This is a genomic window from Roseovarius albus (genome assembly GCF_900172335.1).
In the GTDB taxonomy this organism is placed as follows: domain Bacteria; phylum Pseudomonadota; class Alphaproteobacteria; order Rhodobacterales; family Rhodobacteraceae; genus Roseovarius; species Roseovarius albus.
Genome location: NZ_FWFX01000018.1, coordinates 1 through 57,671, shown reverse-complemented (window position 1 = coordinate 57,671; position 57,671 = coordinate 1). Strand labels below are relative to the sequence as shown.

Genomic DNA, 57,671 nt, shown 5'->3' with positions numbered 1-57,671 from the left:
CTAAATCCGCGGTAAAAGGCGAAACTCTATAAGGGTCGCATCCAACGCGGGCGACAAACAGTGTACCTTAGTAGCCAAACACGCAGGCAAAATCAGTTGTTCAGATTTCTTGAGAAACGATCTAGGCTTGAAACTGATAGTTGAAATTGCCAATCGCGCGTTCGGCTCAAAAATGGAAGAGGACATCGTTTGGAGTCCACTGGAGTTACACATTACAGCCTGACCGCTGTGCTTTTTGCGGATATCTACAGCTATTCCAAGCTCATGAGCCGCAATGAGGCAGAGACTTCAAACCGGGTATCACAAGCCATAAGCCTGATCCGGCAACTAACTGCGGACTATGGTGGCTCCATAAAAAGCATAGCCGGAGATGGAGTTGTAGCGCTTTTTGACAATGTCTCGAACTGCGTCAATTTCGCGGTTGCGATGCAACAGGAGTTCGTGAACGATGCCGTTTGGAATTCCGACTCTGATCCAATTTCGTTTCGAATAGGCATCAATGTTGGCGAGGTGCGGGAAGGCCATTTCGGTCTTCACGGGCATGCGATAAACGTCGCCGCCAGACTTCAGACCCTCGCAAAACCAGGCGGGATATGCGTGACAAAGGCGGTTTCACAAGTGGCGCGCAACACCGCCAATATACCGCTCACATCAATGGGCACACCTAAACTTAAAAACATCGAAGAGCCGATTGAAGTTTTCGAGATAGAGCCCGGCAAACTGCCAGCGCGGTCAAGCGTTGATGCGCCCTCGATTGTAGAACGTGCCCAACCCCGACAGGATATCCCAGACAATTCCATCGCCGTTATGCCGCTCGACAACTTGTCCGGTGAGCTTCAGAATGTGCACCTTTGCAACGGCGTGACGGGCGATATCATTTCAAACCTAACACGCTTCAACAATCTGCACGTGATCGCGCAGCAATCTTCGAGCTTGTTTGAAAACCAACAAACGCCGGCGGACGAGATAGGCAGGAAGCTGGGAGTTCGCTATCTCACAACCGGTGGATTTCAGCGCGCAGGTGACCAACTCCGTGTTGGGGTCCAGCTTATCGAGGCTGCGTCCGGACGGGCCGTGTGGGCAGAGACATTCAACGGCAGTATTCAGGATGTATTTTCGTTCCAAGATGAAATCACCGCAGTCATTGCCTCCTGTCTTTCGGTAAAGATCGACAAGGCCGAAAGCCAAAGGCAGCAGCGGACTGCGCCTGCTGATCTGCAGGCCTATGGCCTCATTCTACGCGGCCGTGAAGTCTATAAACAGCCGCGTCGGGAATTGAACCTACACGCGCGCCGATTGTTCGAGCAAGCTTCTACGATTGATCCTGATTACGCAGTGCCATACGCTAGCATCTCGCGGACCTCCAACGACGCTTGGCGCTTTGACTGGGCCGACCACCCTGAAGAGGCGCTTGATGATGCCATCAGCAAGGCAGAGATGGCTTTGCACTTGGACCCAGACGATGCGCGCGGTCACGCGGCCCTGGGGAACGCCTGCCTCTATAAGCGCCGACATGATGAATCTCTCGCTGCCTACGAACGCGCTATTAAACTCAATCCTAACGACGCTGATATTCTGGCTGAAATGGGCCATTCGGCGAGTGTCTACGGAGACCCCGAACGGGCGGTGGACTTGATCGAGCAGGCCATGCGGCTCAATCCATTTTACCCAGACTGGTACCTGTGGCACCTCGGCGAAGCACATTTCGACATTAGCGATTACGAAGAGGCGATCCGCACGCTTACTCAGATGCACGACAAGACCGAAGCCTATCGGATGCTGACGGCCAGTAACGCTTTGTTGGGGCGCATGGACGAAGCTCAACGACATGCGAAACAGATCCTGGAAACACACCCGGAATTTACTCTCAAACACTGGGAAAACGTCCCACCTGACCGCAACCCTGAGCCTCGTGAACGGTTGATTGAGGGGTTGAAGAAGGCGGGGCTCAGGTGATCGCCTCGGTGGGGGCCTCGACCAGCACAGGTGGCGGGGAGCCCAAATTTGCGCTGCGGCCCGGGACAGAGGCAGACTTTCTATTCGCGCGGCATCTTTACCTGAAATCCATGAAACCTTTGTTGATGGCGCTGGATGCGTGGAACGAAGACGAGATTGAAACAGCGTTCCGGGGTTATTTCATTCCCGAAGAGATCAGGATAGTCACCCGCAATGGCACCGATGTGGGGTGGATACAGATCTCTCATACGGATCAGGAGTATTGTCTTGATCAACTGCACCTTTTGGAAGAGGCGCGTGGCCAAGGGATTGGCACGGTGTTAATCAACGACACGATCGCTGAGGCAGCCAGAGAGAACAAAAACGTCAGCCTTTCACTGGTCAAAGGCAATTCTGCCATCGAGCTCTACCGGCGGCTGGGGTTTCATAAGGTCGCTGAAGACAGCACCAAGTTTCACATGCGATTTGTAACCGGATCGGCCGAGTAAGCCCTCAAAACATTTGAGATGCGATCAGTCGCTGCCTCCAAAGGCTTTGCCGCCGCTATAGGCCTTCCCTCCGCTGTACGCCTTGCCACCGCTATAGGCCTTGCCACCGCTGTACGCTTTGCCGCCGCTATAGCCGCCGCCGTCTTGGCCTAACTCTGCCTCCAGCAGGATTTGATCAAGGGGGCCGATATTGGGATCCAGGCGGACCGAGAAATCGGATTTTTCATAGGCCCAGACAAGAAGGTCATCGGCAAACTTCACGTTGCGCCGGGCAAGCCCTGCCTGATCCACGCTGCCGCGTCCGCGATCCTTGACCGCCTGTGCATCTTCCGCAGGTGCACCGTCTCCGTGCACCAGAAAAATCTGTGGACGCGCCAGATCATAATACTGCCCTTCGAAGCTGAAGCCGAAGATGCGTGCAAACTGGGCATTTTTGGCTGCCAGTTGGGAATCGACGAAGTTCATTGCGTCGTCTTGGTCAGGGCGTTTCGTTTGTTCTATGGGGTCTCCGTTGTCGTCGAGCTTTGGTTTGTTGGGGCCGTCATCCCAGCTGTAAACTAGGTCATCCATAATCCGACCGAAGAGCAGAATCGTTGAAAAGTTAACTAGTCTGTCACCCATTTTCTATAACTCCCTAAGCGCTTGCAGGTCTATTCGTGCCCACCTTCATGACCATATTTGCACATAACCCTACGTCATGTCAGTATTTTCCTGTGCCGCAGTGCACTCGCTATGGGCGTTTGGCGATATCCCTACGGAGCGAATACGGCAGGTGACGGGAACACCGATGCTGTGCGTCCTCCGGAACCGCTGTGCGGTCAGAGAAGGCATGACTTGTTTCATCCGGCGGAGCCAGACGTGGGCCAGCTTTGATCACTCCAATCCCGCGTCGCCGCATATTGAGGTGAATAATCCGGTGAAACCGCCCGCCGGTCATGTCAGAATCGACTTCCAGAAAGGTCTCATAGACATCCGCGAAATCCAGTGTCTCGATGGTCAGCCGTTCCCAGATAGCGGCCATGGCGAAACCCATGTAATCGCGCGATGCGACCAGTGCGTCTGCAAATCCCCCGGGGTTTTCGGAATAGGCGTGATCAAAGAGCGGTTGGATGATTTTCTGGTACTCGGGGTCGCCTTCCAGTTGGTCGGAAAGATCCTCCAGCTCTTCGGAAATCAGATGGCCCTCGAGAAGATGTTCGTGGAAGATATCCACCCAGATATCGAAAAGCGCGCCAGTCAGCACTTGCGAGAGCCGGTGCTCATGCACCCAGCCTTCAGCAAACTCGTAGAGTGTTTTTTCGTTTGAAGCTGACCGTAATTGTCCATGGTTCGACACCTCGCCGAACCGGTTTAGCCGGTTGTAAGAATACAGGTTGCCGCTGCTGGCCTCCAGCAAGCCCACGACAGCGCTGTCAAAATGCAGAAGGGAAATCAACGCGACCATGTCGGCTGCGGATTCGTGAAAGCCGAAATACTCTCCATCGACTTCCACTTTTCCGGGCAGTCCGATCTCATTGTAAATGATGAGGTGCCCAAGCTCGTGAGACAGGATGTCAAAGCTCATGCCAAACTCCACCAACTCCCCGGTTTTTAGTGTGTAAGAGCCGATCTCAATTGATCCGAATCCGGCAAACGCATTATCCAGCCCGCGCAGAAATAGGATTTCCAACCGGTCGTAATAGTCCTGGAAATGCCATTCCAGACGCCGCTCGAAATACCGCTCCCAGATATCCATGGTGAAACGGATGGAGCCAAAGGCGTGGGCTTGTTCAAACTGGTAGGTGCCGAGTTCCAGGTGATCGAAGTGGCCATCCGGGCTTGGATGCGCCTCTGGCAGCATTGGCCCCGGCCAAGGCGGGCGATAGTGGAAGGTCGCCCCGCCAGGTCCGGGATAATAGCCGTAGGCTCGTTCTTTCCCAACAGGGTCGATAACATACATGCGATGATCTGCTGGGCCAGGCAACAGGGATCCGGCCGGAGAAGAGACCCAAACCGTTTCGGGCTCCTCCTGCTGATCAAGCGAAGGTAGTTGCGGGAAAAGTCGGAACCGCGTGCCACCTGTATGTTCAGTTTCAACGTATCCCAAACGATCCAACCCCTATTGGGCGCGGTGAAACTCTGGTCTGGTTCTTTGCCGCGCTATCCTTGATTTTGCCACAGGACAAACGCCCGCGCCATCATTTGTTCGAATTCCAACCGATCCGCAAAGTCGTTTCTGTAGAGGTAATCGTCCAGATCATCGGGCACGGATGAGCGGTTCAGATCTTCGAAGAACCAAAACAGTATCGTGGCCGGGGAAAGTCCCAAATCGTTCAGAGCAGGGTTTCGAAACCCGGACTCCTCAAGCCTCTCGGCCATCTTTCTGGCCTGGGCCAAAAGCGCGCCATAGGATCCTTCGGTTTTCAACTCTGCAATCAATGCTGCGCGAAACGCCTCCGGGTTTGCCGAGATCGCTGTGGACAATTGCAGTTCCTCTCTGAAGCGCTGTTGCAGTCCGGACAGGCCTAGATTGTTGGCGGTCAACCATGCATTAAGAGAGGCCCCAGTGAAGAGCCGCTCGTCTTTTCGAAACCGTGTCATGGCATGATCGACAGCTGATTGCGGTACATCTTGCACCTGTGCAGATACAAGGCCGGCGGCAGCTCGACTGCGCAGGTCCTGATATCGGTTGGGGTCGCGCCGCACTTGATCGAAGATCAGCTGCATCTCTAGGCTCGGTACTTTGGCGCGATGCGTCCGCGTCAAAGCTTCCCACATCACAGTGTGCTGAAATTCGAACGACCTGTCTTTTGCTTTGGCATCGTCCTCGCTCATGCGCGCCATGACCGAGAGCATCTCCAACGCATCCAAATGCTTCTGGTCCACTCGCCCTGATGTCAGCCAGGATTGCAAATTTCCCAAGGTATCTGAGTCCAAACCCTGATCCGTAGCTTGGTCAAACACCGTCTCCCAGGACCGATCAGGAAAATTTGTGGCCTTTGCCAGGGCAGTCAAGTCAGATGCTACGGCACTATCCACAACACCCGCAGCAACGGCATGATCCAATGAAGCACGAATGTTAACCATCGGCTCCGAGACCGCAACATATCCCAGTTCCTGCGGCCCATGGCGTAGAGCGACTTCGTCATCGTCTTCCAATTTGCCATCCCGATAGGCTTCGAATATCCGTCCCACTCCGGTCATACCGAACGAATGCAATTCGGCTGCCCGCAAAGCCCCCATGCTCGAGGCGCCGAAAACTGGAATACCCTGATCAAGTGCCCAAAGGATCTCTTTGTGCCAGACTGAAGGAACACCTTCGAAGAACCCGTCGATCAGACCTATAGCCGACGCCTGTTGCTGGCATACCGCGTATATATCACCGGTGCGCGCTGGTGTGCGCACGTCAGCGCCCGGCAACGCCTTCTGCACGTCTGAGGTGCTAATCGTGGGACCAGAAAAAACGGCGATCATCGAGTAAAATCCATGCGCCGACGTGCACGGACACCCGGACAATAATCGTCGTGATCATGCGGGCCTTCCAGACCGGGGATGACGACGCGATGTACCGGAAAGTTGAACTCCGATTTTGTCAGATCGACGGTAACGGCCTCTTCGACCCCAACAGATACGAGTCGCCTAAGGAGCCAGTTCAGGTCATCTTCCAGCGCTTCGGATACTTGCGATGGTACGTTTTCGAACTGAACCAACTGATCGGGTAGCGCAGCCATCAAAGCTTGCGCATAATGGTTTTTTTCGAAGACTCCCGCGGCCTCGTACTCGTCATGTCGCAGATCATCGCGGGCGCCGGTAATGTAGTTCGTGCGCACCTGAACAGCTTCAGTCAGGGCGCGCAACAATGCGACATCACGGCTGGGATGCGTGCCGGCACCGCCACCGGAATGACCGCCCTCAATCCGTGCATCCGTGATCAGGCAGTGAAAGGTAGCGACCCCAATGTCGCCTGTCATATCCCACACCCCCACTGACATACCCGCGGTTTGCAACGCCTCGATGACGAACCGGCAATCCTTGTCCGTCACGCTGTCCAGATCCACCAGCGTCTCGGCTTTCCGGTCAAAGGGTAGGTGTTCCCAAATGGTCTGCGCATCGCGCTCGATCACTTCGCAAATGCCGTGATTGATCGCTTCTATTGGGTGATTGCCCGAGGCTAGACCATTAGTACTTGCGACAAAGCAACCTGCGTTTGGCGACCGGGGCAAGGTGTAGTCGGTATGCACCAATTCATATGGCAACCAAACGTCGTCATCGGAAATCAAATCCAGACCTTTTATCCAAGTAATTGACCGGTGAGGATCAAACCTTGTCCCTCGCAGATACGCCAGGCTGTGCGTGTCAATCAGCCGTTTACTTGTTACCAGATCGGCGTAGCTGCCCTTGAGCAGAGGCAGGTCTATCTCTTCTGCATGAAACCCCTCAATCGCCTCCATGATCGCCGAGGCCTTGGCGGCCATCAAGCTTAATCCCTTTCCTTGTGAGACCGACAGGGACCGTGAATTGGGTCTAATCGCGTTGACCACTGGTATGCCTATCCGGTCGAGCCCGGTAACATTTGCCACCCGCGTGATACCCATGGTCGCCAGATGGGGAAGTGCATTCTGGACCGTCTGGGCTGGGGAAATGACACGGTGCGTGCCGTCGGTGTAAGTCTTAAGCGTGGTGTTCATAAAAGCCGCCATACAAACATGTAAACATGGTTTTGCGCAAAGCGAAATGCGCCACTGAGTAAATTCAATCTGCGTTAACAGCCAAGGCCGTCTGCTTTCGGGCGAGAGAATGCATGCGAGCCAAAGGGTACTGCCTGTCATTGGCCGCTATTCAACGCATTCAAAACTTTCTCGACACCCTGTCGCAAGGTGAAATTTCAGACTCAACCATACCGCCGCTCTGTCCAACCAGAGACAAATTCCTAGAAATTCCTTTTTCGTGTATAGTGAAAAATTAGCAAATTGAGGTGGACGGGATGGACGCAATTGGAAAATTTTTTCTGACTCGCCCGTCCTGGCTTTTCGCTCTGGTCGCGACTGCTCTGATAGCATTGCCAATTGCTATCTGGCTCGACCTCAGAAACCTGTCTGACCAGAATATGCGGCGGCAAGCGACGAGTTTGAATAACATCATTTCGAGCGTGAGATCTTACTACGCGCAAAATGTCGTTGGTCGAATTTTGGCGTCTGACGGAAATACGCAGTTGCTGCACAACTACGGAGAAGTCAGCGGAGCAATCCCGATCCCGGCCACGCTATCGATTGAATTAGGCGATGCAATTGGAAGCTCAGAAGGTGCCGTCAAGTATCGCTTTGTTTCCGATTTCCCCTTCAAAAGCAGGCCGCAGCATAGGCTCGATGAATTTGAGACGATGGCGCTGGCAAGCTTCCGATCCAATCCTGAAAACGACGTGCTGGTTCAAAATTCTGGCAAGCTTTGGAACCAGAAAATAACGCTCGCAACCCCCGTGGTTATGTCAGGTTCCTGCGTCTCTTGTCACAATGGGCATGTAGAAAGTGCAAAGTCTGACTGGGAAGTGGGGGACGTCAGAGGCATTCAAACCGTTTCTGTAAATCAACCGATTGCTTTGAACATTTGGACATTCAAGTGGCTGCTAGGATACTTGGGCGTTGCAGGCACCATTGGTGCGTTATTTTCGATCATGCAATACAGGCTCGCCGGCAAATTTTCCCTAGTGAATGAGGAGCTGGCTGCCAACAATGAATTTCTGGCAGACATATCTGTAAAGATATCGAAGTATCTCTCACCTCAAGTCTACAAATCGATTTTCTCCGGCGAAAAGGATGCTTCGATCTCGACAGAACGAAAAAAACTAACAGTTTTTTTCTCGGACATAAAAGACTTCACTGCGACCACTGAACAACTACAGCCGGAAGAATTGACTGAGTTGTTGAACAATTACTTCACAGAGATGGCGCAGATCGCCGAGGCGCATGGCGCGACAGTTGACAAGTTTATCGGTGATGCCATCGTAGCATTTTTCGGCGATCCTGAGACTAAGGGAACGGCGGAAGACGCACGCGCTTGCGTTCGAATGGCGCTGGATATGCAGCACCGATTGCAAGAGTTGGAGCAAACCTGGCACGAAAAAGGTTTGGAACACCCGTTTCGTGCCCGCATGGGTATAAATACCGGATACTGCAACGTGGGGAATTTCGGTTCGGCGGATCGGATGGATTACACAATAATTGGCGCTGAGGCCAACTTGGCCGCTCGCCTAGAAAGCATCGCTGATCCTGGTGGTATTGTGCTTAGTTTTGAAACCTATGCCCATGTGAAGGACATTGTTAACGCGACACCTCTGGAATCTGTTGCATTCAAAGGCATCGCGCGCGAGGTAGTGCCTTACGTGATCGTGCCTGAAAACTCTGCGCCACGAGTTAATGCGATTCAAGAAACTCCAGACGGCAATCAGTTGACGGTTGATCTGAAGATTTTGGATGAGAAAACCCGCAGGAAACTGCGGGACGTCTTGCAGACATTGGTCCACGATGCAAACGCCACCAAGAAACAATAAAGTCGCCCACGTCGATATGGACGGGCAGAGCATATGTCCGGTTTACGGCAAATAGCGATTTCCCTATCGTTACCTAAAGTTCAGCCTAGAGATCATTTGGCTGACGAGTACAAAAGGAACGTCTGCCTTGGGATCTTAGCGTACGTCCCGAAATGAAGTTAACGCCGTCTGTATAGGGCTATGCCCACGGGCGATATTTATGAAACAAATGAGCGGGAGTGGATATGTCGGTTGGGTATACAGGTCGCTGCATTTGCGGAAAAGTAAGATACGATACTGGCAGTGAACCGCTTTGGGTGACGATATGTTATTGCCGTTTCTGCCAGCGTGCGACCGGTTCAGACCGAATGATCGAGCCCATATTCGAACACGAGGACTTTGCATTTATCGAAGGAAATCCTGCCGTCTACACTCTTCCTTCGGACGGCAGCGGTAAGAACATACACGTTCATTTCTGTTCGGAATGCGGGACCAAACTGGCGCTGAGCTTTGAGCGCTGGCCAGATCGTTTGGGGATTTATGCCGGGACACTTGATGATCCGACATCGATTTCGGTGACACCCGAAAACAGCAAACACATCTTTGTCTCTGAAGCTCGCCCTGGAACAATTCTTCCATCCGGATTCAAGACATTCGACCGTCATGCGACCGAAAATGATGGTAGCCCGATTGAGCCAATCATTCACTCTTCACCACATTTGGTCAGAGCCTGACGTGTTCGGTTAGCTTTAATCCAAAGGCAATCCAGTCCTCTTGGCGCCAATTGCTGCTTTGAGCCTATAGCGACTTGATTTACACTCGCAGCAAAGGACTATTTTGGTTCATTGGAAAAGGCTAATTGGCTTTGGGGCTTATGAAACCCGAGGCTATCAGCACCTGCCTAATCTTTGTACATTAGTCGTGTGTTGCGGGGAAATTATGCGCCCTTGGATGCTTTTGCTGTCTATGACCGGCCCAACTGAGAAAGACCTAAGATGACGACCGGGAAAAACGCGAAATTTACTACTGGCAGTATCATGCGCCACGTTTCGGTGTCATCATTTACGGCGAGCGTCGGCCTGATGGCGATCTATGCGGTTGATCTGATCGACCTGATATTCATTTCGATGCTCGGGTATGAGGAAATGGCTGCGGCGGCGGGCTATGCCAGCGCGCTCATGTTCTTCACCAGCGCGATCAATATTGGACTGTCGGTCGCAGCTGGCGTTCTGGTATCACGGTCAATCGGCGAGGATGATGAGCTGGAGGCCCGTGAATATGCCACAGGCACAGCGATGCTTGTTATGGTGACCGGGGTTGCCATACCTCTAATTTTATTGATCAACGTTGAGTTTTTCGTTGGCCTTCTCGGCGCGACGGGACAGGTGGCGGAACTGGCGGCAACCTATCTTTGGATTGTCGTGCCTTTCACCTGGGTGTCGGGCCTGTCCATGGTCACAGTCGCGTCGCTGCGATGCTACGGCGAGCATCGGCTGGCAATGTACCCAGCCCTTTTCGGGGCGCTGACAAATGCGGTGTTGGACCCCATCTTCATTTTCGCCCTGGGCATGGACTTGCCAGGCGCGGCTTGGGCAACGGTGGCCGCACGGTTCGTGACACTGGGCCTTGCCCTTTATCCGGCGATGCACAAGTACAACACGTTTGTCCCTCCAAGCCTGCGCTTGCTCTGGCGTGACCTCCAAACGATGTTACATTTCGCCAGTCGGGCCGTGCTGGCCAATGTGGCAACGCCAATTGGCACGGCGATCGTGACCCGCGAAATGTCGAAATTCGGGCCAGAGGCGGTGGCAGGGATGGCCGTGATCGGGAGGATGACACCCGTCGCCTTCTCCGTGATCTGGGCTTTATCCGGTGCCATTGGGCCGATCATCGGGCAGAATTTCGGGGCCGGCCATGTTGATCGTGTTAGACGCGCGTATCTCGATGCCATTAAGTTTGTTGCGATCTATGTGCTCTGTATAACCACAATATTGTTGGCCTTACGTGGCCCGATTGCTGATCTCTTTAATGCCGAGAACCTGACGCGGGAGCTGATTTACCTCTATTGCTTTCCATTGGCGCTGTCATCGTTCTTCAGTGGCTCAGTCTTTGTGGCAAGCGCGTCATTCAACACGTTGGGTCGCCCGTCTTATTCGACGTGGTTGAGTTGGGGGCAGAATACCTTGGGCACTTGGCCGTTTGTCGTCGCCGGTGGGATTTTGATGGGCGCGCAAGGGGTTTTGATCGGTCAGGCGCTCGGAAGCGTTATCTTTGCATCAATCGCGATATGGTTGGGCTGGCGGCTGATAAAGAACCCCCCGCAAGAAAACATGCGGCAACGTAGCCATAGCGCACTCTTTGGGCATGGCAGCCTCATTGCTCATACCCTCCACAAGCACATGGAAGATAAGTGAACATGATGGTGGGATCGGGACCCTGAAAACGACTAAAACTGTACATTTCCGCGTGGAAGCGGCAACAAGACTTTAGCGCTTGACCTGATTTTGGCTCGACCGGCGCATTAGGAGATTAGGCCAATGGAATTTATAACCACACACCACACTATCGAGGCCGTTGGATGGATCGCTGTTTTGTTAAAATTGGCGACGTTCTCCATGACTTCGATGGTCTGGCTGCGTGTCCTCGTGATCTTGTCGTCAACCTGCTTCATCATTTATAGCGCTTTGTTTCAAATCTGGCCGCTCCTGGCGATTGAAGTGATTTTGCTCGCCGTCAACGCTTATCGCCTCTATGAACTCATCGCGCTACGCAGATTGGTGACGCATATGACGGACGAGTCGGAACCTGATTTCTCTGCCGCCATGGCTTATGGCAAGAAACGTGTCATTCAGTCGGGCGACGTCCTTTTCGAAAAGGGCGATCCGGTTGACAGCCTTTATTATCTGGCCGAGGGCCGTGTTGAAATCGAGGGTCAAAATGTAACCGTGCCTGCAGGAAATATTTTTGGCGAGATGGCGTTCTTCAACAGCAGTGCCGCGCGAATGGCGACGGTTCGATGCGTGGAGGATACGGTGGTTTACGAACTCAACGAAAAGCGCTTTACGCGATTGCAATATGAAGATCCCAAATTCGCCATGGGCGTAATGCGTTTGGTCACCAAGCGGCTTGTGGCGAACGCAGCGCAAACGCAGGAGACTTAGTCCGAGTAAAACCAGCTGGGGATATTCCCTTTCTCAATGCGGCTGATTTAATCGTCGCCCTCAAGGCTCGTCGCCCCCCAAGGACCAGAGAATGGTCCAAGTGTGTTTTCACGGCAAGAGACTTGAGACACACGGCTATAGAGTTGCTTAATCAATTCTTTGCCGTCTGGGGTTTTCCCCAGATGCTCAAGTGCCGGGCCAATCAATGGTTCTACCTGTTGATGAAAAAATTTCGGAAACTGCTCTAGCAAATCCATAGGCGAGCTATAGCCAAGTTTCGACGCAAAGCCAGTTTCCACGAATTCTTGGTAAAGTCCGCTGATCTTTCGAAAATAGTAGGGATCAGCAATCTGACCAATCAAGTCCGCAGCCCGCACCAGCGCAGGTTCGCTCTCTAAGCAGGCAAAAGCTGGATCATCTGGCACGGGAAAGCGAGTGTATTCGATGGCCTGTGCGATACGCTCCGGGTCTATGAGATCACTCCCCGCAAAGCGGTGGCGGGCATAAATCTTGCCTCGATCAACATGGTAGGGCGCAAGGTAGGCATCGGTGGCTCCGCGTGGCGGGAAAACCCGCTCTCCGGTATCGTTGATGACCACCTCATTGGACGTGTCTCCATCGCAAGCGCCGCGCGTAAAACCGATGTCATGGATTAAAAGAGCCACGATGTAATGCAACCAATCCTCTGGATGCACGGTGCTTGTTTTATGCTGTCCCATAATGATCTGCTGGCCAACCAGCGTGACCATCATCGTATGTTCTGAATTGTGATATGGTGCGTCGGAAGTACTAATATGTTCGAGTGTCTTGCGCGCAGTACAATTTAAGAAATCTGCGTACTGTGTCTTCTGATCCGGAAAAGCTTGCATGTAAGTTTCAGCAAGGTGATCGCCAAAAACAGCAGCCAACACTGTGGCGGGATCGAACATTATTGCATTCCCAACATCGCTGAAAGGCTCCGAGGCAGCTTAGCATAAGTTGAGGTCTTATCAACCAACCTAGACGTTTAACGGCTTCACTATTCTTCTATGTGAAAACATGTGGTTTCTTCGCTCGCACCGCACACAAGCTCCAAATCAATCGTACTTCGCTGCCTAGACCTTCCGTCTTTGTTTAATGAGGTGGCTCGATAAGCGTGAACAACTCTATTGGATCAGCTAGGCCACGTATTGCGTATGAGCCGCAGGGGGAAAACAGATCAGGAGAAACATTTGCTACAGCCGCAGTGGCTAAAATTCTGGAACCAACTGTTTTGGTCAACCCTTCAATCCGGCTTGCTAGATTGACCGCTCCGCCAAGCACAGTGAAATCTAGCCTGCCGGGGCTTCCGATGTTGCCATAACTGACTTGTCCAACATTAATCCCGACACCGAAGTCCAACGACGGCTGGTTGGCTTGGTTTCGATTGACGTTGAGAGCAGTAAGACCGGCGATTGCATCTTGTGCAGCGCGCGCTGCGTTTCCACACTGTTTTGCACGATTGGCGCGGTCTGAAATCGGAAAAATTGAAAGAATTCCGTCTCCCATGAACTTAAGAACGTCGCCCCCATGTTCCTCGACGGACTGAACAACCAAGTCAAAGTACCCGTTTAGCGCCTCAAAAACACGTTCTTCGGGTGAATTGTCTGACATTGCGGTAAAGCCACGTAAGTCAGAGAACATGACTACGGCCTCAATGGTTGTGCGTTCTCCGCGTTTGATGGTGCCGTTCCAAACGGCTTCGGACGGGCCATGCCCGAGATACGTACGCAAGAGGCTTTTGGATGACTTGCGCATGGTCACGGGTTCAAGCGCACAGGACAGAGCAGGTAATGTCGCTTCGATCATCTCGAGATGCTGCGGCAAGAACCCATCCTGATCCTGCGTCACAAACGTACAGCCGTGCAGCGATCCATCACCATAGTAGAGCAGGGTGGCGTAGTAGTCTGTGCCTCCAAGCTCGGCGAATTCTACATACGAGATGTGTTCAGTTTCGGGGTCAAGTTGGCGCAGACTTTTGTGCAGGGGCTTTTTGTGCTGCAAGATGTACTCGAATGAACTGCCAACGTAGCTATCTGTCAGCGTCGTTTCATGAGTGACGTCATAGCTTTCAGCTCCATCAGGTGTCCAAACTACGCCCCAAGCAATAAGCAAGGGATTGGCGAAACGCTGACCAATATTGGCACGCCAAAGCGGCACACCGGCTTCAATCAGTGCAGAGCAAAAATGCGACACGACTTTGACAGGGTCGTCCGCGCAACGACCTTCTTGAATCATCCAGTCGGTGAGCTTGACCATGTGTTCCATAGCATCAAAATAGTTGCAGAATTAAGTTACGCCTAGAGATTACTTCTGATGGGCATTGTCAGAGGAACGCAGGTTGAAGCGAGCAGGGTGGTGATTTCGTGTTCGTTTCTAACGAAAAGAGCACCATACAAATACTTTAAGACCAGTCCCGAGTTTATACGCCTAGCCGTGATGTCGTATGTCCGTTCTCCACTTTTACGCTGATGCCATTGGACCTCAATTCTTGCTGTGGTCCGGTACATTCTCAACTTGTTCGACGGCATGGGTGGCCCACAGCGCGTCTTCTCCAGCATCGGGAAGGTCACTGGGTTTTTCGTGGCGATGAATATGCCATTTGGCGATGAAAAGGGCCGTGATCGGAGCCGTCAGGAACAAAAACAGAGTAATCAAAAGTTCGTGGAGCGACAAGTGCTGCTCAATAAACACAGAGTGGAAAATCGAAGCCAGCAGAACACCGCCAACACCCAAAGTTGTCGCCTTTGTCGGTGCATGCAGCCGGGACATCGGATCTTTCAGTTTTATCATCCCAAAGGACCCTACAAATCCAAATATTCCCGACATGATCAGGAATAAGGCAATCAGAATTTCGAAAATGAATCCCATTCCGCCCTCACTCGATGATGTTGCCGCGCAGCATAAACCGCGCGTAGGCCACTGTTGAAACAAAGCCAAGCATGGCGATAATCATGGCGGCTTCGAAAAAGATTTCAGTCCCCTGATCCAGACCGTACAGAATAATCAGGGCGATCATGTTGATAACCATGGTATCTAGAGCCAGAACACGAGTGCCGACCCCATCCGCAGTAATTATCCGCCATAGACACATCATGATCGCGGCACCGAAACAGGCGAAAGCAAAGTAGATTGCAAAATCGATCATTCGAAAATCTCCTTTAGACGGCGTTCATAACGTTGTTTGATCTGGTCGCGGACTTCATCGGGGTCGGGGGCATCAAGGCAATGGACCAACAGGTTATGCCCTTGTGCCGACAGATCGCAACTAACTGTCCCCGGAGTCATAGTGATGGTTCCAGCCAGGACAGTGATTGCCTCGGGCGTGCGCAGTTCCAATGGGATGCTGACCCAGTTGGGTTGACGGTCGGCATCGCGTTTGAACAGGATAATGCGTGCGACCGTGATATTGGCCATCACGATATCCCACAAAACCACCAGCATATATTCCGCAATCATCGGCCAGTTGCGAAGCTTGGGGCGGTCCGGCCAGTAGGGTTGCGTTATGAAAGGGATAATCACACCAAGTATCAGGCCGAAGACCAAAGAGTTCAGCGAAGGTTTGTTCGCAAGCAGCATCCAAACCACTGTCAGCAAAAGAGTTAGATGAGGGTGAGGGAAAATTCGGCGAAGCAGTTTCATTAACCTTCCTCCCCCAAAACGGCGGCGATGTAGTGTTCTGGTGCGAACAATTGTTCAGCAGTTTTTCGTGTATATTCAAGGGCAGGGCCCGCAAACAAGGTCAACAGAACCAGCCCCAGTACTGCGCCGAATATCGCCGTGAATGCCAGGCCCGGTAGCGGCTCTGGTGTGGGGACATCTTCGCTATCTCCCTCGGGCGCATATTCTGCGCTCTGGCTTTTCCAGAAGATCAACGATCCGGCCCGTGCCAGTCCAACGATGGTAATGAAAGAGCCGATCAGGACTACGGCCCAGATGGCGCGCGCGTCGGCTGCGTCGCGCGCGGCATCCAAAACCAGCAGCTTGCCGATAAAGCCGGACAGCGGCGGCATACCCGCTAGCGCTACGGCACCGACAAAGAAAAGTGCCGAGATTAACCCGCTTTGGGGCATCGGTGACTTGGGCGCAATCGAGCCACCTCGCCGTTCCATTACCATATCTGCCACAAGGAACATTAAGGCTGTCGCTAATGTGGAATGAAAGATGTAATACAGCGCCGCCGCCGCGGCCTGCGGTGTGAACAGTGAGATCGCGATCAGCAATGTCCCCATCGAGGCAATAGCACAAAATGCCACCATGCGTGCGATGTGTTGGGCGCCTAAGATACCAACCACACCAACGGCAAGCGTTAACAACGCTGCAGGTTGTAGCCACTCGCCAATCAGTCCTTCTGTAGCGGCGACCTCGGGGCCGAATGCCAGTGTATAAACGCGCAGAATGGAATATGCGCCAATTTTGGTCATGATTGCGAACAATGCCGCGACTGGTAGGGGAGCGTTGGCATAACTGGCCGGTAGCCAGAAGTGTAATGGCAAAACAGCTGCTTTGATGCAGAAAACCAGCAATAATAGTACAGCGCCAACACGCAATAGGGCAGTATCTTCAGCAGGCAATTCGGCTACCCGCACGGCAATATCTGCCATGTTTAGCGTTCCCGTCACTGCATATATCGTTCCTAAGGCGAACAAAAACAGGGTTGAGCCCAGCAAATTATAGGTGACGTATTGCACCCCGGCTTTCAAACGAACAGACCCGCCGCCATGTGTCATCAACCCGTAGGACGCAATCAACAGGACTTCGAAGAATACAAACAGGTTAAAGGCATCCCCGGTCAAGAAGGCACCGCACACGCCCATCAGTTGAAAGTGGAACAAGGCGTGGAAATGTTTCCCCCGATTATCCCAACCCGAGGCAATTGCGTAAAGGACAATTGGCAAAGCCAACAGCGCAGTTAGCAACACCATCATCGCTGACATGCGATCGAGAACAAGGACAATGCCGAATGGCGCAGGCCAGTCACCAAGTTCGTAGACCTGTATATCCCCACCCGAGGCTTGAGCGGTGATCGTCAGGGCAATCCCCAGCAGACCAATCACGCCAGCGACCGAAAAAATGCGTTGCAAGTCCAAGTGATATCGCAGGACCATAACGATAAACGGGGCCAGGACCGCGGGCAGGACGATCGGCGCAACGATCCAGTGGTTCATGCGTCTTCTCCTGCATTGTCCACGCAATCTTGCGCAGTCATGTCGATATGGTCATCCTTTGAGGAAAGATAGGCACTGAGCGCGATCATCACGATCACCGCTGTCATGCCAAAAGAAATCACGATGGCTGTCAAAACCAGAGCCTGCGGCAGCGGATCGGTATAGGGTACGTCCGCGTATTTATTCAAAACTGGAGGCGCGTTCAGTGCAAGGCGTCCAGTCGCAAACAAAAACACGTTCACCGCATAAGTGATCAAAGACAAACCCAGGATAACCGGGAAGGTTCGACGCCGAAGGATCAAGAATATTCCCGCGGCTGTCATAACACCTACGGCAGAGGCTACCAGCGCTTCCATCAGGCCTGCTCCTTCTCTTGATCTTCTTCTGGCGGATTATCACGCAGCGGGTTGATATCCATCGGGAATTCCTGTGCCATGCCTGGCTGCCACGCAAAGCGGGACAGGCTTTCCAGTGCCAGCATGACGGCCCCCAATACGGCAAGGAACACACCTGTGTCGAACAGCATGGCAGTCGCCCATTCAAACTCTTCCAAAGGCGGCCAATTGATGTAACCAAAGTCGCTTGTCAGGAAAGGCCTTTCGTTGAACCACGCGCCTATCCCCGTCGCTGCGGCAATCAAGACACCCCAGCCGATGCAGCCGTGATAGTAAAATCTTTGTCGTTCAATCGCCCATGTGTAACCACTGGCCATGTATTGCATCAGGAACGCAATGGCGACAATCAAACCTGCAATGAAGCCACCACCCGGTTGATTGTGTCCCCGGAAGAAGATGTAAGCGCCAACCATTAGCGCAATCGGCATCATAACGCGGGTCACCACCACCATCATAAGGGGATGCGAGTCACCGGATTGAGGCCAATGTGGCTTTCGGTTCAGAAGATAAGCGCGAACATTTGTTCCAAGTACAGATTCGGTCAGCGCGAAAATGATCAGAGCGGCAATACCCAAAACGATGATCTCGCCAAAGGTATCAAAGCCCCGGAAATCCACGAGGATCACGTTGACTACGTTGGTTCCGCCGCCACCTTTGTAAGAATTGGCCAAATGGAAATCTGAGATTGTCGGAAAGGCAAAATCTCGCAACATGAGGGCGTAGATCAAAGCACCAGCCCCCAGACCCGCAAATACGGAAATCACAGCATCTCGCCATCGCCGTGGTGCCGAACTGTCCCAAGGTGTTTCTGTTGGCAGAAAGTTAAGGGACAACAGCAGCAAAATCATCGTCACCACCTCGACCGAGATCTGTGTCAGGGCAAGATCCGGAGCCGACAGATAGTTGAAAGCAATTGACACGATCAGGCCAACGACCCCAATTAGAACAAGCGACAATAGTCGGTTGCGGTGAAACCACATGATCGCGAGCGTCGCACCAACCAAACAGATCCATCCGATAATCGGAATAATCTGAGCGGGCAGGGGGTCACGAGTTGCGACACCAATAGTACCTGTAGAATAGGCGTAATACCCCAAGCCGACCGTAAAGGCGACGAAGATGATTGCGTACCGGCTGATGACACCATTGTGCAATTCGTCCGTGATCCAGCGGCTCAATGTTGTCATAGAGCGGATGACAGCATCGAAAATCACTTTTGCCTCAGGGCGGGGTAATGCATTCCATAGCTGTTCACCTCGTTTGTGCAGGCTCAGCAGGAACAGACCGCCCAGGGTCGCAACGATCGACATGTACAGGGCCGGTGTAAACCCGTGCCAAATTTTAAGCGAGTAGTAGGGCAGTTTCTCTCCGCCGATGACAGCACTGGAGACCACGGCCACCAATGGCCCGACGATTGCTGCGGAATAAAGGCCGATTAGTACCACCAGCACGACGAGGAAGGCCGGTGCCAACCAAAGCCCAACCGGAGGATCATGTGGATGTGCGGGATAGTCCTCTCGCGTTGGGCCCAAAAAGACATGGCTCACAAAGCGGAAGGAATAGGCTGCCGAGAACAGCGCCGCTAGGACCGCAAGACCAGGTACTAAATAATGTGAGTCCAGCCACGTGGTGTGGGCCGTCTCTTCCAACATCATCTCTTTGGACAGGAAGCCATTTAGCGGCGGCAGACCTGCCATCGATAGGGCTGCAATCGTCCCAATTGTAAAGGTAATCGGCATAAGGTGCCGCAAACCGCCCAGCTTTTTCACATCCCGTGTACCAGTTTCATGGTCGATAATTCCTGCGGTCATGAACAAAGCGGCTTTGAATGTTGCGTGGTTGATGATGTGGAGTATGGCTGCAACAGCAGCGAACTTGGTGCCAAACCCCAGCAGCATCGTGACAAGACCAAGGTGCGAAACGGTCGAAAACGCTAGTAGCGCTTTGAGGTCATCCTTGAACAGGGCGATCACGGCACCGATCAGCATGGTCACCAGTCCGGTCGTTGCGACAATGTAAAACCAGGCGTCTGTGCCAGCCAGTACCGGCCACATCCGTGCCATTAGGAATAGCCCGGCCTTCACCATCGTTGCAGAGTGCAGGTAGGCCGAAACCGGCGTCGGCGCGGCCATCGCGTGCGGCAGCCAAAAGTGAAAGGGAAACTGCGCTGATTTGGTGAAGCAGCCCAGTAGGATCAGGATTAGAGCAGGCAGATAATAGGGTGAGCCTTGGATCAGGTCCTTGTTTTGCAAAATGATGCTCAGGTCATAAGATCCTACGATATTGCCGAGGATCAGCATCCCTGCGATCATCGCCAATCCACCCGACCCGGTGACAGCTAACGCCATCCTTGCACCCTGTCGCCCCTCGGGCAGGTGTTTCCAATAGCCAATCAACAGGAATGAACTGAGAGATGTAAGCTCCCAGAAAACGAGCAGAAGAAGGATATTGTCAGAAAGGACGATTCCCACCATCGCGCCCTGGAAAAGCAGAAGATAAGTATAGAATTGACCCATCGGGTCTTCGCGCGAAAGGTAGAAGCGCGCGTATAGAATAATCAGCAAGCCAATTCCGAGGATTAGCAGGGCAAATAGAAATCCCAGTCCATCCAGCATGAAGTTGGCGTTCAGCCCTAGCTCTGGGATCCAATCAAATCGGGCTGTAACGACGTCGCCCCGCATGACGCTGGGGATGTGAATCAAAAGGCCCACAAGCGCAAGAAAAGTGGTGAGGCCCGCAGCAGACGCCGCTGCGTTTCTACCAGCCCGGATCAACAAGGCGGGGAAGACTGCGCCGAGAAAGGGAAGGGCCGCGATGAGGAATAGGGACAAGTGCGATACTCCGGACTAAGCGGTCAAAGTGGTACCAATTTTGTAAAGATAATTTTCTGATTGTCCAGATATTGCAAGTCGGCATTGCTAGAGAAACCCAATTTGAAGCGGGTAGGAAGGTAAACTAGCATCTCGCCAAGAGGAAAAGCTCCCTAGTCGAGTGCTTCAAAAGGCGCCCTGAGATCATCCGCTTGAACGTTATGTGGTACATACGCATCTCCCTTGCTGCGCAATGTCGAAGATTTGCTGCATGAACGAGGGATCGAGATCAACCATGAAACGGTACGATTTTTGTGGGACGGGATCGGCCCAACCTTCGTCGCCGCGATCGATAAGCGACGGATGCCGGGAATGGAATCCAGAAAATGGCGCTGGCATTTGGATGAGTGTTTCGTGAAGTTCAATGGCGAGCGGCACTATCTTTGGTGAGCCATTGATCAGGATGGTGCGATGTTGGCAATCTTCGTGGCCATGAAACGCGACAAGAAAGCAGCTTGAATATTCCTAAAGACAGTAATGCTCAAGCACGGACAACCAAAGGAGCTTGTGACCGACAGACTACGTTCCTTCAATGCATCACCGAAGGAACGTAGTCTGACGGTCGGCTGATAACTGGCCGGCGTTTAAACAATTGCGTGGAAATTTCACATCTTCCGTTTCGACGACGAGAGCAGGCAATGCTTCGCTTTAGGCGTATGCGAAGTTTACAGAAATTCGCATCCCTTTATGCCTCAGTTTACAACCTCTTCAATTCGGAACCCTGTATCTATTCAAGGCCGAACTTCAAGCTCAGCCGCGCTTTGCGACGAAATCCAAACCGATATCGAGACTGGGCGCACTGTGAGTGATCCAGCCCATCGAGATCAGGTCGACCCCGGTTTCAGCGGTTGCCCTCACACTGTCCGGGGTTATACCACCCGAGGCTTCGGCAATGGCCCGCCCGTCGATCATTCTTACCGCCTCGCGCAGGGTTGCCAAGTCCATGTTGTCGAGCAGCACCGCATCGACACCGAGTGCCAATACCTGAGCCAGTTGCTCCAGCGTATCGACCTCGATCTCGATCTTGACCATATGACCAACCGCCCGCTTGGCCCTACTTAGGGCCGGTTTAACGCCACCGGCAATGGCGATATGGTTGTCCTTGATTAGGATAGCGTCACTCAGGGAATAGCGGTGGTTCATACCACCTCCTGCACGCACGGCATATTTTTCAAGCGCGCGCAGACCTGGAGTCGTCTTGCGGGTGCAGACGATGGCAGCGCGCGTGCCTTCAATTCGGCGCACCAGATCAGCAGTTACACTGGCGATACCCGATAGGTGTCCCATGAAGTTGAGCAAGGTGCGCTCGGCGATTAGAAGGCTTCGTGACGGCCCCACGAAAGTTGCAATCACCGTGCCAGGCGCGACAGGATCGCCGTCATCGACATTGCGGATTATTTTGATGGCCGGATCAACCAGAGCGCAGGCCAGTTCGGCACAGTCCAGACCGGCAATGCAGCCAGATTGACGTGCGCGGGCCACAACTTCCGAGGTGTGATCTGTTGGAATGACCGCGGTGGCGGTGACGTCACCGGCGAGGCCTAGGTCCTCATCAAGCGCACGGCGGATCACCGGCTCTAGCAATAGTCGGGGCAACGGTGCAAGGGGCATATCGGTCATAGTTCAGGCGGTCCTCAACAGGGGTTCTTGGCTGGCCGAGTGCGCATGGATCAGGATCTCGGACAGGGTCATCATATTTGATTGAGCTTCGGGCGCAGCGTAAGGAAAATCGCTGCGGCAATGCCCACCACGCGATTCTCGACGCAGATCGGCAAAGACCGCGATTGAAAGTGCCACGAGGGCCGGGTCAGAGGCGCAACCGCCAGTTTCGACCAACGGCAACAGATCCGAGATGGCACGGCGTAGCCCCATGCCGTCGCGGATCACCCCCAGATGTTGCGAAACCAAAGGACGGACAGAGCTAAGGTTGGAAACGGGCAAAAAATCAGGGTCGGGGGATGTCTGCAGGGTTCGCATCTTTCGCCCGGCAATGTCGCGCGCAGAACGGCGCCCCATGACCACAGCTTCCAGCAAAGAGTTGCTGGCAAGACGGTTGGCACCGTGCAGGCCAGTATCCGCACATTCGCCAATAGCCCAAAGGCCGGAAAGGGTGCTGCGTCCGTCCTTGTCAACGGCGATGCCGCCCATATGGTAGTGCGCCGCCGGGCGTATCGGGATTGGTTCGAGTGCCGGGTCAATACCATTGCTGGCGCACAGGGCATGAATGCCAGGGAAACGCTGGGCAAAACCGGACCCAAGCGCTGCGCGGGCGTCAAGAAATGCTCGCCCGCCATCGGAGATGACCTGATGCACCGCACGAGCAACCACGTCGCGCGGGGCCAGTTCAGCGCCCGGAACATGTGCCATGAAGCGCTCGCCAGTTTGGTTGATCAGGGTCGCACCCTCACCTCGAACGGCTTCGCTCACCAAAGCCAGTGGAGTTTGCGGGGTATCCAGTGCAGTGGGGTGAAACTGCATGAATTCCACATTACGCAAGGCCGCCCCGGCGCGCGCCGCCATCATAACACCCTGGCCAAAATTGCCCGCAGGGTTGGTACTGGCCTCGAACAAACCACCGCAACCACCTGTTGCCATGATGACCTGAGCGGTGCGCAGAACCTCGGTATGACCATCTTTTTGCAAATGAATACCGGTTACGCGCCCGTCGGACGTCACCAACCGCCGGGCTTCGACACCGGTTAGGCAAATGATCGAGGGGCAGTGCATCACGGCCCTTGTCAGGGCAGACGTAATTTCGACGCCGGTGCGGTCGCCGCCCACATGTAGGATGCGGCAGTGGGAATGTGCAGCCTCGTGCCCAAAGGCAAAAGCACCATCTGCGGCTCTGTCGAAGCGAACACCATGACTCTCCAAAATGGTGATTGCATCTTGTGCTTTAGAGAGAATACCCGAGGCGATGGTTTCGTCGCATAGACCATCCCCAGCCCGCAATGTATCGGCAAGATGTTGAGCAGGACCGTCATTAGCGTCTAGGGCGGCGGCAATTCCCCCTTGCGCCCAGGCGCTGGAGCATTCCTGCCCCAGCTCTGCGCGTGTGATCAGAACCACCGGTTGCGGTGCAAGTTCCAGTGCTGCCATCAGCCCGGCAATTCCACCACCGATGATGGCGGTCAGGCCATGAAGCCCTTCGAGTTGGATCATTTCACCGCCAGCATCCGCTCCACTGAGCGGCGCGCATCTTCGGTAATGGCCGGGTCAATGGTGACTTCGTGACGGTTGAATTCCAGTGCTTCGCGGATGTTGCGCAAGCTGATGCGCTTCATATGTGGGCAAAGGTTGCAGGGGCGTACGAATTCTACTTCCGGGTGGTTCAGTGCCACATTGTCGCTCATCGAGCATTCAGTCAGCAAGCAGACTCTCGCCGGTTTTCTCTCGCCAACGAAATCCGACATCACGGCGGTGGAACCGGAGAAATCCGCTTCGGCCACCACCTCTGGTGGACATTCTGGATGGGCGAGCACCGTGACTCCGGGCCATGCGTCGCGCATGGCCCGGACATCGTCAGGAGTGAACAGTTCGTGCACTTCACAATGCCCATGCCAGGCGATCAGTTCAACATCGGTTTCCTTGGCTACATTTTTGGCGAGATACTCGTCAGGGATCATCAGCACACGCGGCACACCGAGGGATTCCACGATCTTCACCGCATTGCCCGAGGTGCAACAGATATCCGATGCCGCCTTTACCGCTGCCGAAGTGTTAACATAGGTAATCACTGGCACTCCGGGGTGGGCTTCGCGCAAAAGAGCAATATCCTCGGGTGTGATGGAATCCGCCAGCGAGCAGCCCGCCGCTGTGTCAGGGATCAGCACTGTTTTTTCGGGATTTAGCAACTTGGCGGTTTCGGCCATGAAATGCACGCCGGCCAACACGATGACATCGGCATCGACCTCGACTGCTTCGCGGGCCAAGGCAAGGCTGTCGCCCATGATATCAGCGACGCCGTGAAAGATTTCCGGCGTCTGGTAGTTGTGGGCCAGGATAACGGCATTCTTCTCGCGTTTTAGTTCGAGGATGGCTTCCAGATCCTCTTCAAACAGCATCCATTCGGGTTGCGGGATGATCTGCTTAACCCGGTCATAGAGCTCCGGAAGGCGAAAATCTCTCATTGGCTTCTCCATTTATACTCGAATCGAGTACATCGAAGCTGTGATTATTCTCGATTTGAGATTATGTCAAGCGAGGTTCAGGACCTGGAGAGAGGCAACCTCGCTCCCGATAACATGCGGGCCTCAAGAATGGCCGGCCGATAACGAAAGAGACGCGCCGGGCGGCCGCTGGCGCCGCTGGACACTTCGCTGGTCTCTTCAACGAGTTCCTGCTGATCGATCTGGCGGCGGAAATTGGGTTTGTGCAGGTGCAAGCCAGACAGCGCCTCGACCGTGCGCTGCAACTGTAGCAGGGTGAAGCTCTCGGGCATGAGTTCGAACACCACCGGTGAATACTTGATTTTGGCCCGCAGGCGCGAGATTCCGGTGGCGAGGATGCGGCGATTGTCGCTCGCCATGGGGCGACCGAATTCCGCGCCATCGACCAGCCCAGCCTCATACATCAGCTCGTAGCGCTGCAGTACAAGTTCCTCGTTCCAGGCTTTGCCGTTCAGGCCAAAAAGATAGTCGACACGCTGAATTCGCATTGGATCGTCACCCGCCCACACGATAAGGCGCTTAGTAATGCGCGGCAATTGCTCGGGGCTGCGATTGCGATGATCTTCCCAAGGGAAGTACTGATACCAGCTGTGCCAGGCCGGGTGTCCTGCTCCAGCGGCGTCCTGTTCGCGCACCAGACCGAGATAGCCGATCGAGATGCGCTGAGATGCGGCTGCGTATTCGGAACGCGGATCTCGATCCTTGTCGGCAAAGGTGTAGAGCTGTTCGAGATAGCCCACCGGATGCCCAGTCTGCGCTTCAATCCAGGCACGCAAGCCGCTCTGCAGGCTACGATGCGAGGATTCGAATGGACCAGAGGGCAGGGCCTCACCGCCGCGCAGCGTCATTACACGTGGTTGATTGTCAGTCACGGCAGCCAAGATGGCGATCAGTTCGATAGGGGCGAGTTCGTTGAGCAAGAAAGAACCTGTTGTTTAGTGTCGATAGGCGTTGACCTTCAAGCTACTTTCTAACCTAAAATTCAAGTATTTGCTTGCTGAAAATGCCAGGAGCGAGGGACTCTCCTCAGATGGCGCATTTCACCCGAACCGCGACTCTCTGACTTTCGGGCAGAGTCCGTGCTGAGCTACGCAATTAAGGGGCAATTCATTGAAGCTACACCATGCTTGCTAAAGCTCATTTCGGTTAGTCTGGGTCGCCCCGGCTTGAAATGATCCTCGCTGACCGACAAACCTGTCTCAAAATTCAATTGTATGCAAACAATCAAAAAGTACGAAGAAGCCGCATAAAAACTGATCAATTACCGAGATTCTTTAAAAGATTGCACAATTCTTTGCTTGCCATCTGGGCATTCTTGATTACCACCGGACTGAGGATCAATTTGAAATTTGATTAATTCCGATGCAATGCGCATGCTAAGGGTAGGCGGCCCGTATCAGGGCGATGTAATTAGACATATATGTCGAACAAGAGGTAGGATTTATGCTCGAAACAGGCATTGTGCTCTCGACGCAGTACTTTTCATTCGTTGCTGTAATTTTTTTAATCTTATTAAGTTTACCTCTGTCCGCGTTTCTTGGCTGGGTTACGGGACATCGCATATATCAAAAGTTAGGCTACGACGAACACCCACCTAAGAGCATTCCAGGCGCTGCTACAATGAGCGCCATGTTAGCCCTCCTCGGGCTACTGACAGCCTTCACATTTGGCTTCGCATTGAACCATGCGCAGGCTCGCAAAGCTGCTCAAGTTGACGAAGCAGCAGCTCTAACCACTGCTTTTCTTCGCGCGGATTTATTGGAGGGAGCAGAAAAATTAAATCTACAAGAAGTGATTTCTGAATACGCAATTACTCGAGCCACCGATGAAAACATCATGGCATCTAAAGAAGTGCTGAATGAGTATCTGCAGTCAACCATCGAGATCCAAAGCAAACTTTGGCCTGCGACAATGAACGCAATTAAGGGAAACACCGAGCCCCCAATAAAAACTTACGTTGCGAGCGGTGTCACTGACGTGCTTGACACTCATACCTATCGCCTCGCTGTTGGATTGGACGCTATACCTCCTGCTGCAAAACTTATGGTGTTACTGTATGCAGCTGCAACGTTGTTTTTTGTAGGAAACCATGCTGCCTTGTGTGGCAGAAAACTTACATGGCGGGCATTTGTTTTTGCGCTTGCCTTGGCAGCCATAATGGTAGCCATTGAAGACTTTGAACGCAGTAGAGAGGGCCTAATTCAGCTCGATACTACAATTATGAAAATCGCAATTGAGGATATTAACGCGATGCTCGTTCTGCGTAGAACTGGCGGCATTTAGCGCGACATTAAACATCAGTATAGCTGAATCAAATATGTCGGACTGGAAAGGATGCCTGTTATCCGGCGTGTTCTGCCAACTTGAAAGAAAACCCCATAATCGTTCTCACCTCGTATTCCTTTCTGGTTTACCATGAGCGAAAGACTCTCGCTTAGTTAAACATTGCTGCCTGTCTCAATGATCGTGACGGCTTACAGAATGCGTTTCTGACCCGGCTTCAGGCGCGTGTGCTTGGGCCTCCGTTGAACATGATTGGCAATTGAGTCACTAAAGGTGCAACTTTCTATAGGTTTGGCGCCGATCCAGCATGTCATGTTTTTTGATCATTGGACCGCACTTAGCCAAAGTAAGTGTTTACTTGGATAGATCATCAACATGTAAGATTGAAGAAACGGTTAGCTGAGGGATGACGAGTGACTGAAAAATCTGAACCCACTTTACAGTGGTACGGTGTTGCCACAGACGGGAAATCCTCTGACGCGGTCATCGATTACGATGTGCAGGACGACACTGCAGGCGCAGTGATGCGCAGACGCTTTGTTTCGGTGCTGCCCCAACATTTGATCGGCGAGTTGACCGAGGAACTGCGCAAGTTTGCAACAGAGCTTGAACAACTCGACGCCATTTATGTGGTTGATGACGACCGGAAATTGATCGGTTACTTGCGGATACGGGATTTGCTTTTGCTCCCCGATCAGACGCTGGTTGGTGATGTTGTGCGCAAGGACTTGATCGCCGTAGATGCGGAAACGGATCAAGAGGACGTTTTGCAATTGGCCAATTCTCGTGGCTTGCGCGTGATCGCTGTACGGGACAGTGAGGGGCATCTGATTGGTAGTGTGACGCCTGAAGAGGTTTCAGAAATTGCGCAGGAAGAGGCCGATGAAGATATGAAGCTTTTGCTCGGTATATCTCCTGACGCTTCCTCGCAAGATACTCCACGACAGATCGTTCGCCGCCGCTTTCCCTGGCTCGCTGGTGGTTTGGTCGGGGCGTCAGTAGCTGCTGTTGTGATTGGGTCATACGAGGATGCGCTGGAAGAGGCTGCTATTCTTGCAAGTTTTATTCCTATTGTGATGGCCATGGCAGGCAACGCGGGCATTCAAGCCTCGACACTTTCGGTCCAGGGGCTTGCTTCAGGTGCTATTGCTCCAGGAGATATCTGGCGACGTTTGGGGCGAGAGGTTCTGGGTGCGCTCATGAATGGGGCCGCAGTTGCGTTGATTGTGGCCTTTCTGATTGCAGCGGCGGAATTCATTTTTGATATACCTGATCCACTCTATCTGGCGCTATCAGCTGGGTTGGCGCTCATCATAGTGACCACCCTGGCTAGTGTTGTCGGTGCTGTAGTCCCCATCATTCTGGATCGCTTCAATCTTGATCCAGCGGTCTCGACTGGGATTTTCATCACAACATCCAATGATGTGTTTGGCGTTCTTGTGTTCTTTTCGATCGCGTCAAAGCTCTATATTTGACTGCCAAGTTGACGATTACAGCGGCCAGAGCAGTGGAATCAACGCCGAGGCCAGCAGGCCCATCGTCAGATTCAAAGGTATGCCTACACGCATGAAGTCTGTAAATTTATACCCCCCTGGACCGTAAACCATCGTGTTCGTCTGATATCCGATTGGTGTAGCGAAACTAGCGCTGGCGGCGACCATGACGGCAACCACCAGTGGCCGCGCGTCGATGCCCATGGCATCAGCAAGGCCGATGGCAATGGGCGTAACCACCACGGCGACGGCGTTGTTACTGACCAGTTCGGTTAGAACTGAGGTCAACAGGTAAACAGCCCAGACGATCAAAAAGGCAGGGAGCATGGAGAGGAATGGTGCGAGTGCGCCGACAATCAAGCCCACCGCACCAGAGGCTTCAAGTGCGGCCCCGACGGTAAGCATTGAGAATATCAGGGCCAGCAATTGACCATCAACAAAGGAAAAGGCCTCATCAGCGTCTATACATCGCGTGATGAGCGTCAAGGCCATCGCGACAACGGTCAGGAGCAAGATTGGAGCCACGCCAAGGGCGGCCATGATGACGATGCCCGCAAGCGCCAAGACAGCCAGCGGTGCGTGACTCCGGCGATAGGCACGGGCCGAGGGTTTCGAGACGTCGAGCAAATCCATTTCACGCGACAGGCGTTGGATGTCTTCTGGTGCGCCTTCTAACAAAAGTGTGTCGCCGACGCGGACCACAAGATCATCAAGTTGGCGACCAATATTTTGATTCCGGCGATGTACCGCGAGTGGATAGACGCCAAACCGGCGACGCAAACGTAGCGCGCCAAGGGTGCGGCCCACCATTTTGCATTCCGGGGTGATCAGCACTTCGACAGTGGTGGTTTCCACGGCAGATACCTGATCCATACGTTTCAGGCTTTTGTCCCGCTGCAGGCTGAGCAATTCGGTCATTCGAGTTCTAAGGACGACCCGGTCACCGACTTGCAACTCAACGCCTTGGAGGTTGCGCCGCAAAGAGAGGTCGCCTCGGATCACGTCAATCAAGCGCACGCCTTCGCGCTTGAACAACTGCACCCCCAGTACTTCGCGTCCGACGAGGTTGCTATCTGGTGGAATGACGGCCTCAGTGAAAAACTTCATCTTTGACCGATCTGAAAGCATATCCGCCATGCTTTCCCGATCGGGCAGCAGATATGGAGCAACAAAACGTAAGTAAATTGCACCGTAGATGACCAGACAAATGCCCAGTGGCGTAACCTCAAAGATAGAAAATGGCTCTTGTCCGTGGGTCCGTGCTACACCGTCGACCAGTAGGTTGGTTGAGGTGCCAATAAGTGTCAGCGTTCCACCCAGAATGGCCGCATAGCTCAGAGGGATCAGCATTTTTGAAGCAGTTAGCCCGAGTGTTTTTGCCAGTTGTACGACGACAGGGATCATCACCACAACAACCGGTGTGTTTGAGACAAAAGCTGAGGCAACGACTACAAAGGATAACAACATCACGACGGCAAGCTTCGGATTGGTTCGCGCCTTACTGTCCGCGATAGATGTAAATGCATCCAGCGCTCCAGTTCGTACCAAAGCACCCATGATCACGAACATGCCTGCAATGGTCCAAGGTGCTGGGTTTGCCAGTACCTGTAGGGCATCGTCGTAGGGCAAGACACCAAGAGCGAGCAAAGTTGCCGCTCCTGACATCGCGACCACTTCGGTGGGATAGGTTTCGCGGATGAACAGGATGAACATCCCGATCACAACTGTCAGTGCGATCACTGCCTGTGCCGTCTGCGGCAAGTCAATCAAACCTGTCAAAATGATGCAGATCCCTTTGTGTGTCTTGTGATCTTTGCCTAACTGCCGGAAAGGGGCAAGGCGCTTATTCAGGGCCGCTTTGCGACAGACGCCCGCCCTGACGGATCATCGAGACCTTGATGGCCTTGCCGGTCTTGTCGTCGGTTTCCACATAAAGGCCGGACAGCGTGGCTTCACCCTCAGCCGGGGTAAAGCGCGCCTTGGGCATGCCGGTGACAAAGCGGCGCATAGGCTCAACGGGATCCATGCCGATAACACTTAGATAGTCGCCGCACATGCCGGCATCCGACTGGAAGGCAGTACCTTTGGGCAGGATCTGAGTATCGGCTGTGGGCACGTGTGTGTGGGTTCCGACAACAACACTGGCGCGTCCGTCGCAGAAATGACCCATGCCCATTTTTTCGCTGGTCGCTTCGCAGTGAATATCCACCAAAACGGCCTGAACCGCGCCGCCCAGTGGATGTGCACGCAACACGGCGTCGGCGGCGGAAAAAGGGTCATCAAACGGGCGTTTCATGAACACCTGTCCCAGCATTTGCGTGACCAAAATCTTGCGGCCTCGGCGGTCTGAGAACACCCGATACCCACGGCCCGGGGCGTCTTTGGCATAGTTCAGGGGGCGGATGATGCGCGACTCACCCTGGATGAACTGCAGCATGTCCTTTTGATCAAAGGCATGGTCGCCCAGCGTGATACAATCAGCCCCGGCATCCAGCAATAGTTTGGCATGTGCACCGCTTAGCCCCATGCCGCCGGTGGCGTTTTCACCATTGATCACGACAAAATCCAACCGCCAATCGTCGCGCAGACGCTGCAGGTTTTCCACAACCGCGCGCCGTCCAGCACGCCCCATAACATCGCCAAGAAACAAAATCTTCATGTGATCGGTGTTAGGCAGGCCAGTTTCAAAGGGCAAGACAGGAGTGCGGATTTTCAGTCGTAAACGAAGTGCTATGCAAATTCAGCCCGAATTGTGGGCATTTAGCACACAGTTCCATTGGCGTCTGGTTATTTCACGAGCGATCGATATTGATGATCTCATTTTCAGTGATGATCATATCCAATTGCTGGTCTGTTGGCTCCAATGGTAGATTTTCAGCTTCTTGTGCGCCATAGGCAAAACCAATTGCCAGTGTCGCGCGTTTGCCGCGCAGAAGTTCCAGCGTGCGGTCATAAAACCCGCCGCCATATCCCAACCTCCCGCCATTACGGTCAAAGCCTACCAGCGGCACGATGACGATCTCTGGTTCAAAGAAATCATCCACCTCGGGAATCTGCGCTCCAAATGGCCCTTCTTTCAAGGAGCACTCCGGCTCCCACCGGGAGAACTTTAACGGCAAGCCAGCCCCTTCAATGACCGGAACGCCAACAGGGCCATAAGCTGCTGCCTCTGCCATTGCGGGCAGGGGGTCGATTTCGGTGCGGATCGGCATATAGCCTGACATTGGCACGCCGCGATATCCGGCTAGAACCTCGGATAAGCGACCACTGCGCCCCGTTCCACCAGCGCCATGCGCCTCTTTGCGGCGGGCAAAAGCGGCCTTGCGTGCTGCGGCCTTGATTTCGGTTAGATCTGTCATAAAAGCACCACTGCTGCGAGCCCGAGAAAGGCAAAGAATCCAACTATATCGGTGACTGTTGTCACAAACGCACCGGAGGCGAGCGCGGGATCCACACCGACACGCTCTAAAAGCACGGGAATGACCGTGCCTGCCAGTCCGGCAACGACCAGATTGATGACCATCGCGGCACCAATGACATACCCCAGCTCTGGTCCGCCAAACCAGAAGATCCCGACCAATCCCATGACAATCGCAAAGATGACTCCGTTAATAAGTCCAACCAGCACTTCACGTCGAATAACCCGCCAGACGTTCCGGCCTGTAAGGTCTTTGGTGGCGATGGCACGTACTGCCACTGTCAAACTTTGTGTGCCTGCGTTGCCGCCCATAGAGGCGACGATCGGCATTAACACCGCCAAGGCGACCAACTGAGCAATCTCCTGATCAAACATCGAGATCACCATCGACGCAAGGATCGCGGTGACAAGGTTCACCGCGAGCCAGGGGAACCGGCCCTTGGCGGTTTCGATCACCTTGTCGCTTAGTGAATTTTCCCCGACACCAGCCAGGCGCATGATGTCTTCTTCGTGCTCTTCATCCAGTACGGCCATGGCGTCATCAATGGTGATCACGCCAACAAGGCGCTCATCTTCGTCTACAACCGGGGCAGAAATCAGATGGTACTGATTGAAGGCATAGGCCACGTCTTCCTCGTCTTGATTGACGGGGATGACATGAAAGCTGTCTTCGACAATGGTAGTGAGCAAAATCTCGCGGCGCGAAGCCATGAGCTTGCCCAAGGTGACATCCCCAACGGGGCGCATACGCACATCCACCAGGGTGATGTGGTAAAACTGCTCAGGCAGGTCGTCCTGGTCGCGCAGGTAATCAATCGCCTCGCCGACATTCCAATGCTCTGGTGCCATCACCACTTCGCGCTGCATCAGACGGCCGGCGGAGTATTCCGGATAGGTCAGTGAGCTTTCAACTGCAACGCGGTCGCTGTCTTCCAGAGCGCCAAGGATGGCCTCTTGCTGCTCGTCTTCAAGATCTTCAACCAGATCGACAACATCGTCGGTTTCAAGCTCGCGCACAGCGTCTGCCAGAACTTCGGGGTGAAGAATTCCAATCACTTCTTCGCGAAGGGAATCGTCCAGTTCTGACAGAATTTCGCCATCGAAGTCGCGGTCATATAGAAGGATCAGATCGCGGCGTTCCGAGCGGCTGATCTGTTCCAAAAGGTCGGCGATGTCGGCGGCGTGCAGGGGTTCCAGCTCTTCTTGCAATCGCGTCTGGTTGCCCGCTTCGACGGCTTCAATGATACGGTCAACGGCGTCCTCATCCAGCTCATAGGCGTCGTCGTCGCGATCATCCTCCAGATCTGGCTGGTCCGTCTCATCTACCATGTATGCCCCCTGTTCGCTTGGTCATGTGCTTACTCAAGCGGGTTCGAAAAAACAATGCACATCGCCGGATTTACCTCTGCCCGGGGGCTGGCGTATGCTTCGTGCAACAGTGGCTATTCGATCTATGCAAAGGGTGTGTGAATGTCGGCGGAATTTATCATCACCGGGCAGGTCTTAAGCTTTGCTCACTCGCCATTCGAAGGGGTGCCTGAGGATGCGGCGCATCTCAATGAGGCGGTTTTGATTCGGGATGGCTGTGTGGCGGCAGTTGGAACAGCTGATGATTTGCGCAGGCAGGCCCCCAATGCCGAGGTGCAGGCCCAAGGTAATGCGCTGATCACCGCCGGATTTGTGGACGCCCATGCCCACTATCCCCAAACCGGGATCATCGCCAGCTGGGGCAAGCGGCTGATTGACTGGTTGAACACCTATACCTTTCCAGAAGAAATGCAGTTCAGAGATCTGGACTATGCAAAGGAGGTGGCCAGCCGATACTTTGATCTGACCCTGCAAAACGGCACCACCACCACTGTCAGCTATTGCACCATCCACCCGGAAAGCGTGGATGCATATTTTGCAGAGGCGTCTACGCGTCGCTTGCGGGCGCTGGGAGGTAAAACCTGCATGGACCGCAATGCGCCTGAGGGCCTGCGCGATACGGCGCAATCAGCTTATGATGATAGCAAGCGCTTGCTGCAGAAGTGGAACGACCAAGGGCGATTGTCCTATGTCATCACACCGCGGTTTTCGCCGACCTCGACACCAGAACAGCTTGAAGCGCTGGGTCGTCTGTGGGCCGAACACCCCGAGTGCCTGATGCAAACTCATCTGAGCGAGCAGGTCGATGAAATCGAATGGGTCAAATCGCTGTTTCCACAGGCTCGCGATTATCTGGATACTTATGAGGTCTACGGTTTGCTGGGCGAGCGGGGCCTCTATGGTCATGCGATCCACTTGGAAACGCGGGAAATTGATCGCTTGAGAGAGGTCGGCGCAAGCCTGATCCATTGCCCGACTTCGAATACCTTTATCGGATCTGGTCTGTTCAATATGGCACAACGCAAGGCGGAAGGATTTGCGGTTGGATTGGCCACCGACACTGGCGGGGGATCATCCTTTTCCGTACTGCGCAGCATGGCGGCGGCCTATGAGATTGGCCAACTGACCGGCACGGCGCTGCATCCGGCGCAGCTTTATTGGCTGGCGACGGCTGGATCCGCGCAGGCGCTGCATCTGGCGGATAAGATCGGGAACATCCAAGTCGGGATGGAAGCTGACCTAATTGCGCTCGACCTATCGTCGACGCCTGCCATTGCGCAGCGATCTGCAAGGGCAGAGGATATTTGGGAGGCAGTATTCCCCACCATCATGATGGGCGATGATCGCGCAATCAAACAGGTCTGGATCTCGGGGCGGGCGCTCTGATCAACCCAAATAGGCACGCAGGGCCTCTGGCGGGTTGTCCAGCAACACATTTGTCGGGGCAGGGGCATGGGCTACACCATCCGCTACAAGAATGGCTTGACCGGTGATGCGGCGGGCATCTTCGGGGTCATGGCTGACCATCATCAATGTGGTGCCCGTTTCCACCACCAGTTCTGCCACCAGATCCAACATCTCGGCCTTCAACGCAGGTCCAAGCGCGGCAAACGGTTCATCCAGCAACAACAGATCCCGCCGTTGCACCAAGACCCGAGCCAGCGCCACGCGACTTTGTTGCCCGCCCGACAGCTCGGCCGGTTTGCGGGCACCAAGTTGGGATAGACCAACACGGGCCAGCGCCGCCTCGACGGTCTGCGTCTGATCCGTGGTCAAACGCTTGCTGTGCGTGAGACCAAGGCTGACGTTCTGCGTCGCCGTCAGATGCGGAAACAGGTTACCATCCTGAAACAGCATCGCAATGGAGCGCTGCGCCGGTGCCGAATGGGTGATGTCCTGACCGGCCCAGTTAATACGCCCCTGTGCCAAATCTCGAAACCCGGCAATTGTCTCGATCAAGGTGGATTTCCCAGCACCAGACGGGCCGATCACCGCAACGGACTGGCTGAACTCGATACTCAGGTCAGCAGACAGGGTAAAACCGCCATTCTGGATCAAACAATTCTCAAACTTCAGCATGCCAGCGCCCTCCACGATCCAGCGCCCAGAATGCGCCAAAGGATAAAATCAGCAAAAGCAACGCTGCACCAGCGGCGGCGTCCATTTTATAGGCCCCCATCAAGCGATAGGTCTGCAAGGGCAGGGTGGCGAAGTCCGGCCCGGCGAAAAAGGCAATGACGCCAAGGTCGCCCATAGACAAGGCGGCTGCCAGCCCGGCAGCAAAGCCAATTTGCGGACGCAGGCGCGGGAGCAGAACCCGCCAGACAAAGGGCGCGCCAGCCATATCCAGCGACAGCGCTAACCGACCATAGCGCGCCACTTCGTCTCGCGTGTTCGGCACAAGAATGCGCAGCGCAAAGGGCAGGGCGGAGATGGCGTTGACCAAGGCGGTGACCGGCAAGGCCCAGTCGGCGGGATTGGTCACAGGGCGCAAAATGATGAACAGCCCGGTGCCGATCACCAACGGCGAGGCTGCGAGCCCCAAAATGCCACTTAGTTCTACCAAAGTGCCACGTCCGGTGGCGATGGCCATTGCCATGGGCAAGGCTAACAAGAGCAAGATGACCGTGCTGACAATGGCCACCAGGATAGACGTTAATGCTGCGCGAAAGATCACCTCGGGCAAACTCAAAAGATTGGCCAGCCCTGCGCCGATGATCGCTCCCAATGGCAACAGCAAAAATAAGGCAGACAGCACAATGCAAAGGGTATCCAACCCGCGTGCCGCGACCGTATCCCCGTCCCATCGTTGCACAGGCCGATCTAACCCCGCGCCAAAGCCTTCGCCCCGTGCCAGACGCAAGGCCATTAAGCCCGCCGTCGCGGTCAGCGCGATTTGCAAGGCCGAGAGCATCGCGGCGCGCCCCAGATCAAAATCAAACCGGAATGCCTGATAGATTGCCAGCTCGATGGTTGTGGCCTTTGGCCCGCCCCCAAGGGACAGCGCCACCGCAAAACTGGTCAGGCAGATCGCAAAGACCGTGGCCAAAGCACTGGGCATGGCACGCGCCAGCATCGGCCATTCGATCAGTCGGAACATCGCGGTGCTAGACAGGTTCAATTGTGCCGCGAGGCGAAAGCGCTCTGCCGGAATAGCTTGCCAGCCTTGTAAGATCAGGCGGGTGGCCAATGGCAGGTTGAAGAACACATGCGCCAGAACAACGCCGTGCAGGCCATAAATCGAAACCGCCGGCAGACCGAGGGCCTCAAGTGCTGTATTGATCCATCCCGAGCGACCAAAGACCTGCAACAAACCCAAAATGGCGACGATGACCGGTAGAATGAATGGTGCCCCCAGCAAGGCAATCAATGCAGAGCGGCCATAAAAACGCCTCCGCGCCAACGCGCGCGCCAAGGGAATGGCCAGCGCCACGCTGATGAGCGCAGAGAGACAGGCTTGTGTCAGGGTAAATTTCAAAGCGGCCCAATCGCTGGGCCCCAGTCCGCGACCAGGCTCGGCGCGCAAGGCAACGGCGGCCAAGGCAGCAAGGATCAGCGCCGCAACCAAGGCTGCGGCGCTGACACCTAAGGTTGGTTTTACTGGCTGAGCGCGCCCAGCCATTCGGCTAGTGCCTCATCACGCGTTGCTGCCGCGTCTTCGGCGCTCAGCAGCAGGGATTTTTCCGGTGTGATCAGCGTTTCAAACCCCTCTGGTAGGCCCGCTTCTGGCAGAACCGCAGGGTACATCCAGTTGGTGGTCGGCAGGATCGCCTGTGCCGCGTCCGAGACCATGAAGGTCAAGAATTGATCGGCTAGATCGGATTGATCGGAGCCTGCCAGTTTGGCAGCAACTTCGACCTGCATATAGTGACCCTCGTCAAAGGCCGCCGCTTTCTTGCTGGCGTCTTCCTCGGCGATCAGGTGATAGGCGGGGGAGGTGGTATAGCTCAGCACCATGTCAGCTTCGCCTTCCAGGAAAAGTCCATAAGCCTCTGACCAGCCCTTGGTCACGGTCAAAACGTTATCCGCCAGACCTTCCCAGATTTCTGGCGCACGGTCGCCGTAAACGCTTTTAATCCAGAGCAGTAGCCCCAGACCGGGGGTCGATGAACGAGGGTCCTGAATGACGATTTTCATGTCACTGGCCGCAAGCGCCTCAAAGCTGTCAGGCGCGTCAGCATCAGCGTTCAGAACAAAGGCAAAGTAACCCCAGTCGTAGGGCACGAAGGTGCTGTCGTTCCATTCCACCGGCAGGTCATACTCGGCCATGACCGCATGCTCGGCCAAAAGACCGGTGTCTTTGGCCGCGACGATCAGGTTGGTATCCAAACCCAGAACCACATCGGCGTCAGAGTTTTCACCTTCCAGTTTCAGTCTTGCCAGCAGGGCTGCGCCATCCTCGACGCCAACCAAATTCAACGTGCAGCCGCAGTTCGCCTCAAACGCTTCTTTGATCTGCGGGCCGGGGCCCCAATCCGAGACAAAGCTGTCATAGGTATACACAGTCAGTTCAGGTGTTTCAGCAGCCGCAACAGTTGCGCTCAAAACGCCCGCAGCAAAAAATAGATGTTTCATCTCATCCTCCTTTGCGACGGAATGGGTAAGGATGGATGAATGATCCGATAACCTTCCCTCCGCCGGTTCTAGCCGGTTCAGGTTCAACGGGTTCGCTTGTCAGCATCTCAGCGCAGTCGCCTGCGCACCCCAAGGTAAGGCCTTCCCTAAATCGAAGGGGCGCGAAACACAACTGATTAAGCCGCTGGTGCCATGGATCGCCAAGATTGGCCCTATGCCGTAGGTTGGGTTTTCAACCCATCGTTCACTTGCAGTGGGAGTGGGAATTGTGCGCTCTAGTTTTGTTTAATAGACTTTTTCACAAAGAAACGCTTCTTATCTTCTGCCAGCTCAGGATTGTCTTTCATCCACTGAACAAGCTCAGGCACATTCTCTTCCGCCATCCACGGCTCATCAAAAAAGGTGGCCTCGTGATAACGGAATGGTTTCAGGCGATCTTGCTTAAACCGCTTGAACAATTCATCAGACATGAAAACACATCCCGATGGGAGGATTATGCTCCCTCCACAAAGGTGCCACCCTTCAACCACCTGACGACTCAGACCAACATTTGTGCTATGGCAAAAATAGAACGGCATATTTTCGTGATATGTATAACTTACAGGTTTCATCTCGCTGTGGGCTGCAAGCACGCAAGGCGCAGCTTGGCAGTTGTTGAACAGATAATATTGTTCAGGAATGGGTGTTCCGTCTTTTTCCTGCAACTCAATCGATGAAAATTGATGTGCACCGGGCTCCAAACTCTCGACTGCGTCCTTGAATTTTTGACTGACGCAAGCCTTTCCATCGATTGACGTGAAATCCTTGAGCTTTAACTTGTCGGTGCGGCGCGCTTTTTTAGGAAGAAGGCTTAGGTCCTCCAAAGCAGGCCCACCATGCAGGTTCGCCATCGGCAGAAAGACCTCTTCCCACTCTACAAATTCGAAACCGGCCGTGGACACTTCTTGTTCTTAAAACGCATAGGGCATTCTTACTCCACAAGTTTGGGTTTGTTACTCGAGAGAATACAACCATTCCGAATATTTGCATTAAATTCCACATCTGAAACACCTTTAAAAGTATTCACTGCGAGTAATGGGCCAAATATACGTTGCATTGGGCGTCTCTATTGATCCCGGAGCGCTCAAAGGGCAAGACAGGCGCAGAGAGTATGAGTGTGAGGTGTCAAAATGGATTGGGAAAATCCGCCCGAGGTGGTGCAGCACGAGGGGTTGCCATCAACTGCATGAAACAGGTTGTCATCATCGGCGCGGGCCCCGCTGGGTTGATGGCGGCGGATGTGATTTCTGCCGCCGGGCATTCTGTGCTGGTGGCTGAGGCCAAACCCAGCCCTGCGCGCAAATTTCTGATGGCCGGAAAGTCCGGGTTGAACCTGACCAAGGCGGAAGGGTTTGAAACCTTTCTGGCGGCTTACGGTGATCGCGCGGGGGATCTGCGCCCGATGCTGGAGGGTTTTGGCCCGGGCGATGTGATGGCTTGGGCTGAAGACCTTGGTCAGGATCTGTTCACCGGCTCCACCGGGCGGGTGTTTCCCAAGGTGATGAAAGCCTCGCCGCTGTTGCGCAACTGGTTAGCACGACTGCGTGAACAGGGTGTTGAGGTCAGAACCCGTTGGCGCTGGCGGGGCTGGCAGGGCGATGCGCTGCAGTTTGAAACGCCTGACGGGACGGTTTCAGCGACGCCCGACGTAACCGTTCTGGCTTGCGGTGGGGCCAGTTGGGCGCGTTTGGGATCTGACGGCGCTTGGGCGGCGCATTTGCCCAAAGCGGACCTTTCGCGGTTCCAACCTTCCAACGCGGCGTTGTCAGTCACGTGGTCGGATCATATGACGCCTTACTTCGGCGCAGCGCTCAAGTCGGTCCGTTGGCAAGCGGGCGATTTGACGTCACGTGGGGAGGCGGTGATTTCGAGGCGTGGTCTCGAGGGTGGTGGGCTCTATCCCTTGACGCCAGCCTTGAGAGAGGGTGCAACATTTTGCATTGATCTTTCCCCAGACGTCTCGTTGGATCAGCTGCGCAAGCGGATAAGCCGCCCACGCGGTAAAACCAGCCTCTCCAATCATCTGCGCAAAACGCTCAAATTCCCCCCGGCCAAGCTGGCTCTGTTGATGGAGTTTTCTAAACCTTTGCCCGATGATCTGCCCTCTGTGATCAAGGCGTTGCCGGTTCCTTATGCCGGGCTGCGCCCGATGGACGAAGCGATCTCAACCGCGGGTGGTTTGCGGTTTAACGCATTGAACCAACACTTCATGCTCAGCCAGCGGCCCGGAACCTTTGCTGCTGGTGAAATGCTGGACTGGGAGGCCCCAACCGGGGGCTATCTGTTGACAGCTTGTCTAGCCACTGGACGCTGGGCTGGGCTTGGGGCCGTGACATACTTGTTGGACGATGCAGTTCTATAATGCCCTTGCGAGGCTAAGGGCTTACCCCTAGCCTGCCAGCAGTGGTTTTACGGGTTCACAAAGGTCTTTGGATGAAATTCGTTTCTACAGACGTACTTGAAATCGCCTTTCATGAGTTCGGTCCAGCGGACGGCCCGGTTGTGATCTTGATGCATGGATTTCCCTATGATCCACGTTGCTATGATGATGTTGCAGCATTGTTGGCCAAGAAGGGGATCCGCAGCCTTGTGCCATATTTGCGCGGATATGGCCCGACGCGGTTTTTATTTGATGATACGCCGCGCTCGGGTGAACAAGCGGCTCTTGGCGCAGATTTATTGGCCTTTATGGACGCACTTGATATCCAGCAAGCCGTTCTTGGCGGGTTTGATTGGGGCGGGCGCGCCGCTTGTATTGTTGCGGCCCTCTGGCCTGAACGGGTGCAGGGGCTTCTCAGTTGTGGGGTTGGCTACAATATTCAAGATATTGCTGGTGCCGCAAATCCTGCACCCCCCGAGGAAGAAGCTCTCTACTGGTATATGTATTACTTCCATACTCTGCGTGGGCGCACCGCGCTGGAGAACAACCGTAAGGGACTGTGCCAATTCATTTGGAAAATCTGGTCGCCCACCTGGGCGTTTGATCAGGCAACATATGATGCGACAGCGGCGTCCTTTGAGAACTCTGATTTCGTGGATATTGTCATACATTCTTATCAGCATCGTTTTGGTGGCATCCCCGGAGATCCAAGCGTTGCGGAAATTGAGGCGCGCCTTGCCACTCAACCAGATATTTCTGCGCCAAGTATCATTTTCAAAGGCGCAGATGATGGGGTGGATCCACCATCAGATGAAGATGCAATCAAATCGCATTTCAAGGGCGAGTTCCGCCAAGAGATCTTACCGGGAGTCGGGCACAATCCTCCGCAGGAAGCGCCGGAGAATTTCACTGTGGCTCTGTTGGAATTGCTGAAAATGCCAGGAAACTAGAGAGGTTATGCATAATGGATAAATCTGGATCATGTCTTTGTCGGGCCGTCAGCTACACAATTAAGAACGCCTCAGATACCTGCGGGATTTGCCACTGTGACATGTGCCGCAAATGGTCGGGTGGGGTTTACATCGGTTATTCGGCGGATGCGGATCAGGTGAGTTTCACCGGCGAAGATAACATCACAACCTATACATCTTCAGAATGGGCGGAACGGGGGTTTTGCAAAAACTGCGGCACCAGCTTGTTCTACCGAGTCACGGCACCCGGGCCACATCATGGCCAGTTCCATTTCGGCTTTGGCACCCTAGATGACCCATCAGGCGTAAAGGTGAGTGAAGAGATCTTTATCGACCAAAAGCCTGATAGCTATTCTTTTGCGGGTAAGACGAAAAAGATGACTGCTGCCGAGGTTTTTGCCGCCTTCGCGCCGCCAGACTAAAAACGGGCCTGATCAGAAATTGGGAGCCACAAACGATTGCAACAACGGCTGCCCGTTCTTGACGTGTCGCGCGATCAACGTTTTTGTTGCCTGACGCGATGGCATAAGCCGTGCGGGCTCTGGCGTACTATCTGCGGCACGCAATTCAGGGAACAAGGTTAGCATCTCTTGGCGGATCTCGGGGGGGACAGACTTTAGGGCCTCAGGTCCTGCATATAAGCTCTCAGTTGGGGCGCCTTCGGCAAAAATAACTTCGTGCTGATCGAATAGCAGGTGAAAATATTCGAGTCTTTCAACGCGTTCATCAGCAAAGACACCCGGCAGGTCGAGCAATCTGACTGCGGGCACCAAGATTTCAGTGCTTCCAAACATGCGTTTTGAAATCTTTGACGAAACGACCATCCGATGCTGTCGAGACACCAGCAAGTCCCGATGTGGCAAGTGATTGCCCAAGGACCCAGCAGATATCCGGATGGGATACAGCTTGGGATTGGCGCGCAGCATATCAGCGTGCACAGCCGTGCGTAACACGCGCCGCAAGGGTTTTAAGAAAGTGTCTCCAGTCACAGCGTCAATGCAATAGATGTGGCACCCAGTTTTCAATCGTTCAACAGCGATATCACCTGTTTCGGTACCAATCTTAGTTCCTGCAGCAAAGCAAGGAATGCCGATCGCCTCCAATTCGGCGTCCGTATCCAGTTGATCTGTCGCGACGCCAACCAGCCGGACTTGTTCGCCGTTGGAAAACGTTAGAATCGATCCTGCTTCGCCGTCCGACGTCACGGTCACATTGCTGGTGTCGACCAATCCGCCAGATCCATCGGGCAACGTGGACACATCCAATAGGTCCTCGCCAATGACAAAGTCCCCGATGGTATCGAAGCCGCCGTTTTCGGTGATGGAAAAGACATCCTCACCAATGCCGCCCTCGATGTAATCATCCCCCAGACCGCCGGTGATCAGGTCATCGCCTTCCTGACCGTATATGCGATCGTCACCTGCGCCGCCATCAATCGTGTCATTGTAGGTGAATGACCCGCTATCCACCTCGCTCTGGGTGAGGGAGATCTGGATGTTGTCCAGCAACACACCGAGGCTGTTGCTTTGCCCCGATATCTCGCGAAACCCGATGGTGTCGGTCCCTGATAGCCCGGTCAAGGTGACGGTTGTTGTCGTAAAGAAGCTGGTGGATGATGGCGATATAGTTGCAATCACAACGCCATTATGGGTGACTTCGAAATCGTCATTTGTGCCGCCGCTGGCGCGGGCTGCGTGATCAATGCTCAGCGTGTAGCTGGTCCCGGTTTCCAGCTCAAGATTGGTCTGTACATGATCCAGCCCACCGCCGGTGTTTGCATCCAACTCGATAAAGGGTGATCCATCTGCTGTGGACAGGCCCAAGAAGCCGTCTCCCCAGCGCTCAATAACGCCACCTGAGCCGGTGTTGAACCACCCGTCTACAACACCGGGAGACCAACTGTTGTCGGCCTGATTGGAATTCAAACCGCCATTCGATAGATACCGGATATCGCCATAGATTGTGTCGCCGCCGCCACCGCCATCGATAGAGTCATTGCCTTCTTCGCCTATGATTTCATCATCGGCGTTGTCACCCGTCAGGGTGTCATTTCCAGAAGAGGGCGTGCCTGTGACTGCCATGTTTTCTAACTTTGCGGCCTTTTGTCAGCGAAGTTTAACGTAAAAATTTGATCACGAGTCGCTAAATCGCGAATGTGGGCAGATTTTGTCGCGACATGTGATTTCTTGTGGTTTGAATAGGGTGCTTAATGTGCCTCGTCCTCCCTAAATAGGCCTGAAAAACTATCCAATGCAGGGAAAATCGGGTTGTCGCGCCTGACGGCTATGACCAAGTCCCTGCGCAGTCCGGGATGTTGCAGTCCCAGTGTTTTGATGCGGTGATCCTTGTGGCGATGAATGTCTGGTGCAGGTAACATGGTGAAACCTATGTCATGTTTGACGCACTCCATGATGGCCTCGACACTGTCCAAGTAGATACTCCGGCCCGCCTTGTTTAAGAGTGGCTGCACGTAATCTGCGATCAGTTTGCCGATGCCTGAATCCGGCATGAAATGCAAGAAAGGCACGGATTTGTTGAGGTCGTTCAGTTCCATTTCTCCATGTCCGGCAGGTAAGGCGAAGATCAATTTTTCCCGCCTAAGATGTTGATAATGAATATCTTTCGGTGGCTTATATGATGCCGTAACAATTGCTGCATCCAACTGACCTGAGGTAACTTTGGTTTCCAGCGTCTGGGACAAATCGGTTTGAATATCGAATCTCGCGTTCGGCATCTCGTCACGCGCACATTTCAATAAACCAGGGAGCAATCTGGCACTGGCTGTTGCAACAAACCCTATATGAAAATGCCCATTGAGCGTTTGTGATGGCTGACATAGCGTCACCAAATCCTGCTCAGACTTAAGCATCTTCTTAGCGTGCTCGCAAATTGCCCGGCCAAGTGGTGTCAATCGCGGCGGACGGGCTGAGCGGTCAAAAATTTTCGCATCCAGTTCGAACTCCAAGGCTTTCATCTGCATCGAGACGGCCGGGCCTGTCATATTCAGTTGTTCCGCCGCCGCTGCAAAAGAATGCAACTCGGAAATCTTCAGAAGGGTTTTCAAGGCTCGGGTTTGCATAAATTCAGTATACCTTATAATAATCTGAAAACAAATTTAGTTTTTCTTAATTATCAATTGTCTATACTACGCTCGAAGGAGCCTGCTATGGACACTCTCACATCGAACCATCTGGCACGTGCCAAAGAACTGGCGCCGACCTTCGCAAAACGCGCAGCGCATTGGGATAAATCCCGCACCTATTGCTGGTCGAATGTGCGGGACCTTGCAGATGCCGGGTTGATGGGGATGACACTTCCAACCGAATATGGCGGCGCAGGGTGCAGCTGGAATGAGGCGGTGTTAGTAGTCGAGGAGATCGCCAAGGTCTGCGCTCTGACCGCCCGCGTTCTGGTCGAAGCCAATATGGGTGGCATCAGCGCGGTCATGGCCTATGGCTCTCCGGCACAAAAGGCGCTCTGCGCGCCGCTTGTTCTGGCGGGGGATAAACCCGCGATCTGCATCACCGAGCCTGAAGCCGGAAGTGCAGCGACCGAGATGCAGACAACTGCACGCAAGCAGGGCAGTCGCTACATCCTGAACGGTACAAAACACTGGATCACCGGGGGTGGCGTGTCTCGCATCCATCTGATTTTTGCCCGGGTATTGGATGAGCGCGGCATCGATCAGGGCATTGCTGGCTTCATCGTGATCTGCGATCCGACGAATGGCCAATATCCGGATGGGTTCAAGGTGGTTGGGCGTGAGCGGACCATGGGGCTGTGCGGCATGCCCGAGGCAGCACTGGAGTTCACCAACCTCGAGGTCGACACCAGTCACGTTCTGATCCCGCCTGGTGGTTTTCGCCGCGGGTTTGCAGAGCTCATGACCGCATACAACAGCCAGAGGGTCGGAGCGGGAACCATTGCCATAGGTGTTGCCGCGGGGGCGTTAGAACATGCCAAGCGCTATTTGCTCGAACGCCAACAATTTGGGCGGCCTTTGGGGGAATTCCAAGGCTTGCAGTGGATGTTGGCTGATATGGATGCAGGAGTGCATGCCTCGCGTCTGATGTTGCATGAGGCGGCGCGTACGGCCCAGCCCTTCCCGGATATGACCATGGCGGCGCGGGCTAAAATGTTTGCCTCTGAAACTGCGATCAAGGTGGTCAATGATGCCCTGCAAATGTTCGGCGCGCGTGGCTATGGCGATCAGGAACCGCTTGAGCGGATGTATCGCGATGTGCGCATGTTCACCATCGGCGGCGGCACCGCGCAGATCCTGCGCAATCAGATTGCGAGCAGCTTGTTGGGGATCAAGGCGCCACAAACCCGAACCGGATATCTGGAGAGTGCGCCAGCAATGGCTGCGCAATAGTGTTAGGTGATCACTAGCCCAAGATAGTTTTTATTTTTCGTGATCTTTGCAGCGGGGCAATGCTGCAATTCCAGCGTGGTATAGGGGCGTTTCCAAAGCCATTCTCGGTTTTCAATGGCTTCCAAATTATTTTTAGGGGGCGTGTCAGTGGTGAAGGCCAGAAAATAGAGCGTAAATCCATACTGGGTCACAGGTTGCACCGACAGCAACACCATGCCCTGTGCTTGATATCGCTCTATATCCTGCTCAATTGCGGAACATCGCAATGTGATTTGTCCAATACATGCTCCTCCGCCCAAGGGCAGGCTCTTGTCGCCCGCAGTTTCAGGGCGGTTTCCTTCAAAATCGTGCTGCAATAACTCGATCACGAACCCTTCGGGATCACTTAAGTGACACATGTAACCGATGTCACCAAACTGCTGTGGCGGCGAGATTGGGATACCAGAATTAGAAAGCTGCTGATAAGCAATATCTATATTCGGCAGAGTGATCCCGATCTTCCAATATTCATAGCTGCGCGTATGCGAATAGGCCTCGCCACCGGGGCAGAGCACCAGTTCTGCATCTTCGCCGGCATACCCGAGTCGAACAGTCCCGCCATCCGATGAGGCCTGCATGCCCAGATGCCGGGTATAAAACGCGGCCAGCGCCTGAGGATCACGCACAGCCAGTCGAACTGCGGCTAGTCGCTTCATGTGTTGCCCTTACAGAGCGCCTTGATGCCTGTGGCAATTGTCGGATCGGCAGCAACGGTATCGGCAGAGAGTTTGCGTGCGGTCTCCAGCAAAGTATCCGCCTCAACGACCCGGTCAAACAGGCCCCAACCCAAGGCTGTTTCCGTATCAATCTTCTGTCCGGCCATCAGGATCATCTTGGCTCGCGATGGCCCAATCAGCGCAGCAAGGCGCGGTGGGTCAGTGGGCTGTGGTAAAAATCCAAGCTTCATCACCGGATAAAATGCTTTTGCCCCCGGAACGGCAATGCGCAGATCACAAGCAAGCACCATTCCCATGGCACCGCCAGCAACCGTGCCATTCAAAGCTGCAATCGACAGACCGGGCAGCGCGGCAATCGCCCCTGATAAACGTTCCCACACCGGGCTTACGGCCAAGCCTGCGCGTGCGGCGTCCAAATCGGCACCCGCAGAAAACACCTTGCCTGCGCCGGTCAGGATGAACGCCCGTGCGTCTTGCGCCGCTTCGGCAATTTCCGCCAGTTCGGTCAGCATCGCCTCGGTCAGTGCATTGGCCTTGTCCGGCCGGTTGAGGGTCACTGTCCAGGTTCCGCCCTCTTGGTGTAGTTCAATCATGCCAGACCTATGCGTTTGCGGATCTCTTCATCGCGTAATGAAATTTCCTGTCCCAAGAATTCATCCGAATCCGGTCCGCACATCCACAACAGTGCTTCGGCAGGCCATTCCGGTGGAATGTGATCTGACCATTCCAGCTGCGCCACCGGATTTACCCCGCTGGCCTTGATTTCTCGCTGCATTTGCGTGGCCACCGTTCCGGGCGAAAGGCCAATGGCGCGTATCCCGATAGCGGATCCTTCCAAATGCGCCGCCTCAGTCAGCATCGCTGCCCCGGCTTTGGATGCGCAATAGTGGCTCCAGCCTTCCAATGCGCGATGCGCAGCACCAGAGCTGATGGTCAGGATCGTTCCGCCACCTGCTGCCTGCATCACCGGCATCGCGGCGCGCATACCATAAAATACGCCCTTCAGATTGACATCAATCACATGTCCCCAGGCGTCTGGATCAGCGTCGCTTAGATTTGAGATCGGTTCAATCACACCGGCATTGCCAATCAAAATGTCCAACCCGCCAAATGTTTTGATGCAAGCTTGCACCGCGGATTCCACTTCCCAATAACGCGAGATGTCGCAAGGGATGGCGATGGCTTGTTCGCCTATTTCACCGGCCAAAGCGGCAATGGCGTCTGCATTCCGGGCCACCAAGGCCACATTCGCCCCGGCCTGCGCAAAACGTCGTGCGGTTGTCGCACCGATACCCCGGCTGGCCCCGGTGATCAGCGCTGTTTTTCCTGCAAGCGTCATAATCTTCTCCCCAATTGTTGGTCTTCTTCATTGTTAGGTAAACTTTTGCCCCCCCAACGGCAACATCCCCTTGACCCCACCCGGTCATAGGCCGACATTATGGCCAATTAAAACTGAAAGGGACCAAAATGGCCGCATTCAAATCTACTGCCACCTCGGCAGTTGCCCTCAGCATTTTTATGACGGGATCGGCGGCATTTGCCGATGTAACAGCCGAGCAAGTCTGGGAAGACTGGAAAGGCTACATGGCGGGCTTTGGCTATCAGGTCGAAGCCACGGAATCGCAATCTGGCGATGCGCTTGTTGTCTCAGACGTCAAGATGAGCGTCAGCATTCCTGAAGAAGACGCAGATGTCAGCTTTACCATGAGCGAAATGACCTTCACCAACAACGGGGATGGGACTGTTTCGATTTCGCTACCACCAGTCATGCCGATCTCGGGCGTTGCGACAGGTGAAGGTGAAACCATCAAGTTCGACCTTGAATATGCCACTGATGCGTTTGATATGACCGTGTCGGGTGATGCGTCGGAAATGACCTACGATTATACTGCCGCGTTGGCCAAGATCAGTTTGGTCAGCATCGAGGCCGATGGTGAATCCCCTGATTTGGGAACGCTTGAGTTGTCGGTGGCAGACATTGCCGGTCAATCGATTATGAAGGTCGGCGGCGTGCGCGAAACCTCGCAGCAGATGACCACGGGCGAGGTAAGCTACACGATCGACATGGCCCCGCCTGAGGAAGAAGGCCACGTCAAGCTAATCGGTTCAGCTGAAAGCATGGGCTTTCAGGGCACTGGCAGCTTTCCAGCCAACATGGACCCAACCGATATGTCGGCCATGCTGGCGGCTGGTTTTGCGTTTGACGGTGGCTTTGAGATGGGCGCGGGTTCTTCAGAGTTCAGCTTCAGCGGTGACGGCAGTACTCTCGAAGGAACCAGCTCTTCAGGTCCCGGCGTTGCCATGGTCGCGATGGACGCGGATAAGCTGAACTACGATGTGCGGGCTCAGGACGTCGACGTAAATGTAAAAAGTAGCGATCTTCCATTCCCTGTGCAATTTACCTTTGGGGAATATGCAGCAAAATTCCTGATGCCTGTATCGCAAAGCGAAGAAGCGCAGGAGTTCGGCCTGGCGCTGACGTTTGGCGATTTCACCATGTCTGACATGATCTGGGGCATGTTTGATCCAAGTGGCCAACTGCCACGCGATCCTGCAACGGTTTCCTTCGATCTGTCTGGCACGGCCAAAATGCTGGTTAATCTGATGGACCCTGAGCAGATGGAAGCCATTGAAAGCGGCGAAACCATGTTGGGTGAGCTGGACAGCATGAACCTCAACAATCTGGTGATCAGTCTGGCCGGGGCCGAGTTGACAGGCGAGGGTGCCTTCACATTCGACAACGAAGATCTTGAAAGCTTCGGTGGCATGCCTGCGCCTGCAGGAGCGATGGATCTAAAACTGGTTGGCGGCAACGGTCTGCTGGACAAGCTGGTAGCGATGGGTTTTGTGCCCGAAGATCAGGCCATGGGCGCGCGCATGATGATGGGACTGTTCGCGATTCCGGGTGAGGGTGACGATACTCTGACTTCCAAGATCGAAGTCACCGAAGACGGTCAGGTTCTGGCCAACGGTCAGCGCTTGAAGTGATCTGACCAATCAAAACACATCAAGGCCGCAGGCGTTCCTGCGGCCTTTTTCATTTGGGCCGTGCTGTGCCCTTGCGGATCATGGGCCTGACCGCTACCTGTTTGTCCTGAGGCAGGAGACGTTCATGAGCACCCTAAATACCATCACAGAATCCTTGCTGGCCGCAGCAACCAAGGCCGGGGCAGATGCCGCAGATGCGATCACCATTCGTGGTCAATCCGTGTCGATCGATGTGCGCAATGCCGCCTTAGAACATTCGGAACGGTCTGAAGGCACAGACATAGGTCTGCGTGTATTGGTGGACGGACGGCAGGCGTGTGTGTCGGCCTCCGACACGTCCCCGAACACCATGGCGGTTCTCGCCGAACGGGCCGTCGCTATGGCGCGCGAGGCGCCTCAGGACCCCTACGCCGGTCTGGCTGAAACTGAACAGCTTGCGAAAGACTGGGATATTGCTGCGCTGGAACTGGCGGATCCAAGCGATGAAGCGTCGCCTGATGATCTGATGTCCGATGCCATTGCAGCCGAGGCGGCGGCGATGAATGTTCAGGGCATCTCGCAAGTACAGTCCGCTACCGCTGGCTACAGCAAGACCGAGGTTCATTTGGCGGCCACCAATGGATTTTCCGGCGGTTACACCCGCACCAGCCGGGGCCTGAATTGCGTTGCCATTGCCGGGGCCGGCAGTGGGATGGAACGTGATTACGACGGTGACAACCGCATTTTCCAAACCGATCTGCGCAGTGCCGAAGATATCGGGACCAGTGCTGCAGAGCGCGCGGTTGAGCGGCTGGAAGCCAGAAAACCGCCCACCGGGGCGTATCCGGTGCTGTTCGACGAGCGCATTTCTTCCTCACTGATTGGTCATGTTCTGGCAGCGGCCAATGGCTCTTCGGTGGCGCGTGGCGTTTCGTGGCTGCGCGACAGTCTGGGTGAGCAAATCCTGCCAAAGGAGCTGTCACTTGTCGAAGACCCGCTGCGCTCCCGTGTCGGGGCCTCGCGTCCTTTCGATGCCGAAGGCCTGCCCACGCAAAAACGTGCCATCGTAGATCAAGGTGTGCTCACCGGTTGGACGCTTGATCTGGCCAGTTCACGTCAACTGGGCATGCAATCCACCGCCAATGCGGCACGTGGCACTTCAGCTCCACCCAGCCCCACCAGCTGGAACATAGAACTCACCCAAGGCGACAAAACCCGCACTGAGCTGCTGACCGACATGGGCACCGGCCTGTTGGTGACCTCCTTGATTGGCTCAACCATCAATCCCAACACAGGTGACTATTCCCGAGGGGCAGCTGGATTCTGGGTCGAAAATGGCGAAATTCAATACCCCTTCAATGAATGCACCATCGCCGGAAATCTGCATGACATGCTAAAATCAATGATCCCAGCCAATGATGCGCGCACCTACCTGTCGCTTGTCGTGCCATCACTTCTGATCGAGGGGCTCACACTTGCCGGCGCGTGATCTGGAACTGCTCATCGATGCGGCTCACGAGGCGGGCAGAATTGCGATCAAGTTCACGGGCACCGATGCCAAACGCTGGGACAAGCCGGGTGATGCTGGCCCGGTGACGGAGGCTGACTTGGCGGTCAATGTTATGCTGGGCGATGTTTTGCGCGAAGCGCGTCCCGAGTATGGCTGGCTGTCTGAGGAAACCGAGGATGATGCCAGCCGGCTCGACAAGGAGCGTGTGTTTATCATCGACCCCATTGATGGCACTCGCAGTTTTATCGAGGGGTCAAACACTTGGGCCCACGCCATTGCAGTGGCTGACCAAGGCATCGTGACCGCCGCCGTGGTCTACTTGCCGCTGCGCGACAAGCTTTACGCCGCTGCCGCAGGGCGGGGGGCCACGCTCAACGGGCAGCCTATTTCAGTGTCTAATCGCAATGATCTAATTGGCGCGTCGGTTCTAGCAGCCAAACCCACGCTGAAACCAGAACATTGGCCCGGTGGTGTGCCGGATTTCAACCGCAGCCATCGTCCTTCGCTTGCTTATCGACAGAGCTTGGTTGCCGAAGGTCGGTTCGACGCGATGCTGACCTTGCGCCCGACATGGGAGTGGGACATCGCCGCCAGCGACCTGATCTTGCGCGAGGCGGGCGCGGTGACAACTGACCAGTTGGGACAGGGGCTGATATTCAACAACCCGACCCCACGCGTAAATGGCGTGGTGACCGCAAATCCCTCGTTACACGCGTCACTGATCAAGGCTCTGACACGAAGTTAGATAGGGCTTGCTGGGGCGATAATTCACTATCTAATAGCCGGTATTGGCTTGAGAGTAGGATTACATGTCTCGTTCTGACAATATGACCGGTGCGGTATTGATGATGGCATCAATGGCGGCATTTACGATCAATGATACGCTCATGAAGATGCTGGCCGGAGCCGCGCCTTTGAACCAGCTTTTGTTCCTGCGTGGTGTCTTGATGACTGTCGCGCTTATTGGCTTGGTGTGGTGGGTGAAAGCTTATCCGCGCGGCATTCCTAACCGGGATTGGTGGCTGATCGCCTTGCGGGCGCTTGCCGAGACCTTTGTGATCTATTTTTTTCTGACCGCGCTTTTTAACATGCCCTTGGCTAACATCACCGCGATTCTGCAGGCGCTGCCATTAACGATCACACTGGCGGCGGCCGTGTTTTTAAAAGAGCCCGCAGGGTGGCGCCGCATTACGGCCATTCTGGTTGGTTTTGTCGGTGTGTTACTGATCGTTCGCCCGGGGGCGGCTGATTTCAATTTTTATTCGATGTACGGCCTAGCAGCTGTCGCCTGTATCACTTGCCGCGATCTGATAACGCGACGCTTGTCACCGCAAACACCGTCGTTGTTCGTCACCTTGGTTGCGACTGTCACAGTGACGGTGATCTTTGGGGCGTTCAGCCTGCGTGATACGTGGGCTCCAATGGGGATGCGCGATCTGGGCACCTTGATTGCTGCGGCCGCCTTTGTGACCATCGGGTTTCTCAGCGCAGTTATGGTGATGCGTGTCGGTGAAGTGAGTTACACCATCCAGTTTCGCTATAGCGGCTTATTATGGGCCTTGCTTTTGGGATGGGTCGTCTTTGGGGACTGGCCGGACGCCCTCACCATGATCGGCGCTTCTCTTGTAGTGGGAAGCGGGATGTTCACCCTGCTTCGCGAGGCGAGGTTGGCGCAGAAAAAGTCGTCCGAACCCGACCCTCATCGACATTGAACCGCTCTTGAAACAGCAACCGGGTTTTCGGTGATAGGGGTTCCAACAATCCGATCTGTTTACTGGCATTAGAATCGTTGTCTTCGTGCAGTGAACGCAGATACATTGCCGGGCTGGTTTCGATCAGTGTTGGCATTTTGTTGTGTAGTTTATGATGCGGGTAATTCATAATCGTCAGGGGGTCATCCGGCCTGAAAGTGGCCGCCAGTCCACAAGACAGAAATTCAGTTTTAACCCTTTTGGCTCGGATGCCATCAGGCGATAGGTTAACGAAAAATCCTTTACGGAATTCAAATGCCATATTGCGCCAATGCCTACGCATACGCGCCGTCTGATTGGCCCGCCTGCGAACGATCCTGACAAACTCTTTGCCGACTGCGTCATCATCGTCCAGACGGAACTGGATGGATTCTGGTCGATCCTCGCCCAATTCATTCAGTATGACCGACTGCGCGGCAGGACGATGCTGCATCGCTGGAGTCGGGACGATCTTGATCTGCGGTACAAGCGTGGTCAGGTCCTGCAATCGCTCCAGATACGGGAAAGGCATATTTTCACCGATCATGATCAGAAAGGTGAAATCCTCATCTTCTTGCGCTTGAATGCTTGGCAAAGTCAGCATTTCAAAGTGACGAAATCGAAGCTCCATGCGTTCTGGGTCGTAAAGATAAGCCTCGCGCTCACTGACATTGTGAAGCTGGCGCCTGAACCCGCCCAAGGCGGGATAGGAAAAACGGCATAGACCAATGATGCGCATCTTCAGGGGGTGCCTACAGTTGTTTCATAGCAGCTATATTGAGCCCGTATATGATCAGTATCAACATTGAAAATCTCTTTGAATCGTGCCTCCTCCTCTGGTGTCAGCAGGCTGAGTTTGGGAGTGCGCAACCCATCCTTTTGTCTGGAATCGTTAAAATCACTGTGCCCGCGGATAAACATGTCTTCTCCGGTGAAGCTCGTAACTGGCATCCGATTAACAAGCTTGGTGTGCGTGTAGCTTAAAACGCAATGTCGCACTTCAGGCTTTATTGCGATAGCGAGGGCAGGGGTCCATAGTGTGCGGACAACCTTTTCACAATGCAGGCCTAACCGATCTGCGCGAGCAATGTAGCCTTGGTTGAAATCCATTCCCGTGCAGGGTTTGTTGGCGATCAATCCTCGTAAATCATGGGCGGCGCAGCGCAGGCGCGCGACAAAAGAAACGCTGACGGCATCATCGTCATCCATGCGAAATTGTAGGCTCGGCAAAGTGTCGCCATCACGCACTTTATCGACAACCTCGCACATCACTTTACGATGTGGGCCGGACGCACGCGGCACAACAATGGCCTGTGGTATATCGGCCAGCAGATCCAAAAGGCGTTCAACGTAGATCTCGGGCATATTTTCCCCGATCACCACCAAAAACGTAAAATTAGGATCTGTTTGCGCCCGTAACGGAGGCAGTGTCAGAAATTCAAAACTGCGAAACTTGTCTTCCATCCTGACTGGATCGTACAGATACTTTTCTCTTTGTTGGATGGTCTCGTGTTCGACCTGAAACCCCCCGAGCGCGGGATACGAAAACCGGCAGATGCCGATAACCTGCATGTCTTTACTACTCATGTGTAATTCATTGACCAGCCCGTCTATATATGCAGCATGTCATGCTGATCGGCACACCGCAAGCTGATGGCGTGCTGTTGACAACTCTTCCGACTCCTCATATACGCGCGTCATCCGGTACAGGGAGAAATCCCAAAAGCCGATATCTAAACTGAAGCGCCCAAGTCCAGCATATCTTTTTCTGCTGGTCCTCTGTGAAACAACCGCGTCGTTCACCTCGGAATGGGAACGTTGCGGTTTTTACGCATTGCTGGGCACGATGTTTGAATTTAGCCGCATGCGCAAGCGTGCAAAATGAGTTGAGAGACGGGAAGAGAGACCCAATGCCAACGATCCAACAGCTGATCCGCAAGCCGCGTCAGCCCAAAGTAAGAGCCACTAAGTCGCTGCACCTGCAAGGGTGCCCGCAGAAACGTGGCGTTTGCACACGCGTTTATACAACAACGCCAAAGAAACCGAACTCGGCTATGCGTAAGGTTGCCAAAGTGCGCCTGACAAATGGTTTTGAGGTCATCAGCTACATCCCAGGTGAAAGCCACAACCTGCAAGAACACTCTGTTGTTCTGATCCGTGGTGGCCGGGTAAAAGACCTTCCAGGTGTTCGTTACCACATCCTGCGCGGTGTTCTGGATACTCAGGGCGTCAAAGACCGTAAGCAACGTCGTTCGAAATACGGCGCCAAGCGTCCGAAGTAAGAGGAATATAGTATGTCCCGTCGTCACGCCGCTGAAAAACGCGAAGTTCTGCCCGACGCCAAGTATGGCGATCTGGTACTGACCAAATTCATGAACAACCTGATGATCGATGGCAAAAAATCTGTTGCCGAACGTATCGTCTATAACGCGCTGAACCGCGTTGAAGATAAAGTAAAGCGCGCGCCTGTGGAACTGTTCCACGAAGCGCTGGACAACATCAAACCGTCCGTCGAAGTTCGTTCGCGCCGGGTTGGTGGTGCCACTTATCAGGTTCCTGTCGAAGTGCGCCCCGAGCGCCGCGAAGCTCTGGCGATCCGTTGGTTGATCAAAGCCAGCCGTAGCCGCAATGAGAACACCATGGAAGAACGTCTTGCCGGCGAATTGCTGGATGCCGTTCAATCACGTGGTTCCGCGGTTAAGAAGCGCGAAGACACCCATAAGATGGCCGAGGCGAACAAAGCCTTCAGCCATTATCGCTGGTAATCCCAAGAGGAAAACAGACAAATGGCACGCGAATATCCGCTCGAGCTATATCGTAACTTCGGTATCATGGCGCACATCGATGCAGGTAAAACTACCTGTTCCGAACGCATCCTGTTCTACACCGGCAAATCCCACAACATCGGTGAGGTGCACGATGGTGCGGCCACCATGGACTGGATGGAGCAAGAACAGGAACGTGGTATCACCATCACATCGGCTGCGACCACCACATTCTGGGAACGCACCGAAGATGGCGCAACCGCTGACACTCCTAAGCACCGTCTGAACATCATCGACACCCCCGGCCACGTTGACTTCACCATTGAAGTTGAACGTTCGCTGGCGGTTCTCGATGGTGCGGTTTGTGTTCTTGACGCCAACGCTGGTGTTGAGCCACAGACGGAAACCGTTTGGCGTCAGGCTGACCGCTACAAAGTCCCACGTATGGTTTTCGTCAACAAAATGGACAAAATCGGCGCGGACTTCTTTAACTGCGTTAACATGATCGAAGATCGCACCGGCGCCCGCGCTGTACCTGTCGGTATTCCAATCGGCGCCGAGAACGAGCTGGAAGGTCTGCTCGATCTGGTCACCATGGAAGAATGGCTGTGGCAGGGTGAAGACCTTGGTGCGTCCTGGATCAAAGCTCCTATTCGGGACAGCCTGAAAGACATGGCTGACGAATGGCGTGGTAAAATGGTCGAAGCGGCTGTCGAAATGGACGACGACGCAATGATGGAATATCTGGAAGGCAACGAGCCTGACGTTCCAACACTGCGTAAGCTGATCCGTCAGGGCTGCCTGACCATGGCTTTCGTTCCAGTTCTGGGTGGTTCTGCCTTCAAAAACAAAGGTGTTCAGCCTCTCTTGAACGCCGTAATCGACTATCTGCCCAGCCCGCTGGACGTTGTTGATTACATGGGCTTCAAACCCGGCGACGAAGACGAAGTTCGTGACATCGCCCGCCGTGCGGATGATGCGATGGCGTTCTCGGGTCTGGCGTTCAAAATCATGAACGACCCATACATGGGCACACTGACCTTCACACGTATCTACTCTGGTACGCTGGCGAAGGGCGACACGCTTCTGAACTCGACCAAAGGCAAAAAAGAGCGCGTTGGCCGTATGGTTATGATGCACTCGAACAAGCAAGACGAGATCACCGAAGCCTTCGCTGGTGATATTATCGCTCTGGCGGGTCTGAAAGACACCACAACCGGTGACACATTGTGTTCAACCGGCGAACCAGTGGTTCTGGAAACAATGACCTTCCCAGATCCGGTGATCGAGATTGCTGTTGAGCCGAAAACCAAAGCCGACCAAGAGAAAATGTCTCAGGGTCTGCAACGTCTGGCGGCTGAAGATCCATCCTTCCGCGTGGAAACTGACCTGGAATCCGGTCAGACCATCATGAAAGGCATGGGCGAACTTCACCTCGACATCCTGGTTGACCGCCTGAAGCGTGAATTCAAGGTTGAAGCCAACATCGGTGCGCCTCAGGTTGCCTACCGTGAGACCATCGGTCACGAAGTTGAACACACCTATACCCACAAGAAACAATCTGGTGGTTCAGGTCAGTTCGGCGAAGTGAAAATGATCATCAGCCCGACAGAAGCGGGTGAAGGTTACAGCTTTGAATCGCGCATCGTTGGGGGGTCTGTTCCTAAGGAATACATCCCAGGCGTTGAAAAAGGTATCGAATCTGTCATGGACAGCGGCCCTCTGGCTGGCTTCCCTGTGATCGACTTCAAAGTTGCCCTGATCGACGGTAAGTTCCACGATGTTGACTCCTCTGTGATGGCGTTCGAAATCGCGGCCCGTATGTGTATGCGTGAAGGCATGCGCAAAGCTGGCGCGAAACTGCTCGAGCCGATCATGAAGGTCGAAGTGATCACACCTGAAGAATACACAGGTGGTATCATTGGCGATTTGACATCACGTCGTGGTCAGGTGTCCGGACAAGAACCACGCGGCAACGCCATCGCAATCGATGCGAACGTTCCGCTGGCCAACATGTTCGGCTACATCAACACCCTGCGCTCGATGTCTTCTGGCCGTGCCCAGTTCACAATGCAGTTCTCGCATTATGACCCGGTACCACAGAACATCTCGGACGAGATCCAAGCAAAATTTGCATAAAAACGGGTGGCGGGCCTAAGCCCGCCCTACCCACCAACTGTAGGCCGGGCTGTAGTCCGGTACCCGATATAAGATAGGAGGCCACTATGGCTAAGGAAAAGTTTGATCGCTCAAAACCCCACGTAAACATCGGCACGATTGGTCACGTTGACCATGGTAAGACGACGTTGACGGCTGCTATCACCAAGTATTTTGGTGACTTCAAAGCGTAT

General features: G+C 54.2%; 52 protein-coding genes, 1 pseudogene and 1 riboswitch. Of the genes and pseudogenes, 22 read left to right on the top strand and 31 right to left on the bottom strand.

What is annotated here, in order from left to right:
• Positions 1-189 precede the first annotated feature (189 nt).
• Together ROA7450_RS19395 and ROA7450_RS19390 are read left to right on the top strand one after the other, a co-directional pair.
• Complete coding sequence (locus ROA7450_RS19395; RefSeq protein ID WP_085807614.1) at positions 190-1,956, top strand: adenylate/guanylate cyclase domain-containing protein; 1,767 nt, start codon at positions 190-192, stop codon at positions 1,954-1,956.
• The gene (locus tag ROA7450_RS19390; RefSeq protein WP_085807613.1) at positions 1,953-2,444 is read left to right on the top strand and encodes a GNAT family N-acetyltransferase; all 492 of its coding nucleotides are present in this window, start codon (positions 1,953-1,955) and stop codon (positions 2,442-2,444) included. Before ROA7450_RS19395 ends, ROA7450_RS19390 begins: the two co-directional genes overlap by 4 nt.
• A gap of 24 nt (positions 2,445-2,468) precedes the next feature.
• Here the strand turns inward: ROA7450_RS19390 and ROA7450_RS19385 are convergent, their stop codons facing one another.
• The 4 genes from ROA7450_RS19385 to ROA7450_RS19370 form a co-directional block, all read right to left on the bottom strand.
• On the bottom strand, positions 2,469-3,065 hold the full coding sequence (locus ROA7450_RS19385) for a hypothetical protein (protein WP_143534542.1): 597 nt from the start codon (positions 3,063-3,065) through the stop codon (positions 2,469-2,471).
• A 109-nt stretch (positions 3,066-3,174) separates the two neighbouring features.
• A complete protein-coding gene (locus ROA7450_RS19380) occupies positions 3,175-4,383 on the bottom strand; it encodes a gluzincin family metallopeptidase (RefSeq protein WP_200812989.1) in 1,209 nt (402 codons plus the stop codon).
• 200 nt (positions 4,384-4,583) lie between these two features.
• A complete protein-coding gene (locus ROA7450_RS19375) occupies positions 4,584-5,897 on the bottom strand; it encodes a TfuA-like protein (RefSeq protein ID WP_085807611.1) in 1,314 nt (437 codons plus the stop codon).
• Positions 5,894-7,111 (bottom strand): YcaO-like family protein, encoded by a 1,218-nt coding sequence (locus ROA7450_RS19370; protein WP_085807629.1) that lies wholly within the window; start codon positions 7,109-7,111, stop codon positions 5,894-5,896. The genes ROA7450_RS19375 and ROA7450_RS19370 overlap by 4 nt, the downstream gene beginning before the upstream one ends.
• A gap of 296 nt (positions 7,112-7,407) precedes the next feature.
• Here ROA7450_RS19370 and ROA7450_RS19365 point away from each other — a divergent pair, with 296 nt between their 5' ends.
• The 4 genes from ROA7450_RS19365 (at position 7,408) to ROA7450_RS19350 (ending at position 12,110) form a co-directional block, all read left to right on the top strand.
• Positions 7,408-8,970 carry an adenylate/guanylate cyclase domain-containing protein gene (locus ROA7450_RS19365; RefSeq protein ID WP_085807610.1) on the top strand — a complete coding sequence of 521 codons (1,563 nt, stop codon included), beginning with the start codon at positions 7,408-7,410 and terminating at the stop codon, positions 8,968-8,970.
• Positions 8,971-9,194: 224 nt separating this feature from the next.
• Complete coding sequence (locus ROA7450_RS19360) at positions 9,195-9,683, top strand: GFA family protein (protein WP_085807609.1); 489 nt, start codon at positions 9,195-9,197, stop codon at positions 9,681-9,683.
• Positions 9,684-9,986: 303 nt separating this feature from the next.
• On the top strand, positions 9,987-11,363 hold the full coding sequence (locus ROA7450_RS19355; protein WP_085807628.1) for an MATE family efflux transporter: 1,377 nt from the start codon (positions 9,987-9,989) through the stop codon (positions 11,361-11,363).
• Between the two features lie 123 nt (positions 11,364-11,486).
• Positions 11,487-12,110, top strand: a complete 624-nt coding sequence (locus ROA7450_RS19350; protein ID WP_085807608.1) for a Crp/Fnr family transcriptional regulator — start codon at positions 11,487-11,489, stop codon at positions 12,108-12,110.
• 47 nt (positions 12,111-12,157) lie between these two features.
• Here ROA7450_RS19350 and ROA7450_RS19345 read toward each other — a convergent pair whose 3' ends face one another.
• The 8 genes from ROA7450_RS19345 to ROA7450_RS19310 form a co-directional block, all read right to left on the bottom strand.
• Positions 12,158-13,039 (bottom strand): hypothetical protein, encoded by an 882-nt coding sequence (locus ROA7450_RS19345; RefSeq protein ID WP_085807607.1) that lies wholly within the window; start codon positions 13,037-13,039, stop codon positions 12,158-12,160.
• A 184-nt stretch (positions 13,040-13,223) separates the two neighbouring features.
• Entirely contained in the window at positions 13,224-14,387 is a 1,164-nt protein-coding gene (locus ROA7450_RS19340) for an adenylate/guanylate cyclase domain-containing protein (RefSeq protein WP_234999602.1), read from the bottom strand.
• A 225-nt stretch (positions 14,388-14,612) separates the two neighbouring features.
• Positions 14,613-14,999, bottom strand: a complete 387-nt coding sequence (locus ROA7450_RS19335) for a Na+/H+ antiporter subunit G (RefSeq protein ID WP_085807605.1) — start codon at positions 14,997-14,999, stop codon at positions 14,613-14,615.
• Positions 15,000-15,006: 7 nt separating this feature from the next.
• A complete protein-coding gene (locus tag ROA7450_RS19330; protein ID WP_085807604.1) occupies positions 15,007-15,276 on the bottom strand; it encodes a K+/H+ antiporter subunit F in 270 nt (89 codons plus the stop codon).
• Positions 15,273-15,770 carry a Na+/H+ antiporter subunit E gene (locus tag ROA7450_RS19325; protein ID WP_085807603.1) on the bottom strand — a complete coding sequence of 166 codons (498 nt, stop codon included), beginning with the start codon at positions 15,768-15,770 and terminating at the stop codon, positions 15,273-15,275. Before ROA7450_RS19325 ends, ROA7450_RS19330 begins: the two co-directional genes overlap by 4 nt.
• Positions 15,770-17,296, bottom strand: a complete 1,527-nt coding sequence (locus ROA7450_RS19320) for a monovalent cation/H+ antiporter subunit D (RefSeq protein WP_085807602.1) — start codon at positions 17,294-17,296, stop codon at positions 15,770-15,772. The genes ROA7450_RS19325 and ROA7450_RS19320 overlap by 1 nt, the downstream gene beginning before the upstream one ends.
• Positions 17,293-17,652, bottom strand: a complete 360-nt coding sequence (locus ROA7450_RS19315; protein WP_085807601.1) for a Na+/H+ antiporter subunit C — start codon at positions 17,650-17,652, stop codon at positions 17,293-17,295. Before ROA7450_RS19315 ends, ROA7450_RS19320 begins: the two co-directional genes overlap by 4 nt.
• The gene (locus tag ROA7450_RS19310) at positions 17,652-20,522 is read right to left on the bottom strand and encodes a monovalent cation/H+ antiporter subunit A (RefSeq protein ID WP_085807600.1); all 2,871 of its coding nucleotides are present in this window, start codon (positions 20,520-20,522) and stop codon (positions 17,652-17,654) included. Before ROA7450_RS19310 ends, ROA7450_RS19315 begins: the two co-directional genes overlap by 1 nt.
• 182 nt (positions 20,523-20,704) lie before the next feature.
• Here ROA7450_RS19310 and ROA7450_RS19305 point away from each other — a divergent pair.
• Positions 20,705-21,370: pseudogene (locus ROA7450_RS19305) on the top strand (IS6 family transposase).
• Here ROA7450_RS19305 and nadC read toward each other — a convergent pair.
• From nadC to ROA7450_RS19285, 4 genes are all read right to left on the bottom strand, one after another.
• Entirely contained in the window at positions 21,312-22,181 is an 870-nt protein-coding gene (gene nadC, locus ROA7450_RS19300; RefSeq protein ID WP_234999601.1) for a carboxylating nicotinate-nucleotide diphosphorylase, read from the bottom strand. The pseudogene ROA7450_RS19305 and the gene nadC sit on opposite strands and share 59 nt — an antisense overlap.
• A 3-nt stretch (positions 22,182-22,184) precedes the next feature.
• The gene (locus ROA7450_RS19295) at positions 22,185-23,723 is read right to left on the bottom strand and encodes an L-aspartate oxidase (protein WP_085807599.1); all 1,539 of its coding nucleotides are present in this window, start codon (positions 23,721-23,723) and stop codon (positions 22,185-22,187) included.
• Entirely contained in the window at positions 23,720-24,691 is a 972-nt protein-coding gene (nadA, locus tag ROA7450_RS19290; RefSeq protein ID WP_143534540.1) for a quinolinate synthase NadA, read from the bottom strand. The genes ROA7450_RS19295 and nadA overlap by 4 nt, the downstream gene beginning before the upstream one ends.
• Positions 24,692-24,768: 77 nt before the next feature.
• On the bottom strand, positions 24,769-25,650 hold the full coding sequence (locus ROA7450_RS19285; RefSeq protein ID WP_085807597.1) for an NUDIX hydrolase: 882 nt from the start codon (positions 25,648-25,650) through the stop codon (positions 24,769-24,771).
• A gap of 523 nt (positions 25,651-26,173) precedes the next feature.
• Here ROA7450_RS19285 and ROA7450_RS19280 point away from each other — a divergent pair.
• Both ROA7450_RS19280 and ROA7450_RS19275 read left to right on the top strand, forming a co-directional pair.
• On the top strand, positions 26,174-27,013 hold the full coding sequence (locus ROA7450_RS19280; RefSeq protein WP_085807596.1) for a hypothetical protein: 840 nt from the start codon (positions 26,174-26,176) through the stop codon (positions 27,011-27,013).
• A gap of 413 nt (positions 27,014-27,426) precedes the next feature.
• Positions 27,427-28,488, top strand: a complete 1,062-nt coding sequence (locus ROA7450_RS19275) for a magnesium transporter (RefSeq protein ID WP_085807595.1) — start codon at positions 27,427-27,429, stop codon at positions 28,486-28,488.
• A gap of 15 nt (positions 28,489-28,503) precedes the next feature.
• On the opposite strand, the gene ROA7450_RS19270 is transcribed toward ROA7450_RS19275, so the two are convergent.
• From ROA7450_RS19270 to mgtE, 4 genes are all read right to left on the bottom strand, one after another.
• Positions 28,504-30,276: an SLC13 family permease gene (locus ROA7450_RS19270; protein ID WP_085807626.1), complete on the bottom strand. Its 1,773-nt coding sequence runs from the start codon at positions 30,274-30,276 to the stop codon at positions 28,504-28,506.
• 73 nt (positions 30,277-30,349) lie between these two features.
• A complete protein-coding gene (locus ROA7450_RS19265) occupies positions 30,350-31,165 on the bottom strand; it encodes a TIGR00282 family metallophosphoesterase (protein ID WP_085807625.1) in 816 nt (271 codons plus the stop codon).
• 133 nt (positions 31,166-31,298) lie between these two features.
• Positions 31,299-31,865, bottom strand: a complete 567-nt coding sequence (locus ROA7450_RS19260; protein ID WP_085807594.1) for a 5-formyltetrahydrofolate cyclo-ligase — start codon at positions 31,863-31,865, stop codon at positions 31,299-31,301.
• Positions 31,862-33,253 carry a magnesium transporter gene (gene mgtE, locus ROA7450_RS19255; RefSeq protein ID WP_085807593.1) on the bottom strand — a complete coding sequence of 464 codons (1,392 nt, stop codon included), beginning with the start codon at positions 33,251-33,253 and terminating at the stop codon, positions 31,862-31,864. The genes ROA7450_RS19260 and mgtE overlap by 4 nt, the downstream gene beginning before the upstream one ends.
• Positions 33,254-33,394: 141 nt before the next feature.
• Here mgtE and guaD point away from each other — a divergent pair, with 141 nt between their 5' ends.
• The gene (gene guaD, locus ROA7450_RS19250) at positions 33,395-34,678 is read left to right on the top strand and encodes a guanine deaminase (protein ID WP_085807592.1); all 1,284 of its coding nucleotides are present in this window, start codon (positions 33,395-33,397) and stop codon (positions 34,676-34,678) included.
• Here guaD and ROA7450_RS19245 read toward each other — a convergent pair whose 3' ends face one another.
• The 4 genes from ROA7450_RS19245 to ROA7450_RS19230 form a co-directional block, all read right to left on the bottom strand.
• The gene (locus ROA7450_RS19245) at positions 34,679-35,371 is read right to left on the bottom strand and encodes a thiamine ABC transporter ATP-binding protein (RefSeq protein ID WP_085807591.1); all 693 of its coding nucleotides are present in this window, start codon (positions 35,369-35,371) and stop codon (positions 34,679-34,681) included.
• The gene (locus ROA7450_RS19240; protein WP_085807590.1) at positions 35,358-36,914 is read right to left on the bottom strand and encodes a thiamine/thiamine pyrophosphate ABC transporter permease ThiP; all 1,557 of its coding nucleotides are present in this window, start codon (positions 36,912-36,914) and stop codon (positions 35,358-35,360) included. Before ROA7450_RS19240 ends, ROA7450_RS19245 begins: the two co-directional genes overlap by 14 nt.
• Positions 36,890-37,867 (bottom strand): thiamine ABC transporter substrate binding subunit, encoded by a 978-nt coding sequence (thiB, locus tag ROA7450_RS19235; protein ID WP_085807589.1) that lies wholly within the window; start codon positions 37,865-37,867, stop codon positions 36,890-36,892. Before thiB ends, ROA7450_RS19240 begins: the two co-directional genes overlap by 25 nt.
• A 37-nt stretch (positions 37,868-37,904) precedes the next feature.
• A riboswitch (TPP riboswitch) is annotated at positions 37,905-38,009 on the bottom strand.
• A 133-nt stretch (positions 38,010-38,142) separates the two neighbouring features.
• On the bottom strand, positions 38,143-38,808 hold the full coding sequence (locus ROA7450_RS19230) for an imm11 family protein (RefSeq protein WP_085807588.1): 666 nt from the start codon (positions 38,806-38,808) through the stop codon (positions 38,143-38,145).
• Positions 38,809-39,092: 284 nt separating this feature from the next.
• Here ROA7450_RS19230 and ROA7450_RS19225 point away from each other — a divergent pair, with 284 nt between their 5' ends.
• The 3 genes from ROA7450_RS19225 (at position 39,093) to ROA7450_RS19215 (ending at position 41,679) form a co-directional block, all read left to right on the top strand.
• Positions 39,093-40,268: a TIGR03862 family flavoprotein gene (locus tag ROA7450_RS19225; protein WP_085807587.1), complete on the top strand. Its 1,176-nt coding sequence runs from the start codon at positions 39,093-39,095 to the stop codon at positions 40,266-40,268.
• Positions 40,269-40,339: 71 nt separating this feature from the next.
• Entirely contained in the window at positions 40,340-41,236 is an 897-nt protein-coding gene (locus ROA7450_RS19220) for an alpha/beta fold hydrolase (protein ID WP_085807586.1), read from the top strand.
• 14 nt (positions 41,237-41,250) lie between these two features.
• Positions 41,251-41,679 carry a GFA family protein gene (locus ROA7450_RS19215; protein WP_085807585.1) on the top strand — a complete coding sequence of 143 codons (429 nt, stop codon included), beginning with the start codon at positions 41,251-41,253 and terminating at the stop codon, positions 41,677-41,679.
• Between the two features lie 12 nt (positions 41,680-41,691).
• Here the strand turns inward: ROA7450_RS19215 and ROA7450_RS21485 are convergent, their stop codons facing one another.
• Positions 41,692-43,338 (bottom strand): Hint domain-containing protein, encoded by a 1,647-nt coding sequence (locus ROA7450_RS21485; protein ID WP_085807584.1) that lies wholly within the window; start codon positions 43,336-43,338, stop codon positions 41,692-41,694.
• A 125-nt stretch (positions 43,339-43,463) separates the two neighbouring features.
• A complete protein-coding gene (locus tag ROA7450_RS19205) occupies positions 43,464-44,321 on the bottom strand; it encodes a LysR family transcriptional regulator (RefSeq protein WP_159454110.1) in 858 nt (285 codons plus the stop codon).
• A gap of 102 nt (positions 44,322-44,423) precedes the next feature.
• On the opposite strand from ROA7450_RS19205, the gene acdA reads away from it, so the two are divergent.
• Positions 44,424-45,632, top strand: coding sequence for a 3-sulfinopropanoyl-CoA desulfinase (gene acdA, locus ROA7450_RS19200; protein WP_085807582.1), 1,209 nt, complete (start codon positions 44,424-44,426; stop codon positions 45,630-45,632).
• Positions 45,633-45,634: 2 nt separating this feature from the next.
• On the opposite strand, the gene ROA7450_RS19195 is transcribed toward acdA, so the two are convergent.
• The 3 genes from ROA7450_RS19195 to ROA7450_RS19185 are packed head-to-tail and all read right to left on the bottom strand — an operon-like array spanning position 45,635 to position 47,687.
• The gene (locus ROA7450_RS19195) at positions 45,635-46,327 is read right to left on the bottom strand and encodes a VOC family protein (protein WP_085807581.1); all 693 of its coding nucleotides are present in this window, start codon (positions 46,325-46,327) and stop codon (positions 45,635-45,637) included.
• Complete coding sequence (locus tag ROA7450_RS19190; protein ID WP_085807580.1) at positions 46,324-46,941, bottom strand: enoyl-CoA hydratase/isomerase family protein; 618 nt, start codon at positions 46,939-46,941, stop codon at positions 46,324-46,326. The genes ROA7450_RS19195 and ROA7450_RS19190 overlap by 4 nt, the downstream gene beginning before the upstream one ends.
• Positions 46,938-47,687 (bottom strand): SDR family oxidoreductase, encoded by a 750-nt coding sequence (locus ROA7450_RS19185; RefSeq protein WP_085807579.1) that lies wholly within the window; start codon positions 47,685-47,687, stop codon positions 46,938-46,940. Before ROA7450_RS19185 ends, ROA7450_RS19190 begins: the two co-directional genes overlap by 4 nt.
• Positions 47,688-47,815: 128 nt before the next feature.
• Between ROA7450_RS19185 and ROA7450_RS19180 the strand changes: the two genes are divergently transcribed.
• The 4 genes from ROA7450_RS19180 to ROA7450_RS19165 all read left to right on the top strand — a co-directional run bounded on the left by ROA7450_RS19180 (position 47,816) and on the right by ROA7450_RS19165 (position 52,537).
• The gene (locus ROA7450_RS19180) at positions 47,816-49,336 is read left to right on the top strand and encodes a hypothetical protein (protein WP_085807578.1); all 1,521 of its coding nucleotides are present in this window, start codon (positions 47,816-47,818) and stop codon (positions 49,334-49,336) included.
• A 124-nt stretch (positions 49,337-49,460) separates the two neighbouring features.
• Positions 49,461-50,804 carry a TldD/PmbA family protein gene (locus ROA7450_RS19175; RefSeq protein WP_085807577.1) on the top strand — a complete coding sequence of 448 codons (1,344 nt, stop codon included), beginning with the start codon at positions 49,461-49,463 and terminating at the stop codon, positions 50,802-50,804.
• A complete protein-coding gene (locus ROA7450_RS19170; protein WP_085807576.1) occupies positions 50,791-51,570 on the top strand; it encodes an inositol monophosphatase family protein in 780 nt (259 codons plus the stop codon). The genes ROA7450_RS19175 and ROA7450_RS19170 overlap by 14 nt, the downstream gene beginning before the upstream one ends.
• A gap of 64 nt (positions 51,571-51,634) precedes the next feature.
• On the top strand, positions 51,635-52,537 hold the full coding sequence (locus ROA7450_RS19165) for a DMT family transporter (protein WP_085807575.1): 903 nt from the start codon (positions 51,635-51,637) through the stop codon (positions 52,535-52,537).
• On the opposite strand, the gene ROA7450_RS19160 is transcribed toward ROA7450_RS19165, so the two are convergent.
• Together ROA7450_RS19160 and ROA7450_RS19155 are read right to left on the bottom strand one after the other, a co-directional pair.
• Positions 52,470-53,294 carry a glycosyltransferase gene (locus ROA7450_RS19160; protein WP_085807574.1) on the bottom strand — a complete coding sequence of 275 codons (825 nt, stop codon included), beginning with the start codon at positions 53,292-53,294 and terminating at the stop codon, positions 52,470-52,472. The genes ROA7450_RS19165 and ROA7450_RS19160 overlap by 68 nt on opposite strands.
• A 2-nt stretch (positions 53,295-53,296) precedes the next feature.
• Positions 53,297-54,142 (bottom strand): putative rhamnosyl transferase, encoded by an 846-nt coding sequence (locus ROA7450_RS19155; RefSeq protein WP_085807573.1) that lies wholly within the window; start codon positions 54,140-54,142, stop codon positions 53,297-53,299.
• A 323-nt stretch (positions 54,143-54,465) separates the two neighbouring features.
• On the opposite strand from ROA7450_RS19155, the gene rpsL reads away from it, so the two are divergent.
• The 4 genes from rpsL to ROA7450_RS19135 form a co-directional block, all read left to right on the top strand.
• The gene (gene rpsL / locus ROA7450_RS19150) at positions 54,466-54,837 is read left to right on the top strand and encodes a 30S ribosomal protein S12 (RefSeq protein ID WP_085807572.1); all 372 of its coding nucleotides are present in this window, start codon (positions 54,466-54,468) and stop codon (positions 54,835-54,837) included.
• Between the two features lie 12 nt (positions 54,838-54,849).
• The gene (gene rpsG, locus ROA7450_RS19145) at positions 54,850-55,320 is read left to right on the top strand and encodes a 30S ribosomal protein S7 (protein WP_085807571.1); all 471 of its coding nucleotides are present in this window, start codon (positions 54,850-54,852) and stop codon (positions 55,318-55,320) included.
• A gap of 21 nt (positions 55,321-55,341) precedes the next feature.
• Positions 55,342-57,459 (top strand): elongation factor G, encoded by a 2,118-nt coding sequence (gene fusA, locus ROA7450_RS19140; RefSeq protein ID WP_085807570.1) that lies wholly within the window; start codon positions 55,342-55,344, stop codon positions 57,457-57,459.
• A gap of 86 nt (positions 57,460-57,545) precedes the next feature.
• Positions 57,546-57,671, top strand: a 126-nt coding sequence (locus tag ROA7450_RS19135; protein WP_229861849.1) for a GTP-binding protein, incomplete at its 3' end; no start/stop codon positions are given.

Coding starts and splice junctions, on each gene's coding strand:
- ROA7450_RS19385 (WP_143534542.1), bottom strand. CDS start 3,065: ATGGGTGACAGACTAGTTAACTTTTCAACGATTCTGCTCTTCGGTCGG.
- ROA7450_RS19380 (WP_200812989.1), bottom strand. CDS start 4,383: ATGTATGTTATCGACCCTGTTGGGAAAGAACGAGCCTACGGCTATTAT.
- ROA7450_RS19375 (WP_085807611.1), bottom strand. CDS start 5,897: ATGATCGCCGTTTTTTCTGGTCCCACGATTAGCACCTCAGACGTGCAG.
- ROA7450_RS19370 (WP_085807629.1), bottom strand. CDS start 7,111: ATGAACACCACGCTTAAGACTTACACCGACGGCACGCACCGTGTCATT.
- ROA7450_RS19365 (WP_085807610.1), top strand. CDS start 7,408: ATGGACGCAATTGGAAAATTTTTTCTGACTCGCCCGTCCTGGCTTTTC.
- ROA7450_RS19360 (WP_085807609.1), top strand. CDS start 9,195: ATGTCGGTTGGGTATACAGGTCGCTGCATTTGCGGAAAAGTAAGATAC.
- ROA7450_RS19355 (WP_085807628.1), top strand. CDS start 9,987: ATGCGCCACGTTTCGGTGTCATCATTTACGGCGAGCGTCGGCCTGATG.
- ROA7450_RS19350 (WP_085807608.1), top strand. CDS start 11,487: ATGGAATTTATAACCACACACCACACTATCGAGGCCGTTGGATGGATC.
- ROA7450_RS19345 (WP_085807607.1), bottom strand. CDS start 13,039: ATGTTCGATCCCGCCACAGTGTTGGCTGCTGTTTTTGGCGATCACCTT.
- ROA7450_RS19340 (WP_234999602.1), bottom strand. CDS start 14,387: ATGGTCAAGCTCACCGACTGGATGATTCAAGAAGGTCGTTGCGCGGAC.
- ROA7450_RS19335 (WP_085807605.1), bottom strand. CDS start 14,999: ATGGGATTCATTTTCGAAATTCTGATTGCCTTATTCCTGATCATGTCG.
- ROA7450_RS19330 (WP_085807604.1), bottom strand. CDS start 15,276: ATGATCGATTTTGCAATCTACTTTGCTTTCGCCTGTTTCGGTGCCGCG.
- ROA7450_RS19325 (WP_085807603.1), bottom strand. CDS start 15,770: ATGAAACTGCTTCGCCGAATTTTCCCTCACCCTCATCTAACTCTTTTG.
- ROA7450_RS19320 (WP_085807602.1), bottom strand. CDS start 17,296: ATGAACCACTGGATCGTTGCGCCGATCGTCCTGCCCGCGGTCCTGGCC.
- ROA7450_RS19315 (WP_085807601.1), bottom strand. CDS start 17,652: ATGGAAGCGCTGGTAGCCTCTGCCGTAGGTGTTATGACAGCCGCGGGA.
- nadC (WP_234999601.1), bottom strand. CDS start 22,181: ATGACCGATATGCCCCTTGCACCGTTGCCCCGACTATTGCTAGAGCCG.
- ROA7450_RS19295 (WP_085807599.1), bottom strand. CDS start 23,723: ATGATCCAACTCGAAGGGCTTCATGGCCTGACCGCCATCATCGGTGGT.
- nadA (WP_143534540.1), bottom strand. CDS start 24,691: ATGAGAGATTTTCGCCTTCCGGAGCTCTATGACCGGGTTAAGCAGATC.
- ROA7450_RS19280 (WP_085807596.1), top strand. CDS start 26,174: ATGCTCGAAACAGGCATTGTGCTCTCGACGCAGTACTTTTCATTCGTT.
- ROA7450_RS19265 (WP_085807625.1), bottom strand. CDS start 31,165: ATGAAGATTTTGTTTCTTGGCGATGTTATGGGGCGTGCTGGACGGCGC.
- ROA7450_RS19260 (WP_085807594.1), bottom strand. CDS start 31,865: ATGACAGATCTAACCGAAATCAAGGCCGCAGCACGCAAGGCCGCTTTT.
- mgtE (WP_085807593.1), bottom strand. CDS start 33,253: ATGGTAGATGAGACGGACCAGCCAGATCTGGAGGATGATCGCGACGAC.
- guaD (WP_085807592.1), top strand. CDS start 33,395: ATGTCGGCGGAATTTATCATCACCGGGCAGGTCTTAAGCTTTGCTCAC.
- ROA7450_RS19245 (WP_085807591.1), bottom strand. CDS start 35,371: ATGCTGAAGTTTGAGAATTGTTTGATCCAGAATGGCGGTTTTACCCTG.
- ROA7450_RS19240 (WP_085807590.1), bottom strand. CDS start 36,914: ATGGCTGGGCGCGCTCAGCCAGTAAAACCAACCTTAGGTGTCAGCGCC.
- thiB (WP_085807589.1), bottom strand. CDS start 37,867: ATGAAACATCTATTTTTTGCTGCGGGCGTTTTGAGCGCAACTGTTGCG.
- ROA7450_RS19225 (WP_085807587.1), top strand. CDS start 39,093: ATGAAACAGGTTGTCATCATCGGCGCGGGCCCCGCTGGGTTGATGGCG.
- ROA7450_RS19220 (WP_085807586.1), top strand. CDS start 40,340: ATGAAATTCGTTTCTACAGACGTACTTGAAATCGCCTTTCATGAGTTC.
- ROA7450_RS19215 (WP_085807585.1), top strand. CDS start 41,251: ATGGATAAATCTGGATCATGTCTTTGTCGGGCCGTCAGCTACACAATT.
- ROA7450_RS21485 (WP_085807584.1), bottom strand. CDS start 43,338: ATGGCAGTCACAGGCACGCCCTCTTCTGGAAATGACACCCTGACGGGT.
- acdA (WP_085807582.1), top strand. CDS start 44,424: ATGGACACTCTCACATCGAACCATCTGGCACGTGCCAAAGAACTGGCG.
- ROA7450_RS19195 (WP_085807581.1), bottom strand. CDS start 46,327: ATGAAGCGACTAGCCGCAGTTCGACTGGCTGTGCGTGATCCTCAGGCG.
- ROA7450_RS19190 (WP_085807580.1), bottom strand. CDS start 46,941: ATGATTGAACTACACCAAGAGGGCGGAACCTGGACAGTGACCCTCAAC.
- ROA7450_RS19185 (WP_085807579.1), bottom strand. CDS start 47,687: ATGACGCTTGCAGGAAAAACAGCGCTGATCACCGGGGCCAGCCGGGGT.
- ROA7450_RS19180 (WP_085807578.1), top strand. CDS start 47,816: ATGGCCGCATTCAAATCTACTGCCACCTCGGCAGTTGCCCTCAGCATT.
- ROA7450_RS19175 (WP_085807577.1), top strand. CDS start 49,461: ATGAGCACCCTAAATACCATCACAGAATCCTTGCTGGCCGCAGCAACC.
- ROA7450_RS19165 (WP_085807575.1), top strand. CDS start 51,635: ATGTCTCGTTCTGACAATATGACCGGTGCGGTATTGATGATGGCATCA.
- ROA7450_RS19160 (WP_085807574.1), bottom strand. CDS start 53,294: ATGCGCATCATTGGTCTATGCCGTTTTTCCTATCCCGCCTTGGGCGGG.
- ROA7450_RS19155 (WP_085807573.1), bottom strand. CDS start 54,142: ATGAGTAGTAAAGACATGCAGGTTATCGGCATCTGCCGGTTTTCGTAT.
- rpsL (WP_085807572.1), top strand. CDS start 54,466: ATGCCAACGATCCAACAGCTGATCCGCAAGCCGCGTCAGCCCAAAGTA.
- rpsG (WP_085807571.1), top strand. CDS start 54,850: ATGTCCCGTCGTCACGCCGCTGAAAAACGCGAAGTTCTGCCCGACGCC.
- fusA (WP_085807570.1), top strand. CDS start 55,342: ATGGCACGCGAATATCCGCTCGAGCTATATCGTAACTTCGGTATCATG.